General features: G+C 66.1%; 45 protein-coding genes, 1 tRNA gene and 1 pseudogene (1 of these 47 only partly in view). 16 read left to right on the forward strand and 31 right to left on the reverse strand.

Annotated features, from left to right (window positions below):
- The 3 genes from ACFQU1_RS04390 to ACFQU1_RS04400 form a co-directional block, all read right to left on the reverse strand.
- Positions 1-396: the 5' portion of an SDR family oxidoreductase gene (locus ACFQU1_RS04390; RefSeq protein ID WP_378129597.1), read on the reverse strand. The gene continues 513 nt to the left of window position 1, outside the view; 396 of the gene's 909 nt are visible here — the first part of the coding sequence; the start codon lies at positions 394-396; the stop codon falls past the left edge of the window.
- Entirely contained in the window at positions 393-1,529 is a 1,137-nt protein-coding gene (gene queG / locus ACFQU1_RS04395) for a tRNA epoxyqueuosine(34) reductase QueG (protein ID WP_378129599.1), read from the reverse strand. The genes ACFQU1_RS04390 and queG overlap by 4 nt, the downstream gene beginning before the upstream one ends.
- A gap of 68 nt (positions 1,530-1,597) precedes the next feature.
- Positions 1,598-2,290 carry a glutathione S-transferase family protein gene (locus ACFQU1_RS04400; protein WP_378129601.1) on the reverse strand — a complete coding sequence of 231 codons (693 nt, stop codon included), beginning with the start codon at positions 2,288-2,290 and terminating at the stop codon, positions 1,598-1,600.
- A gap of 395 nt (positions 2,291-2,685) precedes the next feature.
- Here ACFQU1_RS04400 and ACFQU1_RS04405 point away from each other — a divergent pair, with 395 nt between their 5' ends.
- Together ACFQU1_RS04405 and ACFQU1_RS04410 are read left to right on the forward strand one after the other, a co-directional pair.
- Entirely contained in the window at positions 2,686-3,489 is an 804-nt protein-coding gene (locus tag ACFQU1_RS04405) for an undecaprenyl-diphosphate phosphatase (protein ID WP_378129603.1), read from the forward strand.
- Positions 3,490-3,596: 107 nt separating this feature from the next.
- Positions 3,597-4,568: a hypothetical protein gene (locus ACFQU1_RS04410; RefSeq protein ID WP_378129605.1), complete on the forward strand. Its 972-nt coding sequence runs from the start codon at positions 3,597-3,599 to the stop codon at positions 4,566-4,568.
- A gap of 135 nt (positions 4,569-4,703) precedes the next feature.
- On the opposite strand, the gene grpE is transcribed toward ACFQU1_RS04410, so the two are convergent.
- The 12 genes from grpE to dnaK all read right to left on the reverse strand — a co-directional run bounded on the left by grpE (position 4,704) and on the right by dnaK (position 17,143).
- Positions 4,704-5,339: a nucleotide exchange factor GrpE gene (grpE, locus tag ACFQU1_RS04415; RefSeq protein ID WP_378129607.1), complete on the reverse strand. Its 636-nt coding sequence runs from the start codon at positions 5,337-5,339 to the stop codon at positions 4,704-4,706.
- Positions 5,340-5,412: 73 nt separating this feature from the next.
- The gene (locus ACFQU1_RS04420) at positions 5,413-8,238 is read right to left on the reverse strand and encodes a [protein-PII] uridylyltransferase (RefSeq protein WP_378129609.1); all 2,826 of its coding nucleotides are present in this window, start codon (positions 8,236-8,238) and stop codon (positions 5,413-5,415) included.
- A 1-nt stretch (position 8,239) separates the two neighbouring features.
- Positions 8,240-8,869, reverse strand: coding sequence for an alpha-ketoglutarate-dependent dioxygenase AlkB (locus ACFQU1_RS04425; RefSeq protein WP_378129611.1), 630 nt, complete (start codon positions 8,867-8,869; stop codon positions 8,240-8,242).
- Positions 8,866-9,330: a GNAT family N-acetyltransferase gene (locus ACFQU1_RS04430; protein ID WP_378129613.1), complete on the reverse strand. Its 465-nt coding sequence runs from the start codon at positions 9,328-9,330 to the stop codon at positions 8,866-8,868. The genes ACFQU1_RS04425 and ACFQU1_RS04430 overlap by 4 nt, the downstream gene beginning before the upstream one ends.
- Complete coding sequence (locus ACFQU1_RS04435; RefSeq protein WP_378129615.1) at positions 9,327-9,947, reverse strand: 2,3-bisphosphoglycerate-dependent phosphoglycerate mutase; 621 nt, start codon at positions 9,945-9,947, stop codon at positions 9,327-9,329. The genes ACFQU1_RS04430 and ACFQU1_RS04435 overlap by 4 nt, the downstream gene beginning before the upstream one ends.
- Positions 9,948-9,976: 29 nt before the next feature.
- Positions 9,977-10,783 (reverse strand): 4-hydroxy-tetrahydrodipicolinate reductase, encoded by an 807-nt coding sequence (dapB, locus tag ACFQU1_RS04440; RefSeq protein ID WP_378129778.1) that lies wholly within the window; start codon positions 10,781-10,783, stop codon positions 9,977-9,979.
- Between the two features lie 39 nt (positions 10,784-10,822).
- Entirely contained in the window at positions 10,823-11,110 is a 288-nt protein-coding gene (locus ACFQU1_RS04445; RefSeq protein WP_378129617.1) for a DUF1330 domain-containing protein, read from the reverse strand.
- A 9-nt stretch (positions 11,111-11,119) separates the two neighbouring features.
- Entirely contained in the window at positions 11,120-11,836 is a 717-nt protein-coding gene (pyrF, locus tag ACFQU1_RS04450; protein ID WP_378129619.1) for an orotidine-5'-phosphate decarboxylase, read from the reverse strand.
- Positions 11,837-11,946: 110 nt separating this feature from the next.
- On the reverse strand, positions 11,947-12,627 hold the full coding sequence (locus tag ACFQU1_RS04455; protein ID WP_378129621.1) for a hypothetical protein: 681 nt from the start codon (positions 12,625-12,627) through the stop codon (positions 11,947-11,949).
- Between the two features lie 550 nt (positions 12,628-13,177).
- The gene (locus tag ACFQU1_RS04460) at positions 13,178-13,786 is read right to left on the reverse strand and encodes a class I SAM-dependent methyltransferase (protein ID WP_378129623.1); all 609 of its coding nucleotides are present in this window, start codon (positions 13,784-13,786) and stop codon (positions 13,178-13,180) included.
- Positions 13,787-13,844: 58 nt separating this feature from the next.
- A complete protein-coding gene (gene dnaJ / locus ACFQU1_RS04465) occupies positions 13,845-14,978 on the reverse strand; it encodes a molecular chaperone DnaJ (protein ID WP_378129625.1) in 1,134 nt (377 codons plus the stop codon).
- Between the two features lie 254 nt (positions 14,979-15,232).
- Positions 15,233-17,143 carry a molecular chaperone DnaK gene (dnaK, locus tag ACFQU1_RS04470; protein WP_378129627.1) on the reverse strand — a complete coding sequence of 637 codons (1,911 nt, stop codon included), beginning with the start codon at positions 17,141-17,143 and terminating at the stop codon, positions 15,233-15,235.
- A gap of 383 nt (positions 17,144-17,526) precedes the next feature.
- Here dnaK and ACFQU1_RS04475 point away from each other — a divergent pair, with 383 nt between their 5' ends.
- On the forward strand, positions 17,527-18,357 hold the full coding sequence (locus ACFQU1_RS04475; protein ID WP_378129629.1) for a hypothetical protein: 831 nt from the start codon (positions 17,527-17,529) through the stop codon (positions 18,355-18,357).
- On the opposite strand, the gene ACFQU1_RS04480 is transcribed toward ACFQU1_RS04475, so the two are convergent.
- A complete protein-coding gene (locus ACFQU1_RS04480) occupies positions 18,323-19,003 on the reverse strand; it encodes a methylated-DNA--[protein]-cysteine S-methyltransferase (protein WP_378129631.1) in 681 nt (226 codons plus the stop codon). The two genes, ACFQU1_RS04475 and ACFQU1_RS04480, sit on opposite strands and share 35 nt — an antisense overlap.
- Positions 19,004-19,204: 201 nt before the next feature.
- Between ACFQU1_RS04480 and ACFQU1_RS04485 the strand changes: the two genes are divergently transcribed.
- From ACFQU1_RS04485 to ACFQU1_RS04495, 3 genes are all read left to right on the forward strand, one after another.
- On the forward strand, positions 19,205-19,651 hold the full coding sequence (locus tag ACFQU1_RS04485) for a hypothetical protein (RefSeq protein WP_378129633.1): 447 nt from the start codon (positions 19,205-19,207) through the stop codon (positions 19,649-19,651).
- Positions 19,652-19,860: 209 nt separating this feature from the next.
- Positions 19,861-20,307 (forward strand): hypothetical protein, encoded by a 447-nt coding sequence (locus ACFQU1_RS04490; protein ID WP_378129635.1) that lies wholly within the window; start codon positions 19,861-19,863, stop codon positions 20,305-20,307.
- A gap of 122 nt (positions 20,308-20,429) precedes the next feature.
- Positions 20,430-20,639: a hypothetical protein gene (locus ACFQU1_RS04495; protein ID WP_378129637.1), complete on the forward strand. Its 210-nt coding sequence runs from the start codon at positions 20,430-20,432 to the stop codon at positions 20,637-20,639.
- An 18-nt stretch (positions 20,640-20,657) separates the two neighbouring features.
- On the opposite strand, the gene ACFQU1_RS04500 is transcribed toward ACFQU1_RS04495, so the two are convergent.
- On the reverse strand, positions 20,658-21,194 hold the full coding sequence (locus ACFQU1_RS04500) for a DUF2244 domain-containing protein (protein WP_378129639.1): 537 nt from the start codon (positions 21,192-21,194) through the stop codon (positions 20,658-20,660).
- Positions 21,195-21,216: 22 nt separating this feature from the next.
- Here ACFQU1_RS04500 and nth point away from each other — a divergent pair, with 22 nt between their 5' ends.
- Entirely contained in the window at positions 21,217-21,945 is a 729-nt protein-coding gene (nth, locus tag ACFQU1_RS04505; protein ID WP_378129641.1) for an endonuclease III, read from the forward strand.
- A gap of 21 nt (positions 21,946-21,966) precedes the next feature.
- On the opposite strand, the gene ACFQU1_RS04510 is transcribed toward nth, so the two are convergent.
- The 4 genes from ACFQU1_RS04510 to rsmI all read right to left on the reverse strand — a co-directional run bounded on the left by ACFQU1_RS04510 (position 21,967) and on the right by rsmI (position 24,918).
- A complete protein-coding gene (locus ACFQU1_RS04510; protein WP_378129643.1) occupies positions 21,967-22,464 on the reverse strand; it encodes a metallophosphoesterase family protein in 498 nt (165 codons plus the stop codon).
- Positions 22,465-22,566: 102 nt separating this feature from the next.
- On the reverse strand, positions 22,567-23,517 hold the full coding sequence (gene gshB / locus ACFQU1_RS04515) for a glutathione synthase (RefSeq protein WP_378129645.1): 951 nt from the start codon (positions 23,515-23,517) through the stop codon (positions 22,567-22,569).
- Between the two features lie 79 nt (positions 23,518-23,596).
- On the reverse strand, positions 23,597-23,977 hold the full coding sequence (locus tag ACFQU1_RS04520; protein WP_378129647.1) for a YraN family protein: 381 nt from the start codon (positions 23,975-23,977) through the stop codon (positions 23,597-23,599).
- The gene (rsmI, locus tag ACFQU1_RS04525; protein ID WP_378129649.1) at positions 23,974-24,918 is read right to left on the reverse strand and encodes a 16S rRNA (cytidine(1402)-2'-O)-methyltransferase; all 945 of its coding nucleotides are present in this window, start codon (positions 24,916-24,918) and stop codon (positions 23,974-23,976) included. Before rsmI ends, ACFQU1_RS04520 begins: the two co-directional genes overlap by 4 nt.
- Positions 24,919-25,135: 217 nt before the next feature.
- Between rsmI and ACFQU1_RS04530 the strand changes: the two genes are divergently transcribed.
- Positions 25,136-26,386 carry a penicillin-binding protein activator gene (locus ACFQU1_RS04530; protein ID WP_378129651.1) on the forward strand — a complete coding sequence of 417 codons (1,251 nt, stop codon included), beginning with the start codon at positions 25,136-25,138 and terminating at the stop codon, positions 26,384-26,386.
- Between the two features lie 163 nt (positions 26,387-26,549).
- Here ACFQU1_RS04530 and hemW read toward each other — a convergent pair whose 3' ends face one another.
- From hemW to rph, 3 genes are read right to left on the reverse strand one after another with little or no spacing between them, the layout of a single operon-like run.
- Entirely contained in the window at positions 26,550-27,710 is a 1,161-nt protein-coding gene (gene hemW, locus ACFQU1_RS04535; RefSeq protein ID WP_378129653.1) for a radical SAM family heme chaperone HemW, read from the reverse strand.
- Positions 27,711-27,748: 38 nt separating this feature from the next.
- Positions 27,749-28,372 carry an RdgB/HAM1 family non-canonical purine NTP pyrophosphatase gene (gene rdgB, locus ACFQU1_RS04540; protein ID WP_378129655.1) on the reverse strand — a complete coding sequence of 208 codons (624 nt, stop codon included), beginning with the start codon at positions 28,370-28,372 and terminating at the stop codon, positions 27,749-27,751.
- Between the two features lie 11 nt (positions 28,373-28,383).
- Positions 28,384-29,097 carry a ribonuclease PH gene (gene rph / locus ACFQU1_RS04545; RefSeq protein WP_378129657.1) on the reverse strand — a complete coding sequence of 238 codons (714 nt, stop codon included), beginning with the start codon at positions 29,095-29,097 and terminating at the stop codon, positions 28,384-28,386.
- Positions 29,098-29,288: 191 nt separating this feature from the next.
- Between rph and hrcA the strand changes: the two genes are divergently transcribed.
- Positions 29,289-30,395: a heat-inducible transcriptional repressor HrcA gene (hrcA, locus tag ACFQU1_RS04550; protein ID WP_378129659.1), complete on the forward strand. Its 1,107-nt coding sequence runs from the start codon at positions 29,289-29,291 to the stop codon at positions 30,393-30,395.
- 7 nt (positions 30,396-30,402) lie between these two features.
- On the opposite strand, the gene ACFQU1_RS04555 is transcribed toward hrcA, so the two are convergent.
- Together ACFQU1_RS04555 and ACFQU1_RS04560 are read right to left on the reverse strand one after the other, a co-directional pair.
- A complete protein-coding gene (locus tag ACFQU1_RS04555; RefSeq protein ID WP_378129661.1) occupies positions 30,403-30,894 on the reverse strand; it encodes a GNAT family N-acetyltransferase in 492 nt (163 codons plus the stop codon).
- A gap of 1 nt (position 30,895) precedes the next feature.
- On the reverse strand, positions 30,896-31,438 hold the full coding sequence (locus ACFQU1_RS04560; RefSeq protein ID WP_378129664.1) for a GNAT family N-acetyltransferase: 543 nt from the start codon (positions 31,436-31,438) through the stop codon (positions 30,896-30,898).
- A 194-nt stretch (positions 31,439-31,632) separates the two neighbouring features.
- Here ACFQU1_RS04560 and lepA point away from each other — a divergent pair, with 194 nt between their 5' ends.
- Complete coding sequence (lepA, locus tag ACFQU1_RS04565) at positions 31,633-33,438, forward strand: translation elongation factor 4 (protein WP_378129666.1); 1,806 nt, start codon at positions 31,633-31,635, stop codon at positions 33,436-33,438.
- 981 nt (positions 33,439-34,419) lie between these two features.
- Here the strand turns inward: lepA and ACFQU1_RS04570 are convergent.
- Positions 34,420-35,208 carry a methyltransferase domain-containing protein gene (locus ACFQU1_RS04570; RefSeq protein ID WP_378129668.1) on the reverse strand — a complete coding sequence of 263 codons (789 nt, stop codon included), beginning with the start codon at positions 35,206-35,208 and terminating at the stop codon, positions 34,420-34,422.
- A gap of 113 nt (positions 35,209-35,321) precedes the next feature.
- On the opposite strand from ACFQU1_RS04570, the gene hrpB reads away from it, so the two are divergent.
- From hrpB to panC, 3 genes are all read left to right on the forward strand, one after another.
- Positions 35,322-37,811: an ATP-dependent helicase HrpB gene (gene hrpB / locus ACFQU1_RS04575; RefSeq protein ID WP_378129670.1), complete on the forward strand. Its 2,490-nt coding sequence runs from the start codon at positions 35,322-35,324 to the stop codon at positions 37,809-37,811.
- A gap of 126 nt (positions 37,812-37,937) precedes the next feature.
- Positions 37,938-38,768: a 3-methyl-2-oxobutanoate hydroxymethyltransferase gene (panB, locus tag ACFQU1_RS04580; protein WP_378129672.1), complete on the forward strand. Its 831-nt coding sequence runs from the start codon at positions 37,938-37,940 to the stop codon at positions 38,766-38,768.
- Positions 38,768-39,625 (forward strand): pantoate--beta-alanine ligase, encoded by an 858-nt coding sequence (panC, locus tag ACFQU1_RS04585; protein WP_378129674.1) that lies wholly within the window; start codon positions 38,768-38,770, stop codon positions 39,623-39,625. Before panB ends, panC begins: the two co-directional genes overlap by 1 nt.
- Before the next feature lie 20 nt (positions 39,626-39,645).
- Here panC and ACFQU1_RS04590 read toward each other — a convergent pair whose 3' ends face one another.
- The 3 genes from ACFQU1_RS04590 to aroA form a co-directional block, all read right to left on the reverse strand.
- On the reverse strand, positions 39,646-40,578 hold the full coding sequence (locus tag ACFQU1_RS04590; protein WP_378129676.1) for a DUF1194 domain-containing protein: 933 nt from the start codon (positions 40,576-40,578) through the stop codon (positions 39,646-39,648).
- Positions 40,579-40,660: 82 nt separating this feature from the next.
- Positions 40,661-41,299 carry a (d)CMP kinase gene (cmk, locus tag ACFQU1_RS04595; RefSeq protein WP_378129780.1) on the reverse strand — a complete coding sequence of 213 codons (639 nt, stop codon included), beginning with the start codon at positions 41,297-41,299 and terminating at the stop codon, positions 40,661-40,663.
- Positions 41,300-41,304: 5 nt separating this feature from the next.
- Complete coding sequence (gene aroA, locus ACFQU1_RS04600) at positions 41,305-42,657, reverse strand: 3-phosphoshikimate 1-carboxyvinyltransferase (RefSeq protein ID WP_378129678.1); 1,353 nt, start codon at positions 42,655-42,657, stop codon at positions 41,305-41,307.
- 220 nt (positions 42,658-42,877) lie between these two features.
- Between aroA and ACFQU1_RS04605 the strand changes: the two genes are divergently transcribed.
- From ACFQU1_RS04605 to ACFQU1_RS04615, 3 genes and pseudogenes are all read left to right on the forward strand, one after another.
- Positions 42,878-43,261, forward strand: coding sequence for a TIGR02300 family protein (locus ACFQU1_RS04605; protein ID WP_378129680.1), 384 nt, complete (start codon positions 42,878-42,880; stop codon positions 43,259-43,261).
- Between the two features lie 85 nt (positions 43,262-43,346).
- Positions 43,347-43,422 (forward strand) — tRNA-Ala (locus ACFQU1_RS04610).
- 139 nt (positions 43,423-43,561) lie between these two features.
- A pseudogene (locus tag ACFQU1_RS04615) lies at positions 43,562-43,645 on the forward strand (hypothetical protein); the annotation flags it as partial.
- Positions 43,646-43,753: 108 nt separating this feature from the next.
- On the opposite strand, the gene ACFQU1_RS04620 reads toward ACFQU1_RS04615, so the two are convergent.
- Positions 43,754-44,174: invasion associated locus B family protein (locus ACFQU1_RS04620; RefSeq protein WP_378129682.1), on the reverse strand; the 421-nt coding region annotated here is incomplete at its 5' end.

Raw genomic sequence — 44,174 nt, forward strand, 5'->3', positions numbered from 1 at the left:
GCGGGCATTGCGCGTCGAGGGTGGCGTGTTTTCGTCCACCCAGTCGCCGTCATGGTCGCCATAGACCCCGACCGTCGAGAGATAGCCGATCCACCGGAGGCGCGGCGCCTCGGCGAGGCTTGCGCCGAAGGCCGTGTAAGCGGGGCAGCCATCGGCGCCGGGCGGCACGCTGACGAGAACCGCATCGGCCTCAGCGAGCGCAGTCGCGATGGCCGAGCGGTTTTCGTCCGGCGCCGTGCCTGAACCGTCGAAGACTTGCGCGTCGATGCCCTGCGCCTGCAGCTCGGCTGCCTTGCCTGGCGCGCGTACCGTGCCGGCGATTGCCCTGAAGCGCTCGCCGTAACGGGTGATGAAAGCGGAGGCCGAATAGCCGATGCCGAAAACGAAAAGTCTCATGCCGCCTCCGGTGTGGTGCCGGCTTCATCCGCCGCCGCCTGCCATTCCGCGATGACGCTCGCATCCTGTTCGCGCGGCCGATGGAGGGGGATCAGCGCTGCGAAGTCCTCGCGCGGCAACAGCCGCGACAGGGCCCAGACGGCCGCGCCGCGCACCAGGGCCGAGCCGTCCCCGAGCCGGGCGCGCGCCTCCGCGGCGAGTGCCGGCTCTCCGGAATTGCCGATGGCGATCAGCACGTTGCGCAGGAAGCGGTCGCGGCCGGTGCGCTTGATCGGCGAACCGGAAAAGCGTTTGCGGAAGGCGGCATCGTCGAGCCGTGCGAGCTCCGCCAGGGCAGGGGCCTCATAATCGGCATCGGCGGTGAGCTTGGCCTCACGCCCCGCGGCCGCAAACTTGTTCCAAGGGCAGACCGCAAGGCAATCGTCGCAGCCGAAAATCCGGTTGCCCATGGCCGGGCGCAGGCTCCGATCGATTGGGCCTTTATGTTCGATGGTGAGATAGGAGATGCAGCGCCGCGCATCGAGCTGATAGGGCGCCGGGAAGGCATCCGTCGGGCAGATCGAGAGGCACCGGCGGCAGCTGCCGCAATGGTCCGTCTCTGCCGGGTCGGGCGGCAGGTCTGCGGTGGTGAAGATTGCGCCGAGGAAGAGCCAGCTGCCGAAGTCACGTGACACGAGCACCGTGTGCTTGCCGAGCCAGCCGAGGCCGGCGGCCTCCGCCAGCGGCTTCTCCATCACCGGGGCGGTGTCGACGAAGACCTTCACGTCGGCGCCGCCGGAAGAGGCGAGAAAGCCCGCGAGTTCCTTCAGCTTGCCCTTGATCACGTCATGATAGTCGCGCTTGCGCGCATAGGCCGAGATCGTCGCGCGGTCCTTGCGGCCGAGGTCGGCGAGCGGATCGCCGGCGGGCGCATAGTTCATGCCGAGCATGACGATGGAGCGCACCTCCGGCCAGAGCGCATGCGGTGCCGCCCGCCGCTCTGCCGTCTCCTCCATCCAGGTCATGCTCCCGGCATGGCCGGCCGCAAGCCAGGCGGCGAGCCGCCCTGGCGCCAGCGGAATGGAATCGGGCCGGGTGATGCGCAGGACATCGAAGCCGAGCCCGCGGGCGCGCTCGATGAGCCTCTGCTTCAATGCCGCGGAAGGGGGGCCTTCTCGTTCTGCCTTCCGGCGCGCGGCGTCTTGCCGCGGGGTGGACGACGTCAGAAGTCCAGATCTGCGTAATGGGCGGCCGGCGCCATTCCCGGCACCCGGTCCATCAGGAGAGGCCGGAAGGAGGGCCTCGATTTCACGCGCGCGTACCATGCCTTTGCCGTCTCATCCTCCTCCCAGGGCACGTCCCCGAGATAATCGGCGCAGGAGAGATGCGCCGCCGCCGCCAGATCCGCATAGGTCAGGTCGGCGCCCGCGAGCCAGTTCCGCCGGCCGATCAGAAAGCCGATGTATTTCAGATGATAGCGCACATTGCTGCGAGCTGCGCGGATGGCGCTCATATCCGGCGGTCCGCCACCGATCTCGGGCTTCATGAAGCGCTTGTAGATCTTCTCGGTCACGAGATAGGCGGAGACCTCCTCGTGGAACTTGACCAGGAACCAGTCCATCAGCCGGCGGACTTCAACCCGGTCGGCCGGGTGGTCGGGCAGGAACCGGCGGCCTTCGAGGCCGAGCCCCCGGGTCTCGTCGAGATATTCGGCGATCACCGTCGCGCCGGGGACCGCAAGGCCCTGCTCCTCCACGAAAATCGGCAGATGCCCGGCCGGATTGACAGCCAGCAGGTCATGATTCCGCTCCCAGGGCTTTTCTTCCACGCTGGCCGGCGCAATGCCCATTTCGCCGAGGACAAGCCGTATGAAGCGCGAACTGGGGCAGAAAGGATAATGGTAGAAAGTCGCCATTGGATGCCACGGATTGAGCGGGGGAAGGCGGGAAAGATGCTGGGACCGACGAGCACGGCGTCGCAATGTGCCAGAATGCTGCCCGGTTCGACACGCTCGTTGCGAAGCATGCTGGCACAGCGCAGGGGTCCCGTATAAAACTAGCGCATATAGGGGACAACCCGATTCGCCTGTGCCTTTTCGCTTTCCCCTGTCGTCATTAAGACTTCGCTAACGACACCGGCCTCAGAACGGCCGAACTCTCGTGGTTCCCCGGTCCTCTCGTGCTCGACGCCTCCTCGTGCTCCAGCTTCGCCTGTGGCCGCGGCGGCCGGCTTGGCCGAGCCCCCCGCCGGTGCCGCGGGCGTTCCCCTCCCAGGCCCGGCTAGCGCCACCCACGTCTTTGGTGCCCACCCATGCATATGTTCGATGTCGTTTCTGCGGCCATACTCGGGCTCGTCGAAGGTTTGACGGAATTTCTGCCCGTCTCCTCCACCGGGCATCTCCTTCTGCTCGGTCATTTCCTCGGCTTCGAATCCAAGGGCAAGACCTTCGAGATTTTGATTCAGCTGGGTGCCATCCTGGCAATCGTTACCGTCTATTTCAGGCGGCTTCTCTCTATCTTGATCGCCCTGCCCACCGATCCGGCGGTTCAGCGCTTCGTTCTTGCCGTGCTCGTCGCCTTCCTGCCGGCCATGGTCGTCGGTGCGCTGGCCCATGACTTCATCAAGAACGTGCTCTTCAATCCCTGGATCGTCTGCGTCATGCTCATCGTCGGCGGCTTCGTGCTGATGGTCGTGGACAGGCGGGGGCTCGACGGGCGCTATCACGATATGGCGAAGTTTCCGCTGCCGATGGCCTTTAAGATCGGCATCTTCCAATGCCTCGCGATGATTCCGGGCGTCTCCCGTTCGGGGGCGACCATCGTCGGCGCCATGCTCCTCGGTGCCGACAAGCGCGCGGCGACGGAATTTTCCTTCTTTCTCGCCATGCCCACCATGGCCGGCGCCTTCGCCTATGATCTCTACAAAAGCTATTCTGAACTGACGACCGACGACATCACCTTGGTGGCGGTCGGCTTCGTCGTCTCCTTCATCGCCGGTCTGCTCGTGGTGCGGCTGCTGCTCGATTTCGTGAGCCGGCACGGCTTCGCGCTGTTCGCCTGGTGGCGGATCATCGTCGGCGCTGCCGGTCTCGCCGGGCTCATCGTTTTCGGCTGACCGGCCTATTGTTGCGGGCCACCACCCCGCTCTTGCCATATTGGCAGTTCATGACACCATGACTCGCTTGAAGACGAGGGCGGGATAGCGCGCAAGGGACTCCGTCAATGAAGCGACAATCGGCTGCCACCTTGCTTCTCGCCTTCGTTCTGGCCTTTCTCGCGCCTGCTGCGCGTGCCGCCGGACCGGTTTACCCGGTCGGCGTCAACGTCGGGCTCGAGCCGCCCAAATCCATGCAGCTGTCGAAGAACTTTCCCGGCTTCCAGGACGAGGCCGCCGGGGCGGCCATCCTCATGACGGAGGTGCCCCCCGAGGCCTATGACAAGATCATTGCGGGGCTGAACCCGGATGTTCTCGAAAAGCAGGGCCTGCTCGGCGCCAAGCGCGAGGACTGGCCGGTCAAGGATGGCAAGGGCATTTTCGTCAGCGCCACCCAGCGCGCCGGGGCCATCACCTTGCACAAATGGATCGTCGTAGCGACTGGCGAAAAGACGGCGGCGGTGGTCACCGTGCAGGCGCCCGAAACGGCTGTGGACATGTATAGCGACCAGGTCGTCCGCGACGCGCTGAAGTCCCTGACCTTCCGCCCGCCGCTGCCGATGGACCAGCAAATCGCGGCGCTGCCCTTTACGCTTGGCGATCGCGCCGGCTTCCGCGTGGTGCGGGTGCTCGCCGGATCAGGGGTCTTGATGACCGACGGTCCGAAGGACGCCATTCATGGCGCTGAACAGCCGCTCATCATCGTCGCCTCAGGCGACGGCGCCATCCCCGGAACTTTGGAGCAGGACCGCTTCGCCAAACAGGCCTTCGGCGGCCTTGCCGGCATCCGCGGTGCGGAGATCAAGAGCGCGCGCAACCTCACGCTGAAGGGCGTTCCCTGGCACGAGATCAAGGCGATTGCGGATGATCCCGAAACGAAGACCAAAGTCTTCGTCGTGCAGGCGATCCGTTTCAGCGATAGCCATTATATCCGCTTCATCGGCATGGCCCGCGAACGCGATCAGGCATCCCTGATGAAGCGCTTCGAAACGATCCGCGACGGCGTCAAGCCGAAGGAAGCGCAAGCCAACGCCAAGTGAACCTAGGCAAGTGACCAACGCCAAGTGAACCGAAAACGCACGTAAGGATGGGGGAAGGGACGCGCCGCGTTTTCCCCTTCATGTACCGAAGCTTGCTCAGCCCAAGATGGACAGGCAGGCGCGCTTATCCGAGCTTCACTCGCCGTTCGCCGCAGCCTCTGCGCCACCGTTCGACGCAGCCGGCTTCGGGCCGCCCTTCGAGACGCCGACCAGCGCCGGTCGCAGCACGCGGTCGCCGATGACGAAGCCGGACTGTACGACCTGCACGACGGTCGCATTCGGCGTGTTCGGGTCTTCCACCTCGAACATGGCCTGGTGCAGGTTGGGGTCGAACTTCTGCCCGGCGGGATCGAGCTTGCGCACGCCATGACGCTCGAGTGTCTTCAGAAAATCGCGTTCGGTGAGCTCGATGCCCTCGAGCAGGGCCTTGATTGGGCCCTCGCTGCTGGCGCGTAGCTCATCGGGAATGGTCTCGAGCGCCCGGCGGATATTGTCGGCCACCGTCAGCATGTCGCGCGCGAAGCCTGTCACGCCGTAGGTCCGCGCATCCGCGACCTCGCGCTCGGTGCGGCGGCGCAGGTTCTCCATCTCGGCGAGCGTCCTGAGCACCTTGTCCTTCAACTCGGTTTTCTCGGCCTCGAGCGCTGCGATCACGGCACCTAGATCAGGCATCTGCGAATCGGCCTGCACGGCTTCGGTCGCGGCAGTGGTCTCGGTCTCGTCGGTCGCGGCGGCATCAGCCGGCTCTGGGCGGGTCGGCGTCTGGGTCATGTCTCTCGTTGCTGCTGATTGTCCGTCACCCTGGATATCAGGTGAGATGGCTCAAAAATCAAGCGCAGCCTCGCTATCGCGCGAGGCTCGCGGCGGCTTCCCCCTGGCTTTGCGGGTGGAAGATCTCGGCAATCGCGCGGCGTATGGCCGATTGCCGGTTGGCGTTCTCGATCTTCGCCCCCGTCAGGTCGGTAACATAGAAAACGTCGACCACCTTCTCGCCATAGGTCGCGATATGCGCCGAGGCGATATTGAGGTTGAGCTTGCCGAGCATCGTCGTGAGATCATAGAGCAGCCCCGGGCGATCGAGGCCCGACACCTCCAGCACGGTATGACGGTCCGAGAGGCTGTTGTCGACTACCACCTCGGTGGGCACATGGAAGGTGCGGCTGCGGTCATGCGCCGGTCGGCGCGAGGCGACGAGATCGGCGATGCGCACCTCGCCCGTCAGGGCGCGCTTGATGGCGAGCGCGATGCGTTCGCCGCGCCGCAGTTCGTCGTCGTCCCGGTCGAAGGCGCGCGAGATGACGAGGCTGTCGAGCGCAAGCCCATCGGCCGTGGTGAAGATCTGGGCATCAACGATATTGCCGCCCGCCGCGGCGCAGGCGCCGGTGAGAATGGCGAGGAGCCGCGGATGGTCGGGAGCCATGGCGATCAGCTCGGTCACCCCACGGAAGCCGTCGGTCTCGACCGCGGTGATGGTCGTCTCGCCCGAGGCTTCGGCGGCCCGGATGAGCTCGGCATGGCGGATCTTGCGGGCGAGATCGACCTTCAGCCAATAGGGCGCGTAGTGGCGGGCCGCATAGGCGGCGAATTCCTCCTCCGGCCAGTCGGCCAGGGCTTCGCGCAACTGCTCCTGCGCATGGCGAACCCGTTCGCTGCGGCTGGTGGAGACCTGGCCGCCCGTCAAGGCGAGTTGCGTCTCGTAGTAGAGCGAGCGCAGGAGCTCGCCCTTCCAGCCGTTCCAGACGCCGGGGCCGACCGCCTTGATGTCGCAGACGGTCAGGATCACCAGCAGCTTCAGCCGTTCCATCGTTTGCACCAGAGCGGCAAAGCTTCGCACCGTCGAGGGGTCGGCGATGTCGCGGCTCTGCGCCACGGTCGACATGGCGAGGTGGTTCTCCACGAGCCAGGCCGCTGTTTCCGTCTCCGCCGCGTCGAGCCCGAAACGCGGCCCAAGCTTGCGGGCGACACGCGCTCCGGCTGCGGAATGGTCGTCCTGGCGACCCTTGGCGATGTCGTGCAGAAAGAGCGCCAGATAGAGCGCCCGCCGGTTCTGGATCGAGTGGATGATCTCGCCGGAGAGCGGATGCTCGGCATTGACGCGCCCGGCATCGATGTCGGCGAGCACGCCGACCGCACGCAGCAGATGCTCGTCCACCGTATAGTGATGGTACATGTTGAACTGCATCAGCGCCACGATGCGGCCGAATTCCGGGATGAAGCGGCCGAGAATGCCGGCTTCATTCATGCGCCGCAGCACGACCTCGGGGGCGTTGCGTGAGGTCAGGATCTCCAGGAAGAGGCGGTTGGCTTCCGGGTTCTCGCGCAATGAGCGGTCGATCAGCTTGAGCGAACGGGTGGCGAGCCGGCTTGCGTCCGGATGGATGGCGTGGCTATGGCGGTCCGCCAGCCAGAACAGCCGGATGAGATTAACGGGATCGCGCGCGAAGACGCCATCGTCGGCAATGGTGATGCGGTTGTTGTCGAGAGTGAAATCGCGGGAGGCGAGCGTCCGACTGCCGCGCCGCCCCCTGAGCCGTCCCACGAAGCGGTCGAGCACCGCGCGGGGCTTGGCATGGCGCGCTTCGAGCGCCGCGCAGACGATCGCCGTGAGATCGCCGACGTCCTTGGCCGTGAGGAAATAGCGCTTCATGAAGCGCTCGACGGCGGAGAGCCCCCCATGAGCAGCATAGCCGTTGCGCTCGGCGATGGTACGCTGCAGGTCGAAGGACAGCCGCTCCTCGGCCCGCCCTGTCTCGAAATGCATGTGGCAGCGCACCCGCCACAGGAAGGATTCGCAACGGTGGAACAGGGCGAATTCGTCGGTCGTGAAAAGGCCGGCGGTCACCAGCTCCTTCGGATCGCGCACACGGTAGACGTATTTGGCGATCCAGAAGAGGGTGTTGAGATCGCGCAGGCCGCCCTTGCCGTCTTTGACATTGGGTTCGACGACATAGCGCGAGGCGCCTGCCCGGTGGAGCCGCGTATCGCGCTCGGCGAGCTTGGCGGCAACGAAGCTCGGCGCGGTGTCGGCGACCACCTCACGCTCGAAGCGCTGGACGAGCTCGTCGAACAAGGCGGTGTCGCCCACGAGATAGCGCGCTTCGAGAAGCGTCGTGCGGATGGTCAGGTCGGCCCGTGCCTCGCGCATCGATTCGTCGATGGAGCGGGTCGCATGCCCGACCTTCAGCTTCAGATCCCAGAGGATATAGAGGATCGTCTCGACGACCCGCTCGCTCCAGGTTCGAGAGCCCGGGCCGAGAATGAAGAGGAGGTCGACGTCCGAGCCGGGCGCGAGCGTGCCACGGCCGTAGCCACCGACGGCAACGACCGCCAGTCGCTCCGTTTTCGCCCCCTTTGCCTCCGCTTCCCCTTTGGGCAAGGGATGGATATGACGCGTCACCATCTGGAACGCCGCGTCGATGATGCGGTCCATGGTGGCCGAGAGCCGATGGGCGCAGGCGAGGCCGTCGCGATCGGCCAGCAGCCGCTCCCGGGCATGGGCGAGGCCGCGCGTATGCGTCTCGCGCAAGAGCGCGACGAGCTCGGCGCGCATGGCATCGGGCTCGGCGCCGTGGCGCGCTTCGAGCTCGGCCAGGGCAGCCTGCAGGCCGTCCGCGGGGGGACGCGCCATGGTCGAGTTCCTCTTAGAGCGGGTTGCGGTCTCGGTGGCCATACTACGCCGGCGATACGCGACGTAAGGTGAGATTGATGCGGCCACCGTCAAGACCTGCTTGGGCGAGCAGCGTGGACGACCCCGTCAGCACCCGGTCGATCCCGTGAAAGGCGAGCCGCGCCGGGCCGCCGAACACCAGCGCATCGCCTGAAGAGAGCTTGAGCGAGGTCGTCGGGTCGCGCCGCGCCGTGCCGCCGATGCGGAAGACGGCCGTGTCGCCGAGCGAGAGCGACAGGACGGGTGCACCGAAGTCCTGCTCGTCGCGGTCCTGGTGCAGGCTCATGCGCGCACCCCCAGCATAGTAATTCACCAGGCAGGCTTCCGGCAGAGGCGCCTCCGGCGCGAGTTCCTGCCAGGCGGCAATCAGGATTCTGGGCATCGCCGGCCAGGGGCGGCCCGTCTCCGGATGGGTTTCCTGATAGCGGTAGCCGCCTTCGTCCGAGACCCAGCCGAGCTTGCCGCAGTTCGTCATGCGAACGGAAAACGGCTTGCCCGTGCGCGGCATGCGCGGCGTGAAGAAGGGCGCCTCCCGCAAGATGGCGGCCAGCGCGGCGAGAAGCACGCCCTGCTGGTCGGCGGAGAGATAGCCGGGATGGTAGGTCACGCCCGGTTTGATGCCGACCCTGGTCATGGGCCTGCTCCACCCGGTTGCAGAGCCTTGGTGAAGATGAGCTGGCTGCACGAGGGCGTGTGACCTGTCACTTGCCAGCCGTTGCGCCGGTAGAAGCGCTCGGCGCGGGTGCCCGGCTGCGTGGTGAGATGCGCCGAATCGCATCCTTCCGCGCGCAGCATGGCTTCCGCCACCCGGATGAGCCCGCGGCCGATGCCACGGCCCTCATGGGCGGGATCGACGAAGAGGGCCCATAGCAAGCGCTGGTCCGGATTGGCAGCGCTGAAGCCGAGAATGTGGCCACCTTCCTCCGCCACCCAGAAATGGCCGCGACCGAGGTAGCGCAGAACCTCCTCGGTCGTCAGCGAGGCGGTATCGGAAAGACGATTTTCGGTGACCGCCGCGCGGATCTCGCCGATGCGGCCAAGGTCCTCCGGCCGCGCCAAGCGGATGGCCCAAGAAGGCGCGGCGGCGTCGCTCATCCGGCGAGGATGTCCTTGCTCTCCACCGTCGAATCGGGCTTCAGCCGATAGACGAGGGGCACGCCCGTGGCGAGTTCCATGGTCGGTATGGTCTCGGGCGTCAGCCGGTCAAGCACCATGACCAGCGCCCTGAGACTGTTGCCATGGGCCGAGACCAGCACGCGCTCGCCATTGAGCACCCGCGGCAGGATTTCGCGCAGGTAGTAGGGCAGAACGCGGGCTGCCGTATCCCGCAGGCTTTCGCCGCCCGGGGGCTGCACGTCGTAGGAGCGGCGCCAGATATGCACCTGCTCCTCGCCCCAGCGCTTGCGCGCGTCGTCCTTGTTGAGACCGGAGAGATCGCCGTAGTCGCGCTCGTTGAGGGCTTGGTCGCGTAGCGTCGTCAAGCCGCGCTGGCCGAGTTCCTCGAGGATGAGATCGTTGGTATGCTGGGCGCGCGTGAGCACCGAGGTGAAGGCAACGTCGAAGGAAAGACCGAGCGCCTTGAGCCGCCGGCCGGCGTCTCGCGCCTCGCGGATGCCTTGCTCCGTCAGGCCCGGGTCCTTCCAGCCGGTGAACAGGTTCTTGAGATTCCAGTCGCTCTGGCCATGGCGGACGAGGACGAGAAGGCGCTCCATCGCTGGGTCTCCTGGAAAGGGGCGGCGAATCAGATTTCGGCGATGCCGAGCACGTCGGCCATGGAATAGAGGCCCGGCTTGGCCGATCGTCCCCACAGGGCGGCGCGGATCGCGCCGCGGGCGAACAGGCTGCGGTCTTCCGCCTTGTGGGTGAGCTCGATGCGTTCGCCCGCCCCCGCGAAGACGACGCTATGCTCGCCGACGACAGTGCCGCCGCGCAGCGCCGCAAAGCCGATTGCGCCGGGACGGCGTGGGCCGGTGATGCCATCGCGGCCCCGGTCGCTCGCTTCCTTCAGCGAGACGCCTCGCCCCGCGGCCGCCGCTTCCCCAAGCATCAGCGCGGTGCCGGAGGGCGCATCGACCTTCATGCGGTGGTGCATCTCGACCACTTCGATATCGAAGTCCTCGCCGAGCGTGTTCGCGACACGGCGCACGAGCGCGGCGAGCAGGTTGACGCCGAGGCTCATATTGCCGGAGCGTACGATCACCGCATGCCGCGCCGCCGCCTCGAGCTTGGCGAGATCCGCCTCGGTAAGCCCCGTCGTGCCGACCACGTGAACGATGCGGGCCTGTGCCGCAAGCCCCGCAAAGGCCTCCGTCGCGGCGGGCGTCGTGAAATCGAGAACGCCGTCGGCGGCCGCGAAAGCCGCCAGTGCATCGGCGGTCACCGGCACATCGAGCGCGCCGAGGCCGGCGAGGCGACCTGCGTCTTCGCCGAGAGCGGGCGAGTCCGGCCGCTCGATCGCTGCGACCAGCCGCGCGCCGCCCGTCTCGGCGACCGCTTTGATCAGCATCCGGCCCATTCGGCCCGCCGCTCCCACGACGACGAGGCGCATCTCGCTTTGCATGTCTTTCCTCAACGGCAGTGTGACAGGTCAGGTACCCTCGACGACGACAATATCGGCCATGCCCGCGAGCTCGCGCGCCTTCTTGGCCGCCTGGTACTCCGGCGAGTTATAATAGGCGAGCGCCGTCTCGAAGCTTTCGAACTCGATGATCACGTTGCGTGGCCGTGATTCGCCCTCCACGCTCTGGCTGCGGCCGCCCCGCGCCAGCGGCTTGCCACCATATTGGCGGATGGCCTCGGAGGCGAGCGCGACATAATCGGCATATCGGTCGGGATCGGTGACGGTGACGCGCGAGATCATGTAGCCCTTGGGCATCTCGGATCCTCAGCTCGATGGCGTGACGGTGGCAATCTCGGCGACGATGGCGCGCGCGGTGGCTTGCGGGTCTGCCGCGGCGGTGACCGGCCGCCCGACGACGAGATAGTCGGCGCCGGCGCGAATCGCGGCCGCCGGTGTCATCACGCGCTTCTGGTCCTGCACGGGGCTGCCGGCGGGGCGAATGCCCGGCGTGACAAGGGCAAGCTGCGGGCCGACGAGGGGGCGGATGCGCTCCGCTTCCTCTGCCGAGAGGATGAGGCCGTCGGCACCCGCCGCGAGCACCTGCCGGGCGCGTCGCTCCACCGTTTTCGCCACACCTTCGGCATAGCCGGCCTCAGCGAGATCAGCATCCGCATAGGATGTCATCACGGTTACGCCGAGAATGCCGAGACCGCCTGCGGCAAGGCCCGCCTCACCGCGTCCGCGCACAGCGGCCGCGAGCGTTTGCGGATAGGCATGGACAGTGAGGAAGGTGGCGCCGAGACCGGCGATCTGCCGGGTGGCGCGCTCGACGGTCGTCGGGATGTCGTGCAGCTTGAGGTCGAGGAAGACTTGGCGGCCTGAGCGCACCAGCGCGGCGGCGAAGGGGAGGCCGCCTGCAAAGGCAAGCTCGAGCCCGATTTTGTAGAAGGTTACGGCATCGCCCAACTCGTCGACGAGCCGCTCAGCTTCCGCAACGGTCGGCAGGTCGAGGGCGACGATGAGACGATCGCGAGGCTGCATGGGCGAGAGCTGGTGCGTCCCTGTTCGGGTGGATGCGCCAGCTCTTTACACGTCGCGTAAGCGTCTGTCGAAGCAAAATGAAGTCTGGCCTGCGCGAGGGGCGGTGTGCGCTATTTGAAGACGCCCGCGTTCTTCCAATCCTTGTCGACGCTCGTCACCCAGGATTTGAGATCGGCGAGGCCTGCTGTCGCCGACCAGATATCGATGCCGAAGGTTTCCGAGATCTCGCGGTCGGACATCTCCAGAACCCGGTCGATTGGTGTATAGGTTTGTTCGAGTTGCGACCAGAGCTCGGAGGTGCAGCGCGGCAAGGTGATGAAGCGCACCGCCGCCTCGGGCGCGGCCTCCTTGATGACGGTCTTGACGTCGATCCGCCCGAAGGAGCCACCGACCTCGTTCAGCACGACCGTGATATGCTCGTAGGGGATGAAGGTGTTGTCGGCGATCGTCGAGACGAGGTCCGCCACATCCTGCACCGCATGTTTCTCGGCCTTGCAGACGAGAAGGATTTCGCTGGCAGGAGCATTGGACATCTGCAGCACGCGATAAGCGCTGCGGTGATGCGCCCATTGCTTGAGGAGCGAGACCACATTGGCACCGACGTCTATGACGGCACCGCCGCGCATCAGAATGGTGCCGAACTTGTCCCAGTATCGCAGCGCCGCGTTCGGATCGTTCTCAAGTTTGGCCGCGATGAGACGTGCGCCGGTACCGAGTTCCTCGACTTGATCAGGGAAAAACTTCCCGATCTTCGAGTGACCGGTCTCGTCGACGAAATCCGCCGACACCATTGTGTATTTAGCATTTTTTCTGAAGATGTTGCGAAAGAGGAGTTGAGCAACCGTCGTCTTTCCCTGCCCACCTGCATGAGCCGCGCAAATATAAGTTTTCATATTATCGCTCTGCGTTAATCAAAGTGATGCAATATTAAGTTAAATTTAACCATGTTCGAGCGTGGTGTCCAGGGGAAAAGAGGCGTTTCTCCGACGATCTCCACAGGTGCTAGGTCAGCCGCCAGATACGCTATAAAGATCGTGTCGCGGTATCATGATCAGGCGTAATAAAAAGCCAGACGTTGGGCGGTTCGATCAGAAACATTGCAATTATATTCATGGACGATAACGTCAGGTTGCTCTGTCGCAAGCCGGAGTGTCTTTCAGCGAAGTGGATACCGGATCGTCTGAAGAAAACGAGACAGATCAATAATCTGGAGCTCTTTTCTCGATCCGAGCAGACGCGAAAAAGTGCCAGACTCGCTTGTCCTGGCTGCAGCGCGACAAGCGGCTGCGCATCAGGTCGAGAAGAAAGATTTGAAGCTGAGTGAAGGGAAGTGGTCCCAGCCTACCGGCCTGCGGCGCGGCGATAGACCCAGACACGTGCGGGCGGCAGGTTCCACCAGATGCGGCCGGAGGCTTGCGCGCGATAATCCGGCCCATCCTTCGGGATCGGCGGCACAGTCGCATAGGTGAACTGAACGAAGGGCGCGCCCGGATGCATCAGGGAAAAGGCGTCCTCGAGCAGGCCCTGTCGGTCGTTCAGCGGCTTCGTGAAGAGGGGAAGGCTGGATACCACAGCGGTGGCGGGGTCGCTGACGTGCCCGTCGAGCGTCCGTGCCAGACCATAGGCGTCGCCCTGCACCACCGTAGCCGCCGGGAAGCGCTTGCGCAGCAGCTTGCAGAACTGAGGATTGAATTCGACGAGAACAAGCCGGGATTCGGCGATGCCTCGTCTCACCAAGGCTTCCGTCACGGGGCCAGTGCCAGGGCCGAGCTCGATGACCGGGCCGGGCAGATCTGCATCTACATAGCCCGCCATGGCGCGTGCCAGAAAGCGGCCGGATGGCGACACGGCGCCCGTGCGAAGCGGGCTCTCGACCCAAGATCGCAGAAAACGCGCCTCGTCTTCGATACGGACATGCCCGTGCTTTTGGCGGAGATGCTGCTGGAACACTGACTGCCTCGCTATCTTAGGCCCGAAACGCAACGCTTGCTCTGAGATCGATCGATCTTCAGGCGGAGCCGCCGAGCCCCTCGAAGAACTCCTTCACGCGGGAAAAGAATCCGGCGCTTTCGGGATGCGTATCGCGTGAGGATTCCTGATCGAATTCGAGCAACAATTCCCGCTGGCGTCTAGTGAGCTTTTGTGGCGTTTCGACGACGACCTGGATGTAGAGATCGCCCGTGTCGCGCGAGCGCAGGATGGGCATGCCCTTGCCGCGCAGGCGGAACTGCTTGCCCGTTTGTGTTCCTTCAGGCACCTCGACCCGGTGCTGCTTGCCGTCCACTGTCGGTACTTCGAAGGCGCCGCCGAGCGCGGCCGTCACCATGGAGATCGGCACGCGGCAGAAGAGGTCCGCGCCGTCGCGCTGAAAGATGGGATGCGGCTTGATCGACAGGAAGATGTAGAGATCGCCGGAGGGGCCGCCGTGCAGGCCCGCCTCGCCCTCGCCCGCGAGCCGTATGCGCGTGCCGTCTTCGACGCCCGCCGGAATATTGATGGACAGGCTGCGCTCCCGGGTGACGCGGCCGGCGCCCCGGCAGTCCGGGCAGGGATCGTCGATCACCTCGCCGCGGCCCTGGCAGGCGGGGCAGGTACGCTCGATGGAGAAGAAGCCTTGGGCTGCCCGAACCCGGCCGGCACCGCCGCAGGTCGCACAGGCGCGCGGCTTCGATCCCGCCTTGGCGCCCGAGCCGTTGCAGGTGCTGCAGGCCGCGGCCGTCGGAATGCGGACCGCCGCCGTCTTGCCCGTAAAGGCGTCGTCCAGCGTGATTTCGAGATTGTAGCGAAGGTCGGCGCCGCGCTCGCGCCCGCCGGCCGTTCGTGTCCGGCCGCGCGAATCTCCGAAGAAAGTATCGAAGATGTCCGTCATGAAATCGGAGAAGTCATTGCCGAAGCCCGGTCCGACGCCGCCAGCCTGCTCGAAGGCCGCATGGCCGAACCGGTCATAGGCCGCCCGCTTCTGCGGGTCCTTGAGGACGTCGTAGGCTTCGTTGATTTCCTTGAAACGTGCCTCGGCCGCCTGGTCGCCGGGATTGCGATCCGGGTGACATTGCATGGCGAGCCGACGAAAGGCAGCCTTGATCTCGGCGTCGGAAGCGCCGCGGTCGACGGACAGGATCTCGTAGTAATCGAGCTTAGCCATCCAGGGCCCCTCCAGCTCGCGCTGTTCGAGCGGCCCGGTCTGCCGATGCTCGCGGCGTGATCATGCGCATGCTGTCCCGCATCCGGGTGATCGATTCCTGCCTTCGCACCATCTCATCTCTGATTCGAGCGCCCCCTCGAGCCGCAAAACGCAAAAGCGCCGGCGGACAGGAAAGAACCTGTCCGCCAGAAGCATCATGCGATGGGTACCACACCCTTTGGGGCAGGTTCGAGAGGCATCGAGCTCGCGTCCGCTCAAGCCCGCTTCTTCTTGTCGTCGTCGACTTCCTCGAAGTCGGCGTCGATGACATCGTCCTTGGCCGGCTCGGAGCTGCTCGCCTCGTCGCCGCCGTCCGTGCCCTGAGAGGCCTTGTAGATCGCCTCCCCGAGCTTCATGGACGCCTGCATCAGCTCGGATGTCTTCGTCTTGATCGCCTCGACGTCGTCGCTAGAGAGTGCAGCTTTGAGCGCTTCGATGGCGCTGGCGATAGCGCTCTTCTCACCCTCGCCGACCTTGTCGCCATGCTCGGCGAGCGACTTCTCGGTCGCGTGGATCAGGCCTTCGCCCTGATTCTTGACCTCGACGAGCTCGCGACGCTTCTTGTCCTCGGCGGCGTGGGCTTCGGCGTCCTTCACCATCTTCTCGATGTCGGCCTCGTTGAGGCCGCCCGAGGCCTGGATACGGATCTGCTGCTCCTTAGCGGTCGCCTTATCCTTGGCCGAGACATTGACGATGCCGTTGGCGTCGATGTCGAAGGTCACCTCGATCTGCGGCACGCCGCGCGGTGCGGGCGGAATGCCCACGAGATCGAACTGGCCGAGCATCTTGTTGTCGGCCGCCATCTCGCGCTCGCCCTGGAAGACCCGGATCGTCACCGCCGTCTGATTGTCGTCGGCGGTGGAGAACACCTGGCTCTTCTTGGTCGGGATCGTGGTGTTGCGGTCGATGAGCCGCGTGAACACGCCGCCCAGCGTCTCGATGCCGAGCGACAGCGGCGTCACGTCGAGCAGCAGCACGTCCTTGACGTCGCCCTGCAGCACGCCGGCCTGAACCGCGGCGCCGATGGCGACCACCTCGTCCGGGTTGACGCCCTTGTGCGGCTCCTTGCCGAAGAACTGCTTCACAACCTCCTGCACCTTCGGCATGCGCGTCATGCCGCCGACGAGAACAACCTCGTCGATCTGGCCAGCGGAAAGGCCGGCATCCTTCAGCGCCTTCTTGCACGGCTCGATGGTGCGCTGAATGAGGTCGTCGACCAGCGCCTCGAACTTGGCGCGCGTCAGCTTCAGCGTGAGATGCTTCGGCCCGCTCGCATCCGCCGTGATGTAGGGCAGGTTGATTTCCGTCTGGCTCGCCGAGGAGAGCTCGATCTTCGCTTTCTCGGCCGCCTCTTTCAGGCGCTGGAGCGCGAGCTTGTCCTTCTTGAGGTCGATGCCGTTCTCGCGCTTGAACTCGTCGGCGAGATATTCGACGAGGCGCATGTCGAAATCTTCACCGCCGAGGAAGGTGTCGCCGTTCGTCGACTTCACCTCGAAGACGCCGTCTCCGATCTCCAGGATCGAGATATCGAAGGTGCCACCGCCGAGGTCGTAGACCGCGATCGTGCCGGCGGCCTTCTTGTCGAGGCCATAGGCGAGTGCGGCCGCCGTCGGCTCGTTGATGATACGCAGCACCTCGAGGCCGGCGATGCGGCCGGCATCCTTCGTGGCCTGACGCTGTGCGTCGTTGAAATAGGCGGGGACGGTGATGACGGCTTGTTCGACCTTCTGCCCGAGATAAGCTTCCGCCGTCTCCTTCATCTTTTGGAGCGTGAAGGCGGAGATCTGCGAGGGCGAATATTGCTTGCCGTCCGCCTCGACCCAGGCGTCGCCGTTGCCGGCTTTGACGATCTTATAGGGAACGAGGCCTCTGTCCTTCTGGGTCATCGGGTCCTCGAAGGTGCGCCCGATGAGACGCTTGATGGCGAAGAAGGTGCGTTCCGGATTGGTGACCGCCTGGCGCTTGGCCGGCTGGCCGACGAGCCGCTCGCCATCGTCGGTGAAGGCGACGATCGACGGGGTGGTGCGCGCGCCTTCCGCGTTCTCGATGACCTTTGGCGTCGTGCCCTCCATGACAGCGACGCAGGAATTGGTGGTGCCTAAGTCGATACCTATGACTTTACCCATGGAGTGATCCCTCACTTTCAAGCAGACCGCAGCGCCAGATCCCGAAGCGACCTGGCCCATGGCTCAACATCGTTTCACGTTCAGCTGCCTATTCGTGCCAACAGCCTGGAACGAAGCTAATCGCACATTGGCCGCGTATATAGGAGCCTGTTCCGCAGCTCGCAAGCAGACCGAGGAGAAGGCAAACAGCCGACGTTTGAATTGACTGGAAGGTGGGCTTTACCGGCCGAGTTCGCAAGGGTCTCGTGGCGTGCTAACTTCATAAGCGGTGTGGGGTTTGGGTGGCTCGGTTGCACAGGCGGTTCGAGGGGGGCAGTCGCGGGCGCTTTCCCCGGCGCGCATTACAGGCGTCGATTCCCGGGCGGCCATCGCGACCGACCACGTTGACGCTTGTCGGTTTGGCCGCGCTGCTGGTCGCCTCGGCCGAGCGGGCCGAAGGGCAAGCGCTCGTTCTTCCAGGTTCGCGGCCGCCCACCCCGATCGGCGAACAGCAACGGTCGGTCAAGGAGCGGCGGGCGCCGCCCGCCGCGGCGCGCGCACCGAGCACGGCCAGGGCTACGGCCGACACCGCCGGCTCGGCACGGACAATCGTCGGTGCGCCGCTGTTCCAAGACGGCCGCAGCGGTCGGATCGTCATCGAGCGCGGTTCGGACAATCAACTCCTTGCCCGTCTGCGCGTCGAGGGAAGGCAGATCTCCAATCCGACGGCGGCCTGCGCCGTCGAGCTCGGCATGGACGAGCCGGTGGCGCTCGTTTGGCTCGGAGCCCCGCGCGGCCTGCCGCGCTATCAATTCGCCGCGCCCATTTGCCCCATCGTCTTCGATGTCCTCGAGGACGCCGTGCTCGTCGCCGACCCGGAGGCGACCTGCCGCTTTGCCGCGGCCGACTGCGAGGCGCGCGTCGGCGGCCTGTGGGGGCCGATGGCTCCGGCTCTGATCGCCCAGGCGAAGGCGATCGAGCGGCGGCGTAGCCGCCACGAGCGCAACCTGCGCGACGATTTCAGAGCCCTCCTCAGGCGCCTCGCCGGCAATGCGCAACGCGAAGCGGCGGCCGAACAGGCCGGCTTCTCCTCCGACCGCGAGATGCTCTGCCGGGGCTACGACGGCGAAGTGGAGCACGGCTTTTGCGCCGAACGCGTGACAGCGGCGCGGGTCACCGCCGTCAAGGCGCTGCTCGCGGTCACGCCGGTGCCGAAAAAGACGACGCGTCCCTGAGATCGTGCGACCCCTCCATCGCCGCCTCCCAGGCGAGCATCGCCCGTTTGCGCGCTAGTCCCCAATGGTAGCCGGTGAGCGCACCGGAGCGGCCGAGCACTCGATGGCAGGGGACGACGAACGAGATCGGATTCTTGCCCACCGCGGAGCCCACGGCTCGCGCGGCACTCGGCCTGCCGAGCTGTCTTGCAAGGTCGGAATAGGTCGTGATCTGCCCGAGCGGGATGGCGAGGAGCATCCGCCATACTTGCAGCTCGAAATCGGTTCCGATGAGCGTGAGCCTGACGGGCGTCTCGGGCCGCCATGCCGCCGGGTTGAAAAGGTAGCGGGCGAGGTCGGCGTCGCCACCGCCAGCATCCTCGTGATACTGGGCCCGCGGCCAACGCTGCCGCATGTCCGCGAGCGCGGCTGCCCGGTCGCCGTCGTCGGCGAAGCCGAGACCGGCCAACCCGCCCTCTGTCATGACGAGGATGGCTTCACCGAAAGGCGAGGGGTGAAAGCCGTAATGCATCACGAGGCCCTCGCCGCGCCGCTGGTGATCATCGACTGCGCCGGCGCGAATCGGCAGGGCGGCGCGTTCCGAGGGCGTCCCTGTGAAAAGATCGGGCTCGCGATTGCGAAATGCTCCGGTTCCATGATCGAGCATCAATCGGTCCTTTTTGGCGCGGAGTCAGTTCCCGCCGCCGTCGGTGGAGAGCGTCGTGGTTCTTAGATGGCAGTCCTTATGATCGACTTCCGTCCAAGAATGCGAGTTGATCGGCCTGGATTGCAAGCCCAAGCCCGTTGCTGCTGATATACGCAAGATATAACCGATGACCTGCGACTAGAAGGATCACGAGAGGTTTTTATGAAATCGGAAATGGTTCGGTTGAATGGTAATGAAATTGTTTCTGAAAACATGAAAGACTATATTAACCGAACTGGGGGGGTGATTTCAAATGAGGGAATAAGAGCATTGTTGTGCTCGTTGAAGGAGCGCGAGAAAGAACTGCAGGAAACTTATGATAACTTATCTGGGCTGAGCGAAACGATGAAAGCTGGTTCTGCCGAGGAGGCAACGCAAGGCAATGCGGAGGAGGCGGCCAAGCCCCATCTGAAGCTGGTCCTGAGCAGTCTCTTGGCGAAGCTCGCCAAAATGTCGGACGATGGCTGCAGTCCGCAAGCCTCCACCGATGACACGGTCGCGGGAGCCCAACTGACGCCTGCTGCTGAGGAGTTGGCCCGGTTTGCGCCGGTGGTCGAGGTCGCTGTCGTTGGAAACAACGCCGCGCCCGCAGACGAGGTCGTCGGATAGAGCCCCAGCAGGCTCCTCGGCGGCCGCTTCATGTCGTCCAGCTGCTCATGGCCGATTTGCTGCTCCTTCGCGACGCCAAGGTCTCGCGCGTTCGCCCGTCCGACAATGCCACCTGCCTTGCGAGTGATGCCAGTCGAAGTCCTTTGCTCGTCGAGAGACGAATAGAATACGTCCTTGCAAGGGAATAATTTGTCTCATCGGGAAGCAATATGATGAATACAGAAAAATTCAACGTAGAAATCGTAAAAGACACGCTGCAGAAAATCAAAAGTCATGTATCGGATCATGGCGGTCGTCTATCCGATGACAGCGTGCACGAGTTGATTTGCACGCTGAAGGGAAGCGAGAAAGTGCTCGGATCCTTGTACCAGGTGGATTTCGCCGCTGGGCCTCCACCAGCCACATTCTCCTCGGCGGCTGAAGCCATTACGTGGGGTGAAGCTGAGGCGGTCAAGTTGCGTATGAAGCTTCTGATAGACTGCCTTCTGCCGCAGCTCGCCATGAAATGCCCCGACGGTTGCAGGGCGCCAACCCACGCGGACGAAGCCATCCCGCCCGACACGAGCATGACGGCCGCAGAACCTGCCCTCGCCGTCACGACTGTCGGTATCGCCGGAAGTGTTCCCCCGCCGGTTGACGAGCCCATAAGTCTCTAGCTGGGAGACTGGAGGGGCCTCACCGCGCCGAGGGCCGGTCACTGGCCCGCGAGCCTCCGGTCGGCGCCTGGGCCCGCGCCGCGAAACAACGAGATCATTGGCCGAGAGAAAGTAGTTTCGAATTGATCGTAACTTATCAAGCCTATGAGGGCGTATTCAATCGCTTGAAGGAGTTCTTTCGGGCGCCTGCCGAATGCCATCGTTCCGCGGATGAACGACCGCATATCGTCCGGCATTGCACGCCCGAAGATCTGGCCGTGAAGGATGCAGCGGCGCTGGTGAGCCCCGATTTCTTCGGCAGGGTTGAGCCCTGGGATTTCCTCGCCGGCTGACACAGCGGAGCGTCGTCATCATCCGCGCTTCACTTCGGCGAGCGCCCGCCCGAGCGCATCGCCGAAGCGCGCCTTCTCGTCGGCATTGAGCACATGGCCCACGGTGACGCTCTGGCCACGTGAGACGAGCGCCAGCCGCTGCACGCCGAATTCATGATGCACCTCCCGCTCGAGCCGCGTCCAAAGCGGGTTGAAGCGCCACTCGCTCGTCTGGCCGCGATGACTGACCTTGCGCAGCAAGAGCTCGATCGGCGTCAGAACGACTTCCTCGAAGGAGCGCGCCCGGGCGAAATTGACCCGGAAGGCGATATAGATGGCGAGAAGATCGAGCCCGAAGAAGCCGGCGACCGGCCAGGCGCCCATGATGACGAAGGGCAGGCTCGAAACGATGCTGGCGATGCAGATGAGGGTCATCACCAGCCGGAAAGCCTCTCGCCCGAGCGAGCGATGCGGCGTGATGATCACCGCAAAGACCGGCCGCTCGGACGCGTCGACATTCCCGGCGGCCGGGACCGACCCGCCGTTATCGTCGTGGACAGGCTTGTCGACGCTCATAGTCTCTAATTATAAGCGCCGGATGGCGCTGGGCGAGAATCAAAAATCCGGCAAAACGAAGCGACCCGGCGGCAAGTCGTCGCGTCGGCCGCGAATCGATCGGGACGTGGTGGCGGAGATCTTTCGACGCTTTCACGCGGCCAATCCCGAGCCCAAGGGCGAGCTTGAATATCGCAACCCCTACACGCTGCTTGTGGCAGTCGTGCTCTCGGCCCAGGCGACCGATGTCGGCGTCAACAAGGCGACGCGCGCGCTCTTCGCCCTCGCCGACAGCCCTGAGAAGATGCTCGATCTCGGCGAGGAGCGGCTGCGCGATTATATCAAGACCATCGGTCTCTACCGCGCCAAGGCCAAGAATGTCATCGCGCTGTCGCGACAGCTGATCGACACATTCGGCGGCGCCGTGCCACCGTCGCGCGCGGCGCTCGAAACCTTGCCCGGCGTCGGCCGCAAGACGGCGAATGTGGTCATGAACATCGCTTTCGGCGAGCCCACCATCGCCGTGGACACCCATCTTTTCCGCGTCTCGAATCGCATCCCGCTCGCCATTGGCAAGAACCCGCTCGAGGTGGAGCTCGGCCTTGAGGCCATCGTGCCGGACGATTATCGCCGCCATGCCCACCATTGGCTGATCCTGCATGGCCGCTATGTCTGCAAAGCGCGCAAGCCGGAATGCTGGCGCTGCCTCATCCGCGATCTCTGCCGCTACGAGCCGAAGACACCCGCGCCGGCGGCTCCCGCCCGCGGGTGAGGTCCAAGTGTGTCGCTCATGCTATGACCGCCGCTTGGCGAGCACCTCATCGAGCGTCACCGGCCGGTAGTCCCAGGCATCGACGCCGAGGTCGTATTGCCGGGGCATCGGCTTCAGCCTGCCGTGCGAATGGCCGTGCAGATCGATCGACTTCTGCCCCATCTTGTTCCAGGTGCGGAACGGGTAATGGCAGATCACGAAGAGCTGCCCGCCGATGGTCATCTCGGCATAATGCTGCACGCTGGACCACCCGCTCGCCGCCACGGTCGCCGGCGGGTCGTTATTGCCGATGATCAAGTGCTTCGTGCCATTGAGCTGGCCGAGCAGGTCGGCGATCCGCTCCGGTCCGCCGAGCGCGAAATCGCCGAGATGCCAAATGTCGTCCTTCGGCCCGACCACGTCGTTCCAGCGGGCGATGAGCGCCTCGTCATGGGCGGCGAGCGTGGCAAAGGGCCGCCGGTCGATCCGCAGCACGCGCGGATCGGTGAAATGCGTATCGCTGGTGAAGTAGAGCGCCACGAGAGCAAATCCGGCTTGAATGGAATCATTCGATACCATCCAAGCCGGTAAATTTGCTCGTCCATTTTTAAACGGAGCAAGGCCGCAACAGGCGGACTTGCTCTAACCGATTTTCCGCTCGATCGCGTCCCAGACGGAGATGGCAAGATCGGGCCCGCCGAGCCGCTTCACCGCGCGGATGCCGGTGGGCGAGGTCACATTGATCTCGGTGAGATAGCCGTCGATCACATCGATGCCGACGAGGATAAGCCCGCGCTCTTTGAGCGCCGGACCGATCGTCGCGCAGATCTCGCGTTCGCGCTCCGTGAGCTCCGTTGCCGCCGCCGCGCCGCCGCGCACCATGTTGGAGCGGATGTCGTTGTCGGCCGGCACGCGGTTGATGGCGCCGAGCGGCTCGCCGTCGACGAGAAGGATACGCTTATCGCCCCGCGACACCGCCGGCAGGAATTTCTGCACCACCCATTGTTCGCGGAAGGTCGCGGCGAAGAGATCGTAGAGCGAGCCGAAATTGGCATCGGGCACGCCGATGCGGAAGACGGCGGCGCCGCCGTGGCCGTGCAGCGGCTTCATCACCACTTCGCCGTGCTCGCGGCGGAAGTCTTCGATCTCCGCCTTGTCGCGGGTGATCAGGGTCGCCGGCATGAGCTCGGGGAACTCGGTCACGAAGAGCTTCTCCGGCGCGTTGCGCACGGAGGCCGGGTCGTTGACCACGAGCGTCTTCGGATGCACCCGCTCCAGCAGATGCGTCGAGGTGATATAAGCCATGTCGAAGGGCGGATCCTGGCGCAGGAGCACTACATCGACATCGGCGAGCGCCCGGCGTGTCGTCTCGCCGAGCGTGAAATAGTCGCCGAGGATGTCGCGCACATCGAGCGTCTGCATGGCGGCGCTGACGGAGCCCCCCGTCATCGTCAGCCGGTCGGGCGTGTAATAGAAGAGCTCATGGCCGCGCGCCTTGGCTTCCAGCAGCAGCGCGAAGGTCGTGTCGCCGGCAATATTGATGCGCTCGATGGGGTCCATCTGCACCGCGACCGTGAGGCGTGTCCGGCTCATGGGCTCGTTCCTTGCTTCATTCCTTGCTGTCGACTCCATGCGCGCGGGAGGCGCACAAGGCAAGTGCCGAGTGGCACGCCTAATCAATGGCCAGCGGCATCACGGCGACCAGATGGCGCGGCAGCCGGCGCGGTGCTACGAAAACGGCATCGCATCGCAGCGTCATGCCCATGGCCCAGGCATTATGGGCAAGCCAATGCCGCGCCGCGCGGGCGAGCCGCCGGCCCTTGTCGGCGGAAATCGCCGTGCGCGCAGCGTCGAGCTGGCTCCGGGCTTTCACCTCCACGAAGACGATCGTCCGCCCGCGCCGGGCGATGAGATCGATCTCGCCGCCGAGCGCCGCATAGCGGCGGTCGAGCACGCGGTAGCCCTTGAGCATCAGGATGAGGGCTGCGAACCGCTCGGCCCGGAGGCCGCGCGCATGGGACGTCACCCGGTTGAGCGCGCGCTCGCGCTTCACGTCTCGTCCCGATGCTTGGCGGTGAGGGCGAGCGCGCGCGCATAGACTTCGCGCTTGGGCAGACCGGTGTCGGCCGCAACGACGGCCGCCGCATCCTTGACGGAATGAAGTTTCAGCGCCGTTTCGAGCCGTTCGTCGAGATCGGCCGCGCTGTCGCGTGCATCCGCGTCCGGCGGGCCGATGACCACCACGATTTCGCCCTTCGGCGGGCCTTCCCCGGCGTAGGCTTCGGCGAGCTCGGTGAGGGAGCCCCGTCTTACCGTCTCGAAGAGCTTCGTCAGTTCCCGCGCCACCGCCGCCGGCCGCGGGCCCAGGATATGGGCGGCGTCGGCGAGCATGGCGGCGACCCGGTGGGGCGATTCGAAGAAGACGAGGCTGCCCGGCACCGCCGCGAGCGCGGCGAGCCGGCTGCGCCGGCCGGCGCTCTTCTGCGGCAGGAACCCCTCGAAGAAGAAGCGGTCGCTCGGCAGGCCCGAGACGATGAGCGCTGCGAGCACCGCCGACGGGCCGGGCACGCTGGTGACGGGAACACCGGCTTCGAGTGCTGCCGCGACGAGCTTGTAGCCGGGGTCGGATACGAGCGGCGTGCCGGCATCGGACACGAGGGCCAGCGCCTCGCCCGCCTGAAGCCGCTCCATCAGCTGCGGCCGCATCTGCGCCGCATTATGTTCATGATAGGGGATGAGCGGTGTGGAAATGCCGTAATGCGCTAGAAGCGTCTTTGTGACGCGGGTATCCTCGGCAAGAACGGCGGCAGCAGCCGCCAGCGTGCCGAGCGCCCGGAAGGAGATGTCCTTGAGATTGCCGATCGGCGTGGCCACGAGATGCAGACCCGGCGCCAGGGCCTCCGCTTCCGCCGCCAAGCCGAAAGCGGTGTAGCGGGCCGGGTTCGGCCGCAGGCGTGGTCCCTGCTGTAGGCGGACGGGTCGCTCGCCGTTCATCGTTCTGTCTCCGGATGGAACGTCGTCTCGCCCGTTCGCAATGGTGTGGCCGTGGCGAACCGGCCGCATGTCGCTGCATGAGGGGGAGAAGGCGTCTAATCTTGAATGCGAACTTGAGTGATTCGCCAAAGATAGCTTTTATGGTCCCGTCACAGTTCACGCCAATGACTGTGCCGAGAATAGGCCGATGAAGGGGATGTTCAAGGATTTGGCTGTTTTGCGCGCCCTGACACACATCTTCGCCCCGCGCCTCTCGCGGACATTCTCCACCGGCGGCACAGGCGGCGCTTGGGCCGCAGGTGTGGCCTTTCTGGTCTGCGCCTTCCTCGGCGCCTGTTCCGGAGGGCTGAACGGCGTGCTCGGCACGGATGATTCCGGCCCCGCTGCGATCACCGGAACGGTTCCCGGCTCTACGATCGGCCAGGGTTCGGTGAAGGTGGCGCTTCTGCTCCCCTTGTCCGCCTCCGGCCAGGGCGGTGTGGCGGCACAGGCGCTGCGCAACGCGGCTGAACTCGCCTATAGCGAGTTCAACAATCCCGACATGACCATTCTCGTCAAGGACAGCCGCGGCACGGCCGAGGGCGCGCGCGCGGCAGCTCAAGCCGCCCTCGCAGAGGGGGCGGAACTGATCATCGGCCCGCTCTTCGCCGCCGAGGTCCAGGCCGCCGGCGCAGTCGCCAAGGCGGCCGGCAAGCCGGTGATCGCTTTCTCCACCGATGCGAATGTGGCCTCGCGCGGCATCTATCTGCTGAGCTTCATGCCGGAAACGGAAGTCAACCGCATCGTGAGCTTCTCGGTGCAGCAGAAGCGCCGGTCCTTCGCCGCTTTCGTGCCCGACACCCCCTATGGCCGGCTGGCCGAAGGCGCTTTCCGCACCGCCGCGGCCGCGCGTGGCGCGCAGGTCGGCATCGTCGAGGCCTATCCTTCCGACGTGGTGCGCATGCGCCAGGGCGCTCAGCGGGTCGCAGCACTCGCCTCCGGCCCCAATCCGCAGGTCGATACGATCTTCCTACCGGACGGCGGAACCGGTGTCGGGGCCGCTGCCCAGGCGCTGCAAGCCGCCGGCGCCAACGGCTCCAAGGTCAAGCTCATCGGGACGGGCGTCTGGAACGACCCGCAGGTGCTCGCGCAACCGGCCTTGCAGGGCGGCTGGTTCGCCGCCCCCGATATTGCCGGGTTCAACGCTTTCGCGGAGCGTTACACGACCCGCTTCGGCTCCCAGCCGACCCGCATCGCCTCGCTCGGCTTCGATGCCGTGTCGCTCGCTGCCGCACTGGTGCGCACCCAGGGCTCCCAGCGCTTCAGCGAGAAGGTTCTAACTAATCCCTCGGGCTTTGCCGGGGTGGACGGCGTCTTTCGCTTCCTGTCGAACGGCACCAATGAGCGGGCCCTGTCCGTGCTCGAAATCCGCAATAATGCAGCCGTGACGATCAGCCCGGCCCCACGTGAGCTGAAGCCGGAGAGCTGACGGGCTCGTCGTCCCGGGACGATCCGGAGGATCGAGCCCGGGATCCAGAACCGATAACTGTCCGATGCTGAGCGCATGGAGTGCTGCTGCTATCGAGAACCCGTATCGACTCTGGATCCCGGAGAGCCTCGCTTCGCTCGCCTTCCAGGATGACCGGTGAGGGTCAAGCCGCCAAATCGGCGACGACGGCATCGAGCACCGGGAAGCCTGAAGGCGTGACGCCGAGCCGGCCGTCGAAGCGGCGCTCGATCAGGCCTTCATCGAGGAGCATGGCGACACGCGCCGGATCGAGCGGCCGGCCCGCCAGCGCGGCAAAGCGGTCGGGATCGATGCCCTCGCCGAGCCGGAGACCCATGAGCAGGTACTCGTCGCCCTCCGCTTCGGCCGACAGCAGCTCGACATCGACGAGCGCGTGGCCGCGCCGCTCGACGAGCTCAAGCCAGGTTTCCGGGGAGCGCTCCGTTGCCATGGCGAGGCGTCCCTGGCCGGTGACGAGCCGTCCATGGGCGCCCGGACCAACCCCGGCATATTCGCCGTAGCGCCAGTAGACGAGATTGTGCCGGCATTCGGCGCCGCGCTGCGCATGGTTGGAAATTTCATAGGCCGGCAGGCCATGCGCCGCGCAGACCTCCTGCGTCACGTCATAGAGGGCGCGGGCCGTATCGGCATCCGGCACGACGAGCTTGCCGGCGGCATGGAGCTTGAAGAAGAAGGTGTCCGGCTCGATGGTGAGCTGGTAGAGCGACAGGTGCTCGGCCGCATGGGCGATCGCCGTCGTGAGCTCTGCCGCCCAGGCAGCAGGCGTCTGCTGCGGCCGTGCGTAAATGAGATCGAAGGAAAAGCGCTCGAAATGCGTCGCCGCCACGGTGACCGCGGCCATCGCCTCCGCTGCCGTGTGACGGCGGCCGAGCGCCTTCAGGTCGGTGTCGTTCATGGCCTGCACGCCGAGCGACACGCGGTTGATGCCGGCGGCCCGATAACCGCGGAAGCGCTCTGCTTCGACGCTCGTCGGGTTGGCCTCGAGCGTCACCTCGACATCCGCGGCGACGCTCCAATGCCGGCCGATTGCCTCGAGGATCGCCCCGACGGTCGCGGGCTTCATCAGCGAGGGGGTGCCGCCGCCGAAGAAGATGGAGGTGACCTGCCGCTTCCCGGTCATTTCGGCGCGATGCGCGATCTCGGCGGCAAAGGCGGCGACAAAGCGGGCCTCGTCCACCGGCGTATGGCGGACATGGCTGTTGAAGTCGCAATAGGGGCATTTGGAGGCGCAGAACGGCCAGTGCACGTAAACACCGAAGCCGGCGTCTGCTGTCGGATGGTTCATGCACTTCGTTTGCCGCGAAGCGAGGCGCGGCGCAAGCCTCAGCCGCGCCGCAGGCACTGGGCGGCGAGCGCCGCGAAGGCACGCGCCCGGTGGGAGAGGGGGGTGTCGGTGAGGCCGTGCTTTTCCTCGCTCGGCATCTCGCCGAAGGTGCGGTCGTGCCCGTCGGGCTGGAAGATCGGGTCGTAGCCGAAGCCGAGGCTGCCGCGCGGCGGCACGAGCCGGCCGAAGACGCGGCCCTCGAACAGCTCCTCGTGCCCGTCCGGCCAGGCAACCACGAGAGCGGAGACGAAATGCGCGCGCCGGTCGGCCTCCGTTATGCCGCGCCGGTCGAGCTCGCCCGCGATCCGCGCCATGGCCCCCGAAAAGTTTTTCGTCGGCCCGGCCCAACGGGCGGAAAAGATGCCGGGCGCGCCGTCGAGCGCATGGACGCAGAGCCCCGAATCGTCGGCGAAGGCCGGCAAGCCGGTCGCCTCGGCCGCCGCCCGCGCCTTGATCGCGGCATTCTCGGCGAAAGTCGTGCCGGTTTCCTCCGGCTCGGGCAGTCCGAGTTCGCCGGCCGATCTGGCCTCGATGCCGAAGGGCGCGAGGAGCTCGCGCATCTCGCGGAGCTTGCCGGGATTATGCGTGGCGATGACGAGCGGCGAGGTGATAGGGCGGCTCATGGTCGATCGCCTCACATCACCGCCATCTTCTGCAGATCGACCAGCTTCGTCACGCCGGTTTTCGCAAGCTTGAGCAGGGCAAGGAGTTCCTCCTCCGAGAAGGGTTTGCCTTCCGCCGTGCCTTGTACCTCCACGAGCCCACCCGAGCCGGTGACCACGAAATTCGCATCGGTCTCCGCCGCCGAGTCCTCCGGATAATCGAGGTCGAGCACCGGCGTGCCCTGGTAGATGCCGCAGGAGATGGCGGCGACGTGGTCCTTCAGCGGATTGCTTGTGATGATCGAGCGGGCGCGCATCCAGGCGATGCAGTCGTGCAGCGCAACCCAGGCCCCGGTGATCGCGGCGGTGCGCGTGCCGCCATCCGCCTGCAACACGTCGCAATCGACGGTGATCTGCCGCTCGCCGAGCATCCCGAGGTCGACCACCGCCCGGAGCGATCGGCCGATGAGCCGCTGGATCTCCTGCGTGCGGCCGGAAGGCTTGCCGGCTGTCACTTCGCGCCGGGTCCGTTCCAGGGTGGCACGCGGCAGCATGGCATATTCCGCCGTCACCCAGCCCTTGCCGGTGCCGCGCAGCCAGGCGGGCGGCCGGTCTTCGAGCGAGGCGGTGCACAACACCTGCGTATCGCCGAATTTGACGAGGCAGGAGCCCTCGGCATAGCGCGCGACGGCCCGCTCCAGGGTGACCTTGCGCATCTCGTCGGGCGCGCGTTTGGAGGGCCGCATGCATTCTTCTCCCACTGGTGGGCGGGCAACGCCCGCCGGTTCCTGCTTCTAGAAGCAAGGCCTCTTTGGTGCAAGGTGAGGCGCCCTGCGTGGATAGAAGGACGGAAGTGCTTGTGTTCGCGCTCTCAGCGTCCACATAATCTAGGCGGTAGACGGGCTCGGCCCGTCGTCAATGGAAGGTCAGGATGCCCATGAGCGCACCGATCAGCCCGCCTCTGACGAATGCGGAGGCCGAAGGCAAGGGCGTGCTCGTCGACATCAACGAGCGCTCCCGCGAGATTTTCAAGCAGATCGTCGAAAGCTATCTCGCCACGGGCGAGCCGGTCGGCTCGCGCAACCTCTCGCGCATCATCCCCATGACGCTGTCACCGGCCTCGGTGCGCAATGTCATGGCGGATCTGGAGCAGGCGGGCCTCATCTACTCGCCGCATACGAGCGCCGGGCGCCTGCCGACGGAGCGCGGCCTGCGCTTCTTCGTCGATGCGCTGCTTGAAATTGGCGATCTCGCGGCGGACGATCGCGCCAGCATCGAGGCGCAGCTCAAGGCCCATGGCGGCGAGCATTCCCTCGACGCGGCACTTGCCCAGACCATGTCGGCGCTCTCTGGCCTCTCGCGCGGCGCCGGCGTCGTCGTCACGACGAAGAAGGACGCACGCCTCAAACATATCGAGTTCGTGCGGCTCGATCCGTCCAAGGCGCTCGTCGTGATGGTGGCGGAAGACGGCTCGGTGGAGAACCGTGTGCTCGATCTACCGGCCGGCCTGCCGACTGCAGCGCTCACCGAGGCCGGCAATTTTCTCAACGCCCGCATCCGCGGCCAGACGCTGGCCGAGGCCAAGCTCGAGATCCAGACGGTGCGCGAGGCGATGGAGCGCGAGCTCGACGCCATTACCGCCCGGCTGATCGAGGCGGGGCTCGCGACCACCGTCGGCCCCGCGGAGAGCCGGCAGCTCATCGTCCGCGGCCAGGCCAATCTGCTGGAGGACCTGAAGGCCGTCGAGGACCTCGAACGCATCCGCCTGTTGTTCGATGACCTGGAGACGCAGAAGGACGTCATCGATCTCCTCTCCCGCGCCGAGGAGGGGGAGGGCGTGCGCATCTATATCGGCTCGGAGAACAAGCTGTTCTCGCTCTCCGGTTCCTCGATGATCGCCGCCCCGTTCCGCGACGGCTCGCAGCGCATCGTCGGCGTCGTCGGCGTGATCGGCCCGACGCGGCTGAACTACGCGCGCATCGTGCCGATGGTCGACTACACGGCGAAGCTCGTCTCCTCGATTCTGGAAAAGCGCCGCAGCTGAGCGCGCCTCACAGGATCTTCTGCATCAGGACGAGGTCGAGCCAGCGGCCGAATTTGGTGCCGACCTCGCGCATATGGCCGACCGTTTCAAAGCCGAAATGTTCGTGCAGGCGGATGGACGGGGCATTGCCCGCCTCGATGCCGGCGACCATGACATGCTTGCCGAGATCGCGCGCCGCATCGATCAGCGGCGGCATCAGCGATTTGGCGATGCCGCGGCCGCGCTGGTCGGCGGCGACATAGACCGAGTGTTCGACCGTGTGGCGGTAACCCTCGAAGAGGCGAAAGTCGCCGAAGGAGGCATAGCCGACGACGCGCCCCTCCGCCTCCGCGACCAGGAAGGGATAGCCCTTGGCGCGACGGTCGGCGAGTATCGCGCGCCGGCTTTCGAGATCGGCCGGCGTTTCGTTCCAGATTGCCGTCGTGGTGAGGACGGCGTCGTTGTAGATGGCGAGGATATCGCCGAGATCGGCTTCCGTCGCCACGCGGATCGCAACCATTCTAGACTTTCTTGTAATAAAGGCTCGTCGGTGCAAGCCGGCCGTTGGGCGTCAGCGAATGATCGGGAATTTCGCCCACTTTTGTCCAGCCGCAGCGGCGATAAAGCCGCTCGCCGTCGCTGCCGCTCTGGGTGTCGAGCATGAGAAGGCTGCGGCCTGCGTCGCGCGCTGCCGCCTCTGCCGCCGCCAGGAGCCGCGCGCCGAGGCCCCGCCGGCGATAGGCGGAATGGACGAGCATCTTGCCGATCTCCGCCCGGTGCGGCGCATTGGGCTGCGGCGCGAAGCTGACGATGACCGTGCCGACGAGCTGCGCCCCATCCGCCGCCACGATCAGGATCCGCTCGCCGGCGGCGATGCCCGGCAGCTGCCCGCGCCAGAAGCGCCGGGCCTCCTCCGCCGTGAAGCCCGCGAGGAAATTGACGGAGGCGCCATGCGCCACCGCATTGACGAGAATGTCGGCGAGCTGATCGAGCGCCGCCTCGGCTTCGGCGGCGGTGAGCGTTGCGATTGTGATGGGCTGGGTCGTCATGGGCTGGGTCGTCATGGGCTCGGTCGTTTTGGGTCGTTTATCGCCTTCGGCACGTAGAGTTCGCGACTCTGTCCCCGCATGGTGCGCGAGAGGCGCGCTCCAGCCGAGCCCAAAGTTGCGGCAGCGGGGCCGGCGCCGCACGAGCGCTCACGGAGACTTTCCAGCGCCAGCCGCTTGGCGCGGCGCCTCGGCGCTGCTATCTCCCGCGCATGAGCGAGCAACCCATCGACCACATCCGCAACTTTTCCATCGTCGCCCATATCGACCATGGCAAGTCGACGCTTGCCGACCGTCTCATCCAGACGACGGGGGCGCTGACGGACCGCGAGATGACCGAGCAGGTGCTCGACTCGATGGATATCGAGCGCGAGCGCGGCATCACCATCAAGGCCCAGACCGTGCGGCTGGAATATCCGGCCAAGGACGGCAAGACCTATATCCTGAACCTCATGGACACGCCCGGGCATGTGGACTTCGCCTATGAGGTCTCGCGCTCGCTCGCGGCCTGCGAGGGCTCGCTGCTCGTGGTCGATGCCTCGCAAGGGGTGGAGGCGCAGACGCTCGCCAATGTCTATCAGGCGATCGACGCCGGCCACGAGATCGTGCCGGTCTTGAACAAGATCGACCTGCCCGCCGCCGAGCCCGACCGCGTGAAGGAGCAGATCGAGGAGGTCATCGGCCTCGATGCCTCCGACGCCATCCCGATCTCGGCCAAGACAGGCCTCGGCATCGCGGACGTGCTCGAGGCGATCGTCACGCGCCTGCCGCCGCCGAAAGGCGACCGCAACGCGCCGCTCAAGGCGCTGCTCGTCGATTCCTGGTACGACGCCTATCTCGGCGTCGTCGTGCTCGTGCGCATCGTCGACGGCGTGCTGAAGAAGGGCATGTCCATCACGATGATGGGCACCGACGCCACCCACGGCGTCGACAAGATCGGCGTATTCCGCCCGAAGATGGTGGATGTGGCCGAGCTCGGCCCCGGCGAGGTCGGCTTCCTCACGGGCTCCATCAAGGAGGTGGCCGACACCGCCGTCGGCGACACCATCACCGAGGCGAAGCGCCCGACCGCCGCGGCGCTGCCCGGCTTCAAGCCCGTGCAGCCGGTGGTGTTCTGCGGGCTCTTTCCCGTCGATGCCGCCGATTTCGAGGCGCTGCGCGCCGCCATGGGGAGGCTCCGGCTCAACGACGCGAGCTTTTCCTACGAGATGGAAACGTCCGCTGCGCTCGGCTTCGGCTTCCGCTGCGGGTTTCTCGGACTGCTCCATCTCGAGATCATCCAGGAACGGCTGGAGCGCGAGTTCAACCTCGATCTCATCTCCACCGCGCCCTCGGTCATCTACCGCCTGAAGATGGCCGACGGCTCGAACATGGAACTGCACAACCCGGCCGACATGCCGGATGTGATGAAGATCGACGAGATCGAGGAGCCCTGGATCCGCGCCACGATCCTGACGCCGGACGACTATCTCGGCGCCGTCCTGAAGCTCTGCCAAGACCGGCGCGGCGAGCAGGTCGATCTCAACTATGTCGGCAAGCGCGCCATGGTCATCTACGACCTGCCGCTCAACGAGGTGGTGTTCGACTTCTACGACCGGCTGAAGTCCATCTCCAAGGGCTATGCCTCTTTCGATTACCAGATCACCGGCTATCGCCCCGGCGATCTCGTGAAGATGTCGATCCTCGTCAATGCCGAGCCGGTCGATGCGCTCTCCATGCTGGTGCACCGCGGCCGCGCCGAGATGCGGGGTCGCGCCATGTGCGAGAAATTGAAGGACCTCATCCCGCAGCACCTCTTCGTCATCCCGATCCAGGCGGCGATCGGCGGCAAGATCATCGCCCGCGAGACGGTGCGGGCGCTGCGCAAGGACGTGACGGCGAAATGCTACGGCGGCGACATCACCCGCAAGCGCAAGCTCCTCGACAAGCAGAAGGAGGGCAAGAAGCGCATGCGCCAGTTCGGCAAGGTCGAGATCCCGCAGGAGGCGTTTATTGCCGCGCTGAAGATGGATGGGTGAGTGTACTTGAGTAGAGTCTATGATTAAACGGCAGAGGAAAGTAAAAGCTGCGCAAAAACGGGTTCTAATTCGCCATGCGGGCGGAAAATGTGCAAACCCGGGGTGTGCAAACTGGCGAGTGCACCTGCATCACATAAAGCACTGGGCCGTCTATAAGAGCCATGAGTCCGCCGAGATGATCGCCGTGTGTCCCTCTTGTCACGACGCCATTCACCACGGAAGATTAACTATCACCGATGATGAGCTATACTCCTGGAAGGGAATACTTAGAGAGGGAGCGTTTAGGAATTCTCATATATACATTGAGCCTTCACGAGATATTAAACTGATTACCGGATCGATTAGTATAGCAACGACGAGCGATAGGTTGGCCGTATTCGAATTATCTGAAGCAAACAGGCTGAAATTTAAGGTTATCGACGGGGAGATACTGCATCTCACGTCGCATTTTTTGGATCTAAATGGAAGCGAAATTCTCCGAGTTATTGAGAATCATGTGCGAATGAAGCGAGACCCAGATGTCCGTGTTTGCCTTCGCGCAGGACGTGTCTTAGTAAGGGTTCCGTCTTTGGCGTCTTACATCCCTAGCTGGACACTTGAACAAGTGAGATTAGAAGAGCCGGCCTTTGCAAGCGATGGGTTCATTACTCTTTTCGATTTGACTGTGCTGCGACCCGGTGTTGTAAGGATCGAAGGTGTTTGGCCCTCAAACGATCGTTCAGTAATAATCACAAGAGATCGTATCATGTTTTGCGATAAAGGTAATGATCGACCGCTATCCATAATCGGCGCAGGTGAAGAAAGCCGCCTTGTATACAGCGGACCTGTAAACAGAAGCCTATTTGGCGTATGATAGACAACACGTAGGAACTGGGAGAACATGCCGTACGAACCTGGCACGCTCCGATCGGGATCCGCGGGACGAGCCCGCGGATGACGCCGGGGGAGTTGGGATGCCGGAGCTCCTGTGAAGAGCCCCCCTCACACCCGCCCCAAAGACAAAAAATACCCGATGGTGCCGAAGAGCCGGCCGCGGGCGTGGAGCGTCGCCACCTCGGCCGCCCAGGCCTCGCCTTCGGCGGCCGTCAACGCGCCGTCGCGCGCCGCATGCCGGCCGATGGCCGAAAAATAGGCCGCCGCGAGATCCTGCGGGAAGATGACAACCCGGGTCGCGATCTCGACCTCGAGCCCGAGATCGGCGAGGAAGCCGGCGAGCCGGCCGGGCAGGGCGCTCTGGGCAACTGCGGTGTCGGCCTCATAGGCCATCGCGCGGCGCACCACGCCCCGGTCGGCGAGATTGACGTCGAGGCTGCCGAAATCAGGCTCGATGAAGGAAAGCGTCGCGCCCGGCCGGGCGACGCGCCGCATCTCGGCGACGGCCCGCTCGGGCTCCTCCAGATAGATCAGCACGCGCTCGGCGCGTACATGGTCGAAGGAGGCCGCGGGATAGGGCAGGGCGTCGGCATCGGCGACGGCGAATGCGGCGGCGAGCCCCTGCGCGGCCGCGCGGCGCCTCGCCTCGGCAATGAAATCGGCGCTCTTGTCGAGGCCGGTGACCGGGTGGCCGGCGGCCGCAAAGCGCAGGGTCTCCAGGCCGAAGCCGCAGCCCACATCGAGCACGGTCGCACCGGGCGCGACCTGCGCCCGCTCGATCGCCTTCAGCTCTTGCATCTGCGCGATGGCGTCGAATTGGGTGAGCGCGGCGATATAAGTCTCGGTGTCCTGCACCTTGTCGAGCGCAGTGAAGGAATGGAGCGCGAGATCGGCCATGAGAGCCTCCACCGGGCAATGCCTTGCCGAGGCTAGGGCCTTGCCGGGTAGTGAGCAATGGCGGAGCGTGTGGGGCTGGCGCGTCGGCGCGCGCTCCGGTAATCCGAACGGCCATGAGCGTCGCCGAACGCATGCTTTCCCCAGCCCTCCCCATCGACGAGGCCTTGCCGGCCCTGACGACGCATTTGCGCGGCGGGCCGAATGCCGTGCTGGTCGCCCCGCCCGGCGCCGGCAAGACGACGCGCGTGCCGCTCGTCCTGCTCGGCGAGCCTTGGGTCGAGGGGCGGCGCATCATCCTGCTCGAACCGCGCCGGCTCGCCGCCCGTGGCGCTGCCCTGCGCATGGCCGAGACGCTTCGCGAGGAGCTCGGCGAGACGGTCGGCCTGCGCGTCCGGCTCGGCTCGAAGATCGGCCCCAAGACGCGCCTCGAGGTGGTCACCGAGGGCGTCTTCACGCGCATGATCCTCGATGATCCCGAGCTTTCCGGCATCGCCGCCGTGCTGTTCGACGAATTCCATGAGCGCTCGCTCGACGCCGATTTCGGGCTGGCGCTGGCGCTCGATGCGCAGGCGGGCCTCCGGCCGGATCTGCGCCTCCTCGTCATGTCCGCCACCCTCGACGGCGCGCGCGTCGCGCGTCTTCTCGGCGATGCGCCGGTGATCGAGAGCGAGGGCCGCGCCTATCCCGTCGAGACGCGCTATCTCGGCCGCGATCCGGGCCGGCGCATCGAGGACGAGGTTGCCGACGCGGTCATGCGCGCGCTCGCCGCCGAGCCCGGTTCCATCCTCGTTTTTCTCCCCGGCCAGGGCGAAATCCGCCGCGTCGAGATGCGGCTCGCCGAGCGCATCGGCGATCCCGCCGTGGAACTCGCGCCGCTCTACGGTGCGATGGAGCGTGCCGCGCAGGACAAGGCGGTGAAGCCCGCCGCGCCCGGGCGGCGAAAAGTGGTGCTCGCCACCTCGATCGCTGAGACGTCGCTGACGATCGAGGGCGTGCGGGTGGTGATCGATTCCGGGCTTGCCCGCGTGCCACGCTACGAGCCGGACATCGGCCTCACGCGGCTGGAGACCGTGCGCGTGTCGCGCGCCGCCGCCGACCAGCGCCGCGGCCGTGCCGGCCGCACCGAGCCCGGCGTCTGCTACCGGCTGTGGGAGGAGGCCGGCACCGGCGCCCTGCAGCCCTACGCCAAGCCGGAGATCTTGACCGCCGATCTCGCGCCGCTCCTCATCGCTTCCGCCGCCTGGGGCGTCGCCGAGCCGGAGCGCCTCGCCTTCCTCGATCCGCCGCCGAAACCGGCACTCACCGAGGCGCGACGCCTCCTCACCGATCTCGACGCGCTCGATGCCGACGGGCGCCTCACCGACACTGGCCGGCGCCTGCAAGCCCTGCCATTGCCGCCCAGGCTCGCGCGCATGGTGCTGGCGGCCGCCGAGCAGGGCGCGGCGGGCACGGCCGCGGATCTCGCGGCCCTCATGGTGGAGCGCGGTCTTGGCGGCGACGGCACGGATGCCGCCGAGCGGCTCGCGCGCTTCCGGCGCGATCCCGCGCCGCGCGCCCGCGACATGCGCCGGCTCGCCGAAGGCTGGGCCAAGGCCGCCGGCGGGCACGGCAAAGGCGCGTGGGCGGCGGATCCGGGGGCGCTCATCGCGCTCGCCTTTCCGGACCGTATCGCCAAGGCGCGCGGCAAGCCCGGCGAGTTCCTGATGGCCAATGGCCGCGCCGCGGCCCTCGATGCAGCCGACGGGCTCGCCCGCGCACCGTTCCTCGCGGTCGCCGAGATCGCCGGCGGCGGCGCCACCGCGCGCATCCTGCTCGCGGCGCCGCTGACGATCGAGGACATTCGCGCCGTCGCCGGCGCGCGCATCACGACGGCGCGGGAGGTCACCTTCGACGCCGCGGCGCGGGCGCTGAGAGCGCGCGAGGTCACGCGGCTCGGTGCCGTCGCGCTCGCCGAGCGGCCGCTGCCGGTGCCGGCTGATGAGGCCACCGCCGTCGTGCTGGCGCGCGGCATCGCCGGGTTGGGCATCGCGGGGTTGCCCTGGTCGAAAGCGCAGGCGCAGTGGCGCGAGCGCGTCCTGTTCCTGCGCCGGGCCGAGGGCCAGGCAGAGGACGCGGAGTGGCCCGATGTCTCGGACGAAGCGCTGGCGCGCGACGTCGAGGCCTGGCTCGCGCCCTATCTCCTCGGCAGGGCGGGGCTCGGCGCGGTCACCGCCGATGTGCTCGACCAGGCGCTGAAGGCGCTCGTTCCCTGGGAGCTGCAGCGGCGGCTCGATGCCGAGGCGCCCACCCATGTGGAGATGCCGACCGGCTCGCGCATTCCCGTCGATTACAGTGGCGAGGAGCCGTCCATCGCCGTGCGCGTGCAGGAACTCTTCGGGCTCGACAGGCACCCGGCGCTCGCCGGCGGCCGTGTGCCGCTGGTGCTGGAGCTGCTCTCGCCGGCGCACCGGCCTATCCAGGTTACCCGCGACCTGCCGGGCTTCTGGCGCGGCTCCTGGGGCGAGGTGCGCAGCGCCATGCGCGGGCGCTACCCCAAGCACCCCTGGCCGGAGAACCCGCTGGAAGCGCCCCCGACCACGCGCGCCAAGCCGCGCGGGATGTAATTCCGGTCGCTGCGGCCCTGCAAAGCTGCTTTTCGTCTGCCGTGCGGCGTTGCAGCAAGAAATAGCGAACATCCGCGCGATTTGCTGTAAGAGCGGCGCAAAGGACGACCATGCGAGGAGGCGACCATGAGCGTTGCAAGCCGCGACCGACGCATCACGACGCGGGACATCAACCAGCGCCGCACCGCCGGCTCGATCGTGGCGCTGACGGCCTATTCCATGCCGGTCGCCAAACTGATCGACGCCCATTGCGACCTGATTCTGGTCGGCGATTCGCTCGGGATGGTGCTCTACGGCATGGATTCGACGCTGGGCGTCACGCTCGACATGATGATCGCCCATGGCCGGGCGGTGGTGCGCGGCGCATCGCGTGCCTGCGTCATTGTCGACATGCCCTTCGGCAGCTACCAGGAATCGCGCGAGATCGCCTTCCGCAATGCCGCGCGCATCATGGCGGAGACCGGCTGCACGGGCGTGAAGGTCGAGGGCGGCGTGGAGATGGCCGATACCGTCGCCTTCCTGGTGGACCGTGGCATTCCAGTTCTCGGCCATGTGGGCTTGATGCCCCAGTCGGTGCACAGCCACGGCGGCTTCCGCGTGCAGGGACGGGATGAGGCTGCCGCTGTCCAGATCCGGCGCGATGCCGATGCCATCGCTCGGGCCGGCGCCTTCGCCGTCGTGCTCGAAGGGACGGTCGAGCCGGTCGCGCGCATCATTGCGACGGAGCTCTCAGCCCCGGTGATCGGCATCGGCGCCTCGCCGGCCTGCCAGGGCCAGATCCTCGTCACCGACGATATTCTCGGCCTCTATGGCGAGTTCACGCCGAAATTCGTGAAGCGTTATGCGGAGCTGGGGGCTGTCATCGGCGAGGCGGTCGCCCGCTATGCCGAGGAGGTGAGGGACGGTCGCTTTCCTGCCGAGGAGCATTGCTTCGGTGCCCAGGCGAAGGGCCGGTGATGACGCTCGCGAGCCTTCCCACGGTCGAGGCGTTGCGCGCTTTCGTTCGGGACTGCCGTGCCGCTGGCGACAAGGTGGCGCTGGTGCCGACCATGGGCGCGCTCCACGCCGGGCATCTTCAGCTCGTGAGCGTGGCGCGCCGGCATGCGCAGAGGGTGATCGTCTCGATCTTCGTCAATCCGACGCAGTTCGGGCCGAATGAAGATTTCACACGCTATCCGCGCGATACCGAGCGGGACCTCGCCAGGCTCATCGAAGCCGGGGCGGATGCCGTCTTCCTCCCGAGCGTCGAGGCGATGTATCCGGCGGGCTTTTCAACGACCGTGACGGTGGCTGGCGTCAGCGAGGGACTATGCGGCGCCTTCCGGCCCGGCCATTTCGCGGGTGTGGCGACGGTCGTCGCCAAGCTCCTGCTGCAGGCGCTGCCGGACGTCGCGCTTTTTGGTGAAAAAGACTACCAGCAGCTCAAGGTCATCGAGCGCATGGCGCGCGACCTCGACATTCCCGTCGCGATCGTCGGCGTGCCGACGGTCAGGGAGGCTGACGGCCTCGCCCTGTCCTCGCGCAACGCTTATCTCACGCCGGCCGAACGGCAGGAGGCGCCCCGCCTCGTCGCGGTGCTGCGCAACATCGCCGAGCGGCTCACGGCGGGCGAAGGCGCAGGCCCGCTTCTCGCGGCCGGCACGGCCGAACTTGCAGCAGCAGGTTTCGCGCCGGTGCAATATCTCGAGTTTCGCAATGCCGAGACACTCGCGCCTCTTGAGAGGGCGGACCGGCCCGGCCGCCTCCTGGTCGCCGCCTATCTCGGCCGCACGCGCTTGATCGACAATATCCCTGTCGAGCCGATTCGGAGCTGACGGCAGCGGACGTTCCGCCGTCAATTTCCCATGCGCTGTTTCCACATGCGCTCGCCGACCATGCATGTGGCGTGGCGTGGCGCCTGCTGCAGAGGATCGGGCCGTGGCTGCGCTTGGGTCAGGCGCAAAGGCCCGCGGTCGCCGTTCATGCGCGCGAGCAGGATGAGCGGGTCGGTGGTTTCCTCGGGCATCTCAGACCAGCCGTAGCGCTGGCGTGGCGCGCCGCCGAGATCGGCGATTTCGGTCACGATCTTGGTGCGAATGACGTCCGCAAACTGATTGGCGTCACGCACCTGGACCATGAAAGCGCCGACGCCGCCGATCACACAGTTACGGTAATAGGTGTCGAGGTCGGTGATGTCTGCATAGCCGGGCCGCTTCAGGAGGATGGGCAATCCATTGATGGTGATGCCCTGGGCGATCGCCTCATCGCGGGCGTCGGTCACCGCGCGGCCCTCGTTGTTCGGCCCGTCGCCCGATACGTCGATGACGCGCCGTATGGCTTTCACCCCGCTCTTGGGAAAGAGCGCGGCGGAAAAATCGATGCCCCCCGAAATCGATGTGCGGAAGGCCCGGCGGATCGGCGCTGCCGAGAGCTTTTCGACGAAGGCATCGGCGCTCTCCGGCCCCTCGATGACGGTCCAGGGCACGATCACATCCTGGCTGCGTTGGCCGGCCCATTCCACATAGGTCACGGCGATGCGGCCGATGGGGCCCTTGCTGATCGCCTCCAAGACCTCGCGCGAGCGCATGGCGTCGACATAGCCCTGCCGCTGCAGCTTCTGTTCGTCCTCGTCCATCGAGTAGGAAATATCGACGGCGAGAACCAGAGCGAGGTCCACCTCCTGCTCTGCGCCGAAAGCCGCCGGGGGCAAGAACGCGCCCGCGAGGGTCACCAGACAGCCCGCCACCAACACGCTGCCTAGCCGCAGCACTGCTTCCACGCGTGTCATACCCGCCCCCGAGGTTGTGTTGAGGCGAAAGAGTCAGCTTGCCATCAACACCAGGGAGCGCCAACAGGTTCCACGCACGTGATCACGGGCTTGTGTGCTGGCCCCTCGCCGCTGCGATGAGCGCAAGCGCGGCGGCGAAGACTTCGTCGACCGTGAGATTCGATGTGTCGAGAAGCCGCGCATCCGGCGCCGGCAGGAGTGGGGCCGTCGCACGCGAGCTGTCGCGCGCGTCGCGTGTCCGGATGTCGGCGAGAATTTGCGCCTCGTCAGCCGCCTCGCCCCGCATCGTCAATTCGCGTGCCCGTCGCCTGGCGCGCTCCTCGGGGCTCGCGGTAACGAACAGCTTCACATCTGCTTCGGGACAGATCACGGTGCCGATGTCGCGCCCGTCGAGCACCGCCCCGCCCGGGGATGCGGCAAATGAGCGCTGAAATTCAACGAGCGCGGCACGCACCGGCGGCAGCGCGGCGACCACGGAAGCAGCTTCGCCCATTGCACGCCCGCGCAGACGGTCGTCGTCCAGCGCCGTCGCGGTCAGTCCTTCGGCTGCACGCCTGGCGGCGGCCTCGTCGGTGAGATCCTGTCCGGCCTCCAGCAGGGAGAGCGCCACGGCGCGGTAGAGAAGCCCGGTGTCGAGATGGGGAAGGCCGAAATGTGCTGCGAGCCGTTTGCCCAGGGTGCCCTTGCCGGAAGCCGCCGGCCCGTCGATCGCCAGGATCATGGCGCTCACCCGATATCCGCCCCGAGTTGCCGCATCAACGGCACGAAAGTGGGGAAGCTCGTCGCGATCATCGCCGCGTCGTCGATCCCCATGCCCTCGGCGGCGCCCAGCCCGAGGACGAGGAAGGACATGGCGATGCGGTGGTCGAGATGGGTCGCAGCCGTGCCGCCCCCGCGCACCCGGCCGGTTCCCTGGCCGCCCGTGCCCTCGACGATGAGGTCGTCGCCTTCGATGCGATTGACCACGCCGGCCGCAGTGAGCCCGTCGGCGACAGCTGCCAGGCGATCCGATTCCTTCACACGCAGCTCGCCCAGCCCGCGCATGCGCGTCGCGCCCGCGGCGAAGGCGGCTGCGACGGCGAGAATGGGATATTCGTCGATCATCGAGGGCGCACGCTCGGCCGGCACGTCGACGCCCTTGAGCGACCCATAGCGCACGTGGAGATCGGCAACCTCCTCGCCGCCGGCCGACCGCCGGTCGAGGAGCCTCACGTCGGCCCCCATCTCCATCAGGGTCGTCAGGAGGCCCGTGCGTAGCGGATTGGTCATTACCCCCTCGAGCACGATGTCCGAGCCGGGTGCGATGAGCGCCGCGACCAGGGGGAAGGCGGCGGACGAGGGGTCGGCGGGAACGGCGACCGGCGCTGCCCGAAGCTCCGGCTGGCCGCGCAGCGTGATGCGCCGGCCGTGGCTGCCGGCCGGCTCCACGGTGACCTCTGCGCCGAAATGGCGCAGCATGCGCTCGGTATGGTCGCGCGAGGCTTCCTGCTCGATGACGGTCGTCTCGCCGGGCGCGTTGAGGCCGGCGAGCAGCACCGCGGATTTGATCTGCGCCGAAGGCACCGGCGTCTCATAAGTGATCGGGACCATCTCCGCCGGCCCCCGCAGGGTGATAGGGCAGCGGCCCCCTTCCGCCTCTGCGACGACCGTCGTGCCCATGGCGACGAGCGGATCGAGGATGCGGCGCATGGGCCTTTTGCGTAGGGAGGCGTCGCCGTCGAAGGTGGTGGTGATCGGATGTGACCCGGCCACCCCCATCATCAGCCGCGATCCGGTGCCGGCATTGCCGAAATCGAGCATTTCGGACGGCTCGACCAGCCCCCCGACACCCACGCCGTGAACCGTCCAGGCGCCCGGCCCGGTCTGCACGACGGAGGCGCCGAGCGCCCGCACGGCGGCTGCCGTGCGCAGCACGTCCTCGCCTTCGAGGAGCCCGGTGATACGCGTCTCCCCGACGCTGAGCAGGCCGAAGATCAGCGCGCGATGCGAAATCGACTTGTCGCCGGGAATGGCGATGCGGCCGTTGAGCCCGGCGGAGCGGCGGGCAGCGAGCGGAGATGGGTTCGAATGGGACGACACGGGCGGCACCGATTCAGCGATAGGTCAATGGATTGCGCGCGTCGGGCGCGGGCCGGATCTGCCTATCACGGGCGCAGGTGACCGTCACCCCAGGGCCGCAGGCGCGGCAAAGCCTTCGGTTGGGGCGGAGAATCTGCCCGCCGACTGCGATTTCGATTTGACAGGCCGCGGAGCCACGACTAACGGGAGCGCTCACCCCTTTCGGCGAGAGTGCGATACCGTGGCGAAACCCGAACTCGGCACCAAGCGCGTCTGCCCGACCACAGGCCGCAAATTCTACGACTTGAATAAGGATCCTATCGTCTCGCCTTATACCGGCGAGTCGTTTCCCCGCTCGATGTTCGAGCCTCAGGCGAAGGCCGCTGGCGGGCGGGCGCCGGCGGAGGACGAAGAGGACGTCGCCCCGGCGAGCGAGGCTGTCGAACTCGTGTCTCTCGACGAGGCGGACGAGGCCGACGCCACGAAGGTCCTGCCCGGCGACGAGGACATCGAGATCGAGGACGACATCGAAGAGGACGAGACCTTCCTGGCGGAGGACGAGGAATCCGACGACGATGTGAGCGATCTCATCGATGGCGACATTGCCGATGATGAAGAGACTTGAGAAAGCTCTTCGGACGTGATTATAGACACGGGCCGCTGATTTGGCGGCCCGGACGCAGCCGCCCCCAAACGGCTGACGGATGAGTGGGGCCATAGCTCAGTTGGGAGAGCGCTTGAATGGCATTCAAGAGGTCGGCGGTTCGATTCCGCCTGGCTCCACCAATCATCCAGATCCAATTCCATTTCCAAGTCTGCGGCTGCGAGGTCTCCGTGCTGATGGCGACATCGCCATCGCGACCTGACGCGCCTTTGGCCTGAACGTCTCCAGCTTCGCGTGAGTGTCGACGGGCTGCGCGTCCGCGTGCCGGACGACCTGCGGCCGATCCTCGGCAAAGGCGAGGTCCGTCGCTCGCTGCGCATGTCGGATGCCCTTGACGGCGCCCACCGGGCCGGCACGCAATTTGACGCCAGGTACAATGACTCAGTCAGACCTCAAAGGATCGTCTGTCGAGCGGCCTCAACCTTTCGCGCATTTCTTCGGCTGAGGGCTCCCTTACTTCAAAAGCGCGGTGGTTCTGTCGAGGGCGCTGGGGAAGCCTTTGAGGGAGACGGCGAGCTGGGTTTCCTTGCCGCGGTCGGCGATTGTCTTGATCTTCAGGCTGGAGCCCTTGCGCAGGAGCGGCAGGGTCTTGGCATCGAAGGCGAGGTCGACGATGCAGCCGCCGGGGAGGCAAGTGCGGAAGCGCAAGGGGGTGAGCGCCGGGCCGTCGTCGACCTGCAAGGCAACCCCCTTGTCGAGGTCGAGCCCGAAGGGCAGCACCAGCGTGCCCTCCACGGTCTGCTCGCGCGGCCGCAGCTCCACCGCCAGCACACGCTGGCCGGACTGGCCGGTGGTCTGCTGCTGGGCGAGCACGCAGACCTTGCCCGGCGCGCCGTTCTGGGTGACGAGCGCGCAGGAGACGGTCCAGTCGCCA

This window comes from Chelatococcus sp. GCM10030263 (assembly GCF_042666455.1).
Classification (GTDB): domain Bacteria; phylum Pseudomonadota; class Alphaproteobacteria; order Rhizobiales; family Beijerinckiaceae; genus Chelatococcus.

What these genes read in the sequence shown, in the direction of transcription:
- dnaK (WP_378129627.1), bottom strand. Translation starts at nt 17,143, where the DNA reads ATGGGTAAAGTCATAGGTATCGACTTAGGCACCACCAATTCCTGCGTC.
- ACFQU1_RS04405 (WP_378129603.1), top strand. Translation starts at nt 2,686, where the DNA reads ATGCATATGTTCGATGTCGTTTCTGCGGCCATACTCGGGCTCGTCGAA.
- ACFQU1_RS04445 (WP_378129617.1), bottom strand. Translation starts at nt 11,110, where the DNA reads ATGCCCAAGGGCTACATGATCTCGCGCGTCACCGTCACCGATCCCGAC.
- nth (WP_378129641.1), top strand. Translation starts at nt 21,217, where the DNA reads ATGGCGCTGGGCGAGAATCAAAAATCCGGCAAAACGAAGCGACCCGGC.
- dapB (WP_378129778.1), bottom strand. Translation starts at nt 10,783, where the DNA reads ATGCGCCTCGTCGTCGTGGGAGCGGCGGGCCGAATGGGCCGGATGCTG.
- ACFQU1_RS04555 (WP_378129661.1), bottom strand. Translation starts at nt 30,894, where the DNA reads ATGGTTGCGATCCGCGTGGCGACGGAAGCCGATCTCGGCGATATCCTC.
- ACFQU1_RS04420 (WP_378129609.1), bottom strand. Translation starts at nt 8,238, where the DNA reads ATGGCCACCGAGACCGCAACCCGCTCTAAGAGGAACTCGACCATGGCG.
- hemW (WP_378129653.1), bottom strand. Translation starts at nt 27,710, where the DNA reads ATGAACCATCCGACAGCAGACGCCGGCTTCGGTGTTTACGTGCACTGG.
- ACFQU1_RS04590 (WP_378129676.1), bottom strand. Translation starts at nt 40,578, where the DNA reads ATGACACGCGTGGAAGCAGTGCTGCGGCTAGGCAGCGTGTTGGTGGCG.
- gshB (WP_378129645.1), bottom strand. Translation starts at nt 23,517, where the DNA reads ATGAGCCGGACACGCCTCACGGTCGCGGTGCAGATGGACCCCATCGAG.
- dnaJ (WP_378129625.1), bottom strand. Translation starts at nt 14,978, where the DNA reads ATGGCTAAGCTCGATTACTACGAGATCCTGTCCGTCGACCGCGGCGCT.
- cmk (WP_378129780.1), bottom strand. Translation starts at nt 41,299, where the DNA reads ATGATCCTGGCGATCGACGGGCCGGCGGCTTCCGGCAAGGGCACCCTG.
- grpE (WP_378129607.1), bottom strand. Translation starts at nt 5,339, where the DNA reads ATGACCCAGACGCCGACCCGCCCAGAGCCGGCTGATGCCGCCGCGACC.
- panC (WP_378129674.1), top strand. Translation starts at nt 38,768, where the DNA reads ATGACGCTCGCGAGCCTTCCCACGGTCGAGGCGTTGCGCGCTTTCGTT.
- rdgB (WP_378129655.1), bottom strand. Translation starts at nt 28,372, where the DNA reads ATGAGCCGCCCTATCACCTCGCCGCTCGTCATCGCCACGCATAATCCC.
- rsmI (WP_378129649.1), bottom strand. Translation starts at nt 24,918, where the DNA reads ATGAACGGCGAGCGACCCGTCCGCCTACAGCAGGGACCACGCCTGCGG.
- ACFQU1_RS04560 (WP_378129664.1), bottom strand. Translation starts at nt 31,438, where the DNA reads ATGACGACCCAGCCCATGACGACCCAGCCCATCACAATCGCAACGCTC.
- ACFQU1_RS04455 (WP_378129621.1), bottom strand. Translation starts at nt 12,627, where the DNA reads ATGGTGTCGGCGGATTTCGTCGACGAGACCGGTCACTCGAAGATCGGG.
- ACFQU1_RS04490 (WP_378129635.1), top strand. Translation starts at nt 19,861, where the DNA reads ATGATGAATACAGAAAAATTCAACGTAGAAATCGTAAAAGACACGCTG.
- ACFQU1_RS04480 (WP_378129631.1), bottom strand. Translation starts at nt 19,003, where the DNA reads ATGCTCGATCATGGAACCGGAGCATTTCGCAATCGCGAGCCCGATCTT.
- ACFQU1_RS04400 (WP_378129601.1), bottom strand. Translation starts at nt 2,290, where the DNA reads ATGGCGACTTTCTACCATTATCCTTTCTGCCCCAGTTCGCGCTTCATA.
- panB (WP_378129672.1), top strand. Translation starts at nt 37,938, where the DNA reads ATGAGCGTTGCAAGCCGCGACCGACGCATCACGACGCGGGACATCAAC.
- hrpB (WP_378129670.1), top strand. Translation starts at nt 35,322, where the DNA reads ATGAGCGTCGCCGAACGCATGCTTTCCCCAGCCCTCCCCATCGACGAG.
- ACFQU1_RS04570 (WP_378129668.1), bottom strand. Translation starts at nt 35,208, where the DNA reads ATGGCCGATCTCGCGCTCCATTCCTTCACTGCGCTCGACAAGGTGCAG.
- ACFQU1_RS04435 (WP_378129615.1), bottom strand. Translation starts at nt 9,947, where the DNA reads ATGGAGCGCCTTCTCGTCCTCGTCCGCCATGGCCAGAGCGACTGGAAT.
- ACFQU1_RS04500 (WP_378129639.1), bottom strand. Translation starts at nt 21,194, where the DNA reads ATGAGCGTCGACAAGCCTGTCCACGACGATAACGGCGGGTCGGTCCCG.
- ACFQU1_RS04485 (WP_378129633.1), top strand. Translation starts at nt 19,205, where the DNA reads ATGAAATCGGAAATGGTTCGGTTGAATGGTAATGAAATTGTTTCTGAA.
- pyrF (WP_378129619.1), bottom strand. Translation starts at nt 11,836, where the DNA reads ATGCAGCCTCGCGATCGTCTCATCGTCGCCCTCGACCTGCCGACCGTT.
- rph (WP_378129657.1), bottom strand. Translation starts at nt 29,097, where the DNA reads ATGCGGCCCTCCAAACGCGCGCCCGACGAGATGCGCAAGGTCACCCTG.
- ACFQU1_RS04425 (WP_378129611.1), bottom strand. Translation starts at nt 8,869, where the DNA reads ATGACCAGGGTCGGCATCAAACCGGGCGTGACCTACCATCCCGGCTAT.
- hrcA (WP_378129659.1), top strand. Translation starts at nt 29,289, where the DNA reads ATGAGCGCACCGATCAGCCCGCCTCTGACGAATGCGGAGGCCGAAGGC.
- ACFQU1_RS04410 (WP_378129605.1), top strand. Translation starts at nt 3,597, where the DNA reads ATGAAGCGACAATCGGCTGCCACCTTGCTTCTCGCCTTCGTTCTGGCC.
- lepA (WP_378129666.1), top strand. Translation starts at nt 31,633, where the DNA reads ATGAGCGAGCAACCCATCGACCACATCCGCAACTTTTCCATCGTCGCC.
- ACFQU1_RS04430 (WP_378129613.1), bottom strand. Translation starts at nt 9,330, where the DNA reads ATGAGCGACGCCGCCGCGCCTTCTTGGGCCATCCGCTTGGCGCGGCCG.